General features: G+C 57.9%; 45 protein-coding genes and 1 tRNA gene. 20 read left to right on the forward strand and 26 right to left on the reverse strand.

All coding sequences use genetic code 11. From position 1 onward, the window contains the following. Window positions 1–18: 18 nt before the first annotated feature. Window positions 19–94: transfer RNA gene (locus BLT77_RS18440), tRNA-Lys, on the forward strand. A gap of 279 nt (window positions 95–373) precedes the next feature. Here BLT77_RS18440 and BLT77_RS20530 read toward each other — a convergent pair. From BLT77_RS20530 to BLT77_RS18485, 8 genes are all read right to left on the reverse strand, one after another. Continuing rightward, window positions 374–1,339: a hypothetical protein gene (locus BLT77_RS20530; protein ID WP_090368136.1), complete on the reverse strand. Its 966-nt coding sequence runs from the start codon at window positions 1,337–1,339 to the stop codon at window positions 374–376. Window positions 1,340–1,371: 32 nt separating this feature from the next. Next, window positions 1,372–2,601 carry a BamA/TamA family outer membrane protein gene (locus tag BLT77_RS18455; protein ID WP_218126957.1) on the reverse strand — a complete coding sequence of 410 codons (1,230 nt, stop codon included), beginning with the start codon at window positions 2,599–2,601 and terminating at the stop codon, window positions 1,372–1,374. 234 nt (window positions 2,602–2,835) lie between these two features. Continuing rightward, window positions 2,836–3,360: a DUF4136 domain-containing protein gene (locus tag BLT77_RS18460; protein WP_176819386.1), complete on the reverse strand. Its 525-nt coding sequence runs from the start codon at window positions 3,358–3,360 to the stop codon at window positions 2,836–2,838. Window positions 3,361–3,416: 56 nt separating this feature from the next. After that, a complete protein-coding gene (locus tag BLT77_RS18465) occupies window positions 3,417–3,752 on the reverse strand; it encodes a DUF3135 domain-containing protein (RefSeq protein ID WP_090368140.1) in 336 nt (111 codons plus the stop codon). 216 nt (window positions 3,753–3,968) lie between these two features. Continuing rightward, a complete protein-coding gene (locus tag BLT77_RS18470) occupies window positions 3,969–5,225 on the reverse strand; it encodes an HD-GYP domain-containing protein (RefSeq protein WP_090368142.1) in 1,257 nt (418 codons plus the stop codon). Between the two features lie 55 nt (window positions 5,226–5,280). Next, complete coding sequence (locus tag BLT77_RS18475) at window positions 5,281–5,706, reverse strand: DUF2057 family protein (RefSeq protein ID WP_090368144.1); 426 nt, start codon at window positions 5,704–5,706, stop codon at window positions 5,281–5,283. A 124-nt stretch (window positions 5,707–5,830) separates the two neighbouring features. After that, a complete protein-coding gene (locus tag BLT77_RS18480) occupies window positions 5,831–7,201 on the reverse strand; it encodes an ATP-binding protein (RefSeq protein ID WP_176819387.1) in 1,371 nt (456 codons plus the stop codon). After that, complete coding sequence (locus BLT77_RS18485; RefSeq protein WP_028113253.1) at window positions 7,201–7,875, reverse strand: response regulator; 675 nt, start codon at window positions 7,873–7,875, stop codon at window positions 7,201–7,203. Before BLT77_RS18485 ends, BLT77_RS18480 begins: the two co-directional genes overlap by 1 nt. A gap of 296 nt (window positions 7,876–8,171) precedes the next feature. Here BLT77_RS18485 and BLT77_RS18490 point away from each other — a divergent pair, with 296 nt between their 5' ends. Further along, window positions 8,172–8,468, forward strand: coding sequence for a YebG family protein (locus BLT77_RS18490; RefSeq protein WP_090368148.1), 297 nt, complete (start codon window positions 8,172–8,174; stop codon window positions 8,466–8,468). A gap of 159 nt (window positions 8,469–8,627) precedes the next feature. Here BLT77_RS18490 and BLT77_RS18495 read toward each other — a convergent pair whose 3' ends face one another. The 3 genes from BLT77_RS18495 to BLT77_RS18505 all read right to left on the reverse strand — a co-directional run bounded on the left by BLT77_RS18495 (window position 8,628) and on the right by BLT77_RS18505 (window position 15,026). Continuing rightward, window positions 8,628–8,957 carry a hypothetical protein gene (locus BLT77_RS18495; RefSeq protein ID WP_090368150.1) on the reverse strand — a complete coding sequence of 110 codons (330 nt, stop codon included), beginning with the start codon at window positions 8,955–8,957 and terminating at the stop codon, window positions 8,628–8,630. 292 nt (window positions 8,958–9,249) lie between these two features. Then, window positions 9,250–13,044 (reverse strand): autotransporter assembly complex protein TamB, encoded by a 3,795-nt coding sequence (gene tamB / locus BLT77_RS18500; protein WP_090368151.1) that lies wholly within the window; start codon window positions 13,042–13,044, stop codon window positions 9,250–9,252. Next, a complete protein-coding gene (locus BLT77_RS18505; RefSeq protein ID WP_090368153.1) occupies window positions 13,041–15,026 on the reverse strand; it encodes an autotransporter assembly complex protein TamA in 1,986 nt (661 codons plus the stop codon). Before BLT77_RS18505 ends, tamB begins: the two co-directional genes overlap by 4 nt. A gap of 333 nt (window positions 15,027–15,359) precedes the next feature. Between BLT77_RS18505 and BLT77_RS18510 the strand changes: the two genes are divergently transcribed. The 4 genes from BLT77_RS18510 (at window position 15,360) to BLT77_RS18525 (ending at window position 19,686) form a co-directional block, all read left to right on the forward strand. Continuing rightward, complete coding sequence (locus BLT77_RS18510; protein ID WP_090368155.1) at window positions 15,360–16,379, forward strand: isoaspartyl peptidase/L-asparaginase family protein; 1,020 nt, start codon at window positions 15,360–15,362, stop codon at window positions 16,377–16,379. A gap of 158 nt (window positions 16,380–16,537) precedes the next feature. Beyond that, window positions 16,538–16,954, forward strand: a complete 417-nt coding sequence (locus BLT77_RS18515) for a CBS domain-containing protein (RefSeq protein ID WP_090368157.1) — start codon at window positions 16,538–16,540, stop codon at window positions 16,952–16,954. 175 nt (window positions 16,955–17,129) lie between these two features. Continuing rightward, window positions 17,130–18,833, forward strand: coding sequence for a gamma-glutamyltransferase (gene ggt / locus BLT77_RS18520; RefSeq protein ID WP_090368159.1), 1,704 nt, complete (start codon window positions 17,130–17,132; stop codon window positions 18,831–18,833). 184 nt (window positions 18,834–19,017) lie between these two features. Beyond that, complete coding sequence (locus BLT77_RS18525; RefSeq protein WP_090368160.1) at window positions 19,018–19,686, forward strand: YiaD family glycine zipper/OmpA-like lipoprotein; 669 nt, start codon at window positions 19,018–19,020, stop codon at window positions 19,684–19,686. Between the two features lie 73 nt (window positions 19,687–19,759). Here the strand turns inward: BLT77_RS18525 and BLT77_RS18530 are convergent, their stop codons facing one another. From BLT77_RS18530 to BLT77_RS18540, 3 genes are all read right to left on the reverse strand, one after another. Continuing rightward, a complete protein-coding gene (locus BLT77_RS18530) occupies window positions 19,760–20,200 on the reverse strand; it encodes a copper resistance protein NlpE (RefSeq protein ID WP_176819388.1) in 441 nt (146 codons plus the stop codon). Window positions 20,201–20,293: 93 nt separating this feature from the next. Beyond that, complete coding sequence (locus BLT77_RS18535; RefSeq protein WP_090368164.1) at window positions 20,294–20,602, reverse strand: hypothetical protein; 309 nt, start codon at window positions 20,600–20,602, stop codon at window positions 20,294–20,296. 72 nt (window positions 20,603–20,674) lie between these two features. Next, entirely contained in the window at window positions 20,675–21,058 is a 384-nt protein-coding gene (locus tag BLT77_RS18540; RefSeq protein WP_090368166.1) for a DUF1294 domain-containing protein, read from the reverse strand. A gap of 181 nt (window positions 21,059–21,239) precedes the next feature. Between BLT77_RS18540 and hrpA the strand changes: the two genes are divergently transcribed. Further along, complete coding sequence (hrpA, locus tag BLT77_RS18545; RefSeq protein WP_090368168.1) at window positions 21,240–25,115, forward strand: ATP-dependent RNA helicase HrpA; 3,876 nt, start codon at window positions 21,240–21,242, stop codon at window positions 25,113–25,115. 50 nt (window positions 25,116–25,165) lie between these two features. On the opposite strand, the gene BLT77_RS18550 is transcribed toward hrpA, so the two are convergent. Continuing rightward, entirely contained in the window at window positions 25,166–25,465 is a 300-nt protein-coding gene (locus BLT77_RS18550; RefSeq protein WP_090368170.1) for a hypothetical protein, read from the reverse strand. 343 nt (window positions 25,466–25,808) lie between these two features. Here BLT77_RS18550 and BLT77_RS18555 point away from each other — a divergent pair, with 343 nt between their 5' ends. The 3 genes from BLT77_RS18555 (at window position 25,809) to BLT77_RS18565 (ending at window position 27,546) form a co-directional block, all read left to right on the forward strand. Then, complete coding sequence (locus BLT77_RS18555) at window positions 25,809–26,120, forward strand: hypothetical protein (RefSeq protein ID WP_090368172.1); 312 nt, start codon at window positions 25,809–25,811, stop codon at window positions 26,118–26,120. Window positions 26,121–26,185: 65 nt separating this feature from the next. Next, window positions 26,186–26,578, forward strand: coding sequence for a DUF805 domain-containing protein (locus BLT77_RS18560; protein ID WP_090368174.1), 393 nt, complete (start codon window positions 26,186–26,188; stop codon window positions 26,576–26,578). Between the two features lie 380 nt (window positions 26,579–26,958). After that, window positions 26,959–27,546: a hypothetical protein gene (locus BLT77_RS18565; RefSeq protein ID WP_143026685.1), complete on the forward strand. Its 588-nt coding sequence runs from the start codon at window positions 26,959–26,961 to the stop codon at window positions 27,544–27,546. On the opposite strand, the gene BLT77_RS18570 is transcribed toward BLT77_RS18565, so the two are convergent. The 5 genes from BLT77_RS18570 to focA all read right to left on the reverse strand — a co-directional run bounded on the left by BLT77_RS18570 (window position 27,543) and on the right by focA (window position 33,697). Further along, window positions 27,543–28,643, reverse strand: coding sequence for an NAD(P)/FAD-dependent oxidoreductase (locus BLT77_RS18570; RefSeq protein WP_090368177.1), 1,101 nt, complete (start codon window positions 28,641–28,643; stop codon window positions 27,543–27,545). The genes BLT77_RS18565 and BLT77_RS18570 overlap by 4 nt on opposite strands. 73 nt (window positions 28,644–28,716) lie before the next feature. Further along, window positions 28,717–29,838: a DegT/DnrJ/EryC1/StrS family aminotransferase gene (locus tag BLT77_RS18575; protein ID WP_090368179.1), complete on the reverse strand. Its 1,122-nt coding sequence runs from the start codon at window positions 29,836–29,838 to the stop codon at window positions 28,717–28,719. Between the two features lie 10 nt (window positions 29,839–29,848). Beyond that, complete coding sequence (locus BLT77_RS18580; protein ID WP_176819389.1) at window positions 29,849–30,778, reverse strand: NAD-dependent epimerase/dehydratase family protein; 930 nt, start codon at window positions 30,776–30,778, stop codon at window positions 29,849–29,851. A gap of 122 nt (window positions 30,779–30,900) precedes the next feature. Then, on the reverse strand, window positions 30,901–32,064 hold the full coding sequence (locus tag BLT77_RS18585; RefSeq protein WP_090368183.1) for a glycosyltransferase family 4 protein: 1,164 nt from the start codon (window positions 32,062–32,064) through the stop codon (window positions 30,901–30,903). Between the two features lie 196 nt (window positions 32,065–32,260). Next, window positions 32,261–33,697: a formate transporter FocA gene (gene focA, locus BLT77_RS18590; RefSeq protein ID WP_090368185.1), complete on the reverse strand. Its 1,437-nt coding sequence runs from the start codon at window positions 33,695–33,697 to the stop codon at window positions 32,261–32,263. An 843-nt stretch (window positions 33,698–34,540) separates the two neighbouring features. On the opposite strand from focA, the gene BLT77_RS20120 reads away from it, so the two are divergent. From BLT77_RS20120 to BLT77_RS18605, 3 genes are all read left to right on the forward strand, one after another. After that, on the forward strand, window positions 34,541–34,729 hold the full coding sequence (locus BLT77_RS20120; RefSeq protein WP_143026686.1) for a hypothetical protein: 189 nt from the start codon (window positions 34,541–34,543) through the stop codon (window positions 34,727–34,729). 181 nt (window positions 34,730–34,910) lie between these two features. Further along, window positions 34,911–35,624 (forward strand): creatininase family protein, encoded by a 714-nt coding sequence (locus BLT77_RS18600; RefSeq protein WP_090368189.1) that lies wholly within the window; start codon window positions 34,911–34,913, stop codon window positions 35,622–35,624. Window positions 35,625–35,874: 250 nt separating this feature from the next. Continuing rightward, window positions 35,875–36,756 (forward strand): alpha/beta hydrolase family protein, encoded by an 882-nt coding sequence (locus tag BLT77_RS18605; RefSeq protein WP_090368190.1) that lies wholly within the window; start codon window positions 35,875–35,877, stop codon window positions 36,754–36,756. 102 nt (window positions 36,757–36,858) lie between these two features. On the opposite strand, the gene BLT77_RS18610 is transcribed toward BLT77_RS18605, so the two are convergent. Beyond that, window positions 36,859–37,761: a LysR family transcriptional regulator gene (locus BLT77_RS18610; RefSeq protein ID WP_090368192.1), complete on the reverse strand. Its 903-nt coding sequence runs from the start codon at window positions 37,759–37,761 to the stop codon at window positions 36,859–36,861. Between the two features lie 160 nt (window positions 37,762–37,921). Between BLT77_RS18610 and BLT77_RS18615 the strand changes: the two genes are divergently transcribed. Together BLT77_RS18615 and BLT77_RS18620 are read left to right on the forward strand one after the other, a co-directional pair. After that, complete coding sequence (locus BLT77_RS18615) at window positions 37,922–38,233, forward strand: monooxygenase (RefSeq protein WP_090368195.1); 312 nt, start codon at window positions 37,922–37,924, stop codon at window positions 38,231–38,233. Window positions 38,234–38,248: 15 nt separating this feature from the next. After that, entirely contained in the window at window positions 38,249–38,632 is a 384-nt protein-coding gene (locus tag BLT77_RS18620; RefSeq protein WP_090368196.1) for a hypothetical protein, read from the forward strand. A 47-nt stretch (window positions 38,633–38,679) separates the two neighbouring features. On the opposite strand, the gene bioD is transcribed toward BLT77_RS18620, so the two are convergent. From bioD to bioB, 4 genes are read right to left on the reverse strand one after another with little or no spacing between them, the layout of a single operon-like run. Next, complete coding sequence (gene bioD, locus BLT77_RS18625) at window positions 38,680–39,357, reverse strand: dethiobiotin synthase (RefSeq protein ID WP_090368198.1); 678 nt, start codon at window positions 39,355–39,357, stop codon at window positions 38,680–38,682. Next, complete coding sequence (gene bioC / locus BLT77_RS18630; protein ID WP_090368200.1) at window positions 39,347–40,147, reverse strand: malonyl-ACP O-methyltransferase BioC; 801 nt, start codon at window positions 40,145–40,147, stop codon at window positions 39,347–39,349. Before bioC ends, bioD begins: the two co-directional genes overlap by 11 nt. Then, window positions 40,137–41,306: an 8-amino-7-oxononanoate synthase gene (bioF, locus tag BLT77_RS18635; protein ID WP_090368203.1), complete on the reverse strand. Its 1,170-nt coding sequence runs from the start codon at window positions 41,304–41,306 to the stop codon at window positions 40,137–40,139. The genes bioC and bioF overlap by 11 nt, the downstream gene beginning before the upstream one ends. Beyond that, window positions 41,293–42,285 (reverse strand): biotin synthase BioB, encoded by a 993-nt coding sequence (bioB, locus tag BLT77_RS18640; protein WP_218126959.1) that lies wholly within the window; start codon window positions 42,283–42,285, stop codon window positions 41,293–41,295. Before bioB ends, bioF begins: the two co-directional genes overlap by 14 nt. A 169-nt stretch (window positions 42,286–42,454) precedes the next feature. Here bioB and bioA point away from each other — a divergent pair, with 169 nt between their 5' ends. The 3 genes from bioA (at window position 42,455) to BLT77_RS18655 (ending at window position 44,641) form a co-directional block, all read left to right on the forward strand. Next, the gene (gene bioA / locus BLT77_RS18645) at window positions 42,455–43,723 is read left to right on the forward strand and encodes an adenosylmethionine--8-amino-7-oxononanoate transaminase (RefSeq protein ID WP_090368207.1); all 1,269 of its coding nucleotides are present in this window, start codon (window positions 42,455–42,457) and stop codon (window positions 43,721–43,723) included. Window positions 43,724–43,822: 99 nt separating this feature from the next. Further along, a complete protein-coding gene (locus tag BLT77_RS18650) occupies window positions 43,823–44,263 on the forward strand; it encodes a hypothetical protein (protein ID WP_090368209.1) in 441 nt (146 codons plus the stop codon). A gap of 12 nt (window positions 44,264–44,275) precedes the next feature. Next, on the forward strand, window positions 44,276–44,641 hold the full coding sequence (locus tag BLT77_RS18655) for an MmcQ/YjbR family DNA-binding protein (protein WP_090368211.1): 366 nt from the start codon (window positions 44,276–44,278) through the stop codon (window positions 44,639–44,641). Window positions 44,642–44,873: 232 nt separating this feature from the next. Here BLT77_RS18655 and BLT77_RS18660 read toward each other — a convergent pair whose 3' ends face one another. Continuing rightward, complete coding sequence (locus BLT77_RS18660; protein WP_090368213.1) at window positions 44,874–45,848, reverse strand: integron integrase; 975 nt, start codon at window positions 45,846–45,848, stop codon at window positions 44,874–44,876. Window positions 45,849–46,140: 292 nt separating this feature from the next. On the opposite strand from BLT77_RS18660, the gene BLT77_RS18665 reads away from it, so the two are divergent. After that, window positions 46,141–46,356, forward strand: a complete 216-nt coding sequence (locus BLT77_RS18665; RefSeq protein WP_090368215.1) for a hypothetical protein — start codon at window positions 46,141–46,143, stop codon at window positions 46,354–46,356. Window positions 46,357–46,486: 130 nt separating this feature from the next. Next, window positions 46,487–46,708, forward strand: a complete 222-nt coding sequence (locus BLT77_RS18670) for a hypothetical protein (protein WP_090368217.1) — start codon at window positions 46,487–46,489, stop codon at window positions 46,706–46,708. Window positions 46,709–47,113 lie beyond the last annotated feature (405 nt).

Below are 47,113 nucleotides of genomic sequence, written 5' to 3' on the forward strand. Positions count from 1 at the left end.
CAGGGCACAGAATCGAGTGGGTCGTTAGCTCAGCTGGTAGAGCAGTTGGCTTTTAACCAATTGGTCGAAGGTTCGAATCCTTCACGACCCACCACCTTCCTTTGAAATACTTTCGAAATGCCCTCTAGGCCACCTGGCCGCCTTTGTGATATTCAGAACCTATGTCGTGCATCCCGGCTTTCCTGTTGTTGGTTTCCAAGTCCGTTTTCCTGTTGCTACCTGATGGCACCAGAATGGGTGTGTCCCTGTTTGCCAAGGACGACCAATACGCTGTCCCGGCGTTCGTATGTTGGCTGGAGTACCTGGCTAAGGTGTCGGGGTTGACCGCGGCTTCTGCGCCACAGTAACGGGCGCAGAGGCGCCCCTTGGTCTATCAGAAGCGGCGGCCAATGCCGATGATCAGGTGTTGCCAGTTCAAAAAGCCGTACTCGGCATACAGGCTCCAGTTATTGCCCCTGCCGAAATCGTAGTTCAGGCTTATGGCCAGGTTTTCGGTCTCCTCCTTGGCCAGATCCAGATCAAAGCGCACCTCTTCCATGATTGGCGCCAGTTGCGGCACTCCGGAAAAGTTGTAGGATCCGGTAACCCGCTGATTCACGTTCTGGTGATTATAGGCCAGGAACCAGGCCAATTTGTTGCTGCCGACGTCATAGCGCTGTCCCAGTCTCAGGGATGCGATGCGTGTCTTAATGATGCTGTCTGTGGTGTTGGTTTTGGCTTTGACCAGCGCGCCTACCCCCATGACAACGAAAGGGTGCCACCCCTCGACCAGATCCACCTGGCCGGCCAGGACGGTGCCCAAGCCGTAGTTGGTGGCGGTGTAGTCGATTGGGATCGGTAATACGATGCCGTCCGGAACATTGGGCAGACCCTCGACGTTGTCCAGTTTGGCCCGAATATCCTTGCTGCCTTCGGTGTGGCCAAACAGGGCATACACATTCCAGAATGGCAGAATCCAGGCATCGATTTTGAGCTGTACGCTGCGGTCATCGCCGTTGATGCTGACGTCCTCGGCGGGAATGTAATAACTGTTGAAATTGCCGTCCGGTTCACAGCCTTTGAGGGTACAGCCGCCCAACAGGCCGCCATCCACCTGAACCGAGAAATCGTCCTTGGCAATGTAGTCGGCATTGATCTGATTGAAGAACAGGCTGACCCCAATGGGAGAGGGCAGCTCATGTCCCCTGGCCCGGGCTTGCTCACCCAGCAGCGGCAGCCGGCTCCAGTGGGCCGGTGTCAGCTGCTGATCGACGGTGGTCGCCAAAGGTTGTTCGGCGTGGGCCGCTGGCAGGCCAGTCAGCACAGCCAGGGCGGTTAAGTAACGGAATGTGGCTCTCATGATTGCTCTTTATGGATGAAGGCTGACGAGCCTTAAAAGGCTTCGGTGAAGTTGAAATAGAAGCCGGTGTCGTTTTCACTGACACCGAGATCCACCCGCACATTCATTCTTGGCTGCATCTCGTATCGATAGCCGATGCCATAGCTGTACAGGGTGTCGTGATAGAGGTCGCCGGTATGTTGGGCCACCGACCCCAGTCCGGCCCACAGCACCATGCCATGGTTGGTCAGCGATCCGTCGCGGTAGCGAAAGGTATGCCGGTACTCGGTGGTGTGTTCGACGGTACTGTTATCCCGGTACCGCCCCAGGTAGATGCCCCTCATTGAACGCATGCCGCCCAGTTGGGGCATGGCGTAGTAGGGAACGTCACCGCTGGACCATTGCAGGGCATTGTAAAAGGCCAGCACCCTGCCCTTGGCCAGTGGCCAGTAGTAGCGGTAGTCCAGCAGCCCTTTTTCAAACTCCAGTTCGCTGCCAATGCCGTCTCTGTAGGCGAGCAGCTCCAGGTTGAGGTACTGGCCTCGCCACGCATTCACGGCCACATCGCGGCTGTCGTATTGCAAGGTGGCGCCGATGCCCACCGACAGGGGCTGTTGATAGTAGGCCTGGAAGTTGCTGTCGTCCCAGGCTGACTGAGGAATGCTTTGCTCGTCCGGTCGGTAGTAGTGGATGGCGAACGCCGGCCCCAGATACAGGTCGTCGGAGATTTGGTAGCTCAGGTTGGCGCGATAATCCAGGCTGGTGGCCTTCATCAGGGTCTGGTCACTGGCATCTTGCCGCTCGCCCGCCTGGTAGCCTACACCCCAGAAGTGGCTGCTTTGCACTCCGGCCCGAAGCTCTCCGGTGAACCGAATGCGGTTATGATCAAAGAACAGGTTCTGTTTGGAGCGCACCGCAAATCCGGTGTCGCCTTCGCCCTGATTCACCAGGAAGAAGGCGCCAACGCTGGAGCGTTGTAATTCGGGCTCCAGGCGGTCGGTACTGAAAGAGTAGAGGCCGCCAATGGCCAGCAGGGTCCCCAGTTCGGGCGTATAGGCGGGGCCACCGACCAGTGACAACATCGACAGCCCCTGATGCTCGATGTAGCGTTTGCGCTGCTGCTTCAGGTCGGTGAGTTGTTGCTCAAGGTGGCGGCGTTGGTCGCCACTGAGTTGGGATGAGTTGGCCAGGCGCTGCTCAAGTGCCTCGATGCCGGCATCCAGTTGAGTAAGCCCCTGTTCGGCGGCTTCGGTGCTGGGTTGCAACTCGGACAGCGGCGGCATAGCAAAGTCACTGGCGGTTGCACAGTAAGCAAGTAACCCGCTAAAAAGTACAAACCCTTTTTTTTTCAATGTAATACCTAAAGACGATCAATGCCGGCTGGTCTGATTGGGTCTCGCCGGGCCACAAAGCCGAACGTGCGCTCAGAGGGTGAATAGTGTTACCAGCGGGAAAGGATAGGGGCAGGGTGCTGAATCGGGTCTGAACCACCGGGCAGAGGGGCTGCCCGGCTTGAATTACTTGGCGTTGTTCAGAGGCAACGAGGCAAATATCCGTTGCAGGGTTTTGTCGGTTTTTTGTTGCCGCTTTTCGGCGCTGTCTCTGTTGTTGATTTTGTAACGATCGATGCTTCGCCACACCTGTTTTTGGTCGTGATACATGTCTATGCGCAATTGTTGGTAATCGGCTACTGGATCGGTGACTGGCACCGACACCGCGCCGCCGATGCTGCTATTGCCGCTACTGCGACCGCCACCGATGCCAATGGAAAAGCTACTGTCGTTGGCTTCGGTTTGTTGCCAAAGCGTCAGTTGCAGTTTGATGGCGCTGTCCGGGACCACGGACCAGCCCTGCTGCCTCAGCATTCGTTTTAAGGCGTCGTCGGCCCGACGGGCGTTCAGCGGGTCGTTGTTGTGCTGACTGGGCAGCAGACTGACCTGCTGTACGCTGGCGAAGTTAAATTCAGGATCATAATCGACGTCGCTGCGGCTGCCGGTACATCCTGCCAGTAGCAAGGCGATGAAGAGGGGGATGAGTTTCACTGGGCGCTCCTTGATGCCACTCCTTTCTTTGTTGATAGCGCGACTCACCTGTTGTGTCAATGGTTTGCGGCCGGGTTGCGTTGAGGATTTGGTCGAAATTGAGCCACACTGGCTTGGTGTTGGTCGAGGGCGGCCGGATTCTGAAATGCGGTATTCAGCAACGCCAGCTTGTCGTGCATCATGTTGGACAGCTGCACCATGCTCTGGCAGGGGTTGCTGGCTCTGGTGATGGTGACGTCGATGCGGTGCTGCAGAGCCCTGAGTTGGGGCTGGTTGTCGGCCTTGGCGTTGGCAATGGTCTGTTCGATGGCGTTGGTTCGCAAGGCCTCAAGAGCCTGAGGTTCCTCTTTGGCCATGCGCATCATCTCGTCAAAACTGGGTAGTGTGATCATGCCTTACCTCCTGCCACCGTGTCACGCCGTTGCCGCGGTGCCCGACTGTCGCTCAGTGAGGAGCGCCGCATGTGCGACTCTCAGCAGTAAATATTGACCCTGATCACAGTTTGGTCAAATGAGAAAGGGAATGAAATTGAGCACCTTGTCGGGGTGAGGGGGAGGAGGGCGACCACACCGGCAAGCAATCCGGTGTGGCGGTAAACGGAGCCGCTTTTAAGCCTGGCGGGTATCGTAGAAGTAGGACATCCGCTCTTTGGGGCTCAGGTATTGGAACGCTTCCGGGGTCAGTGCCGATGCCAGAATGGAGCGTTCAATGGTCAGGCCCTGGCTGTCGATGGCAATGGCGGCGGCTTCCTGGCGTGGTACCGCCGGATCGTACACCAGCACCGACGGGTACAGCAGTTTGTGGGAGTTTACCGAGGTGACCAAACCAAATTGACCGCTGGAGAGCTGAACCACACTGCCCGGGGGATAGACCCCCATCATTTTGATGAATTGCTGAACATAGTGGTTGTTGAGTTTGGTCTTAAAGGACTTGTACAGCAGGCCCAGTACCGTGCCCGGGGGACGGGTCTTGGTCTTGTCCCGCGGATGGCACAGATCGTCGTAGGTGTTGACCACGGCAATCAGCTGAGCCAGCGGCTCGATCTCTTTTTCTTTCAGACCCTTGGGATAACCTGAGCCATCCAGAAATTCATGGTGCTGGCCAATCATGGCGGTGATGTCCCGGGGCAGGTGTCTTTGGTTGCGAAGTAACTCCTGGCCCAGCACCGTATGACGCTGCAGCTCTATCATTTCGGTGCGGCTAGGCTGTTTTTTCATGGTCAGGGATTTGGGCTGCAGCAGCTTGCCGCAATCGTGCAGCATCGCGCCCTGGCCCACGAGTATGATCTCCTCCTCACTCATTCCAACCTGTTTGGCCAGCATCATCGCCAGTACGGTGACGTTGAGGGTGTGATAATTGGGGTCATCGGGGCGGATGTCGTCGTTCATCAGATGAAGCGTCACCTGGCTGCCGCCGCTGAGGCTGCTGGCCATCTCTTTAACCAACTTGGAGCATTGCCCCAGGGCATCCATGGGCTTGAGAGTCAGCTTGTTATTGATGGCCCGCAGTTGGGCCAATGAATCGGCGTATTCCCGCTCGTGCTTTTTATACTCTTTGCGAAACTGCTTCAGCTCTTTGATGCCTTGCTGTTTTTGTGCCTGCATCTGTTGATTGATCTTATCCAGATCCGCTTTGGACTCGGCCAGATCAGGCAGTGCCGGCGAGCTCAGAATCTGGGTATCGCTGCGCTTCAGATCGACCATTACATGAGTCAAATTGAGTTTTTTAAGAAGCAGGATCTGCTGCTGGCTTTTGAGTTTAAAGCTGTTGAACATAAAGGGATGTTCACGCCAGGAGATCGGAAGTCGAATGTAGTTGCCAACCTGCAATTGGTCGACGGGTACTTTTCTGATAGAGCTGCTCATAAATGCCGGTAACTATTTCTGTTACCGGCATTTTCCCGTAATCGATTTGGACTGTCTAGAACTGATTGCCTGCAGGCTGCATTTGGTTGAACAATTCAGTATGGGATTTCAGGGAGTGGTTCACACTCTGACGGGATTGATCCTGAAGTGTAAACTGCGGCTGGTTGGCCAGCATCTTGCCCTCTTTGGCGGTCAGGGGAGTCGGCGCATTCAGGTAGTAGTCGCCACTGCCCTTGGCCTCGAATTGCAGTTGGTGCAGTTCAGAGCGGATAAAGGCGTGGCTGTCGGCATCGGCTTCAAACAGCACGTCGTATCGAACGGTGATCTGCTGAGGCCCCTTGGTCAGGGTGATGGTATCGACGTAGGCCGGTACAGGCTTGCCGTTGATGGCGATCACTCGAACGTTGTCGCCAAGGTGCAGCGTCTCTGCAGACAATGACAGAGAAAGAGTGGTGGCCGCGATTAACAGAAGTGCTTTCATCTCATTTTCCTCGTTCTTTAGCGGAGTCTTAGAAACAGACCGGTAAAGTATGTGAGTAAGTTCACAAAAAAACGAGTTTTGTGGAAAAAAGCATCGCCCGGCGTGGTGCCGGGCGATGAGATGGCTAGCGGGAGGGTTCGAAATCGAGGCGGATCTGCGCGCCGCGCAGCTCAGACTCGTCGATGGTCATGGTGCCTTTGTAGCTCAATACGATGTCGTGCACCACCGCCAGACCGATCCCCTGGCCGGGGTTGCGGCGATCGGCGCGAACCCCGCGCTCCAGCACCGACTGCCTCATTTCAGGTTCGATGCCTGGACCATCGTCTTCAATGGCCATGCACAGCCCGCCTTCAACACCCACCCAGGCGCGAATGCGAACGGTACTGATGGCAAAGCGGTAAGCGTTTTCCAGCAGGTTGCCCAGCATCTCCATCAGGTCGTCCTGATTGCCGGGAAAACGGGCCAGACGGTCAATCTGCAACTCAACCTGAATCTGCTTCTCCTGATAGACTTTGCCAAGCATGCTGGTCAGCTGTTCCACCGTTGGCAGGATCTCGGCCTGTTCCCGGGTCAGACCCTGACGGCCGACCACTGCCCGTCGAAGCTGATATTGGATGATCTGATCCATCTGCCCGAGTTGCGACAGAATCTCCTGCTGACGACCACGCTCGGTCAGGTTGCGATCTTCCATTATGGCATTGGTGGCCGCCAGTCGGGTTTTCAGGCTGTGGGCCAGATCTTTCATGGCGTGCTGGTAGGTTTGGCGTTGGTGCTTCTCCTGACCAATCAACTCATTGAGCGCCTGGGTCACTTCGGTCAACTCGACCGGGTAGTCGGACGACAGTTGTTCGTTGTCGCCTTTTAAGATCCCCTTTACCTCCTGGGAAAGCCGTCGCAATGGCCTCAGGCCCCAGAATCCGGCGCCGACCAGCAGCAGTCCTGACAGGGGAATAAACAGGCCAACACGGAAATAGGTTTTTCGAGTACTCTCTGCCAGCTGTCTTTGAATGCGTTCGGCATCCCTGAGTACCAGCAGATCATAGGACTTTTGATTGATGCTCACCGGAAGCCTGACGATGGAATACAGGCGATCGTCGGCCAGCGTCAGCAGATAGGGCGGTGTGTGGGTTTTCTCCGCCTTCCGGACTCGGTTGCAGGTGTCCTGCAGGGCACGCTTCCTGGCTTCTTCCGATGAGGTGTAGTGATCCCGCAGGCCATTGACGCAGGTGATCAGCAGATAATCGCTTTTATGGGGGATGGACTGGTAGTCCTTAATGGGGTTGATACTCTGGGGTAACATCCCTTCCAGCCGCAGCTCGGCGGCGATCATCGGCAGGCGGGCGATGATGTCGTTGGTTTGATCGACGTAAAAGTCCTGCACTTTCTGCTGATTGATCACTTCAGCCAGTGCCCAGGAGGCGAGGGCGATGATGGCCAGAGAGGTCATCATCAGCCGTCGTTGCAGCCGGGGTCGTTTGGAAAACAGGGCCTTCATTACCCGCATACCAGATTAAAGCGGTAGCCTTGCCCTCGAATAGTGACGATGGGATTGTCCAGACCGCCGAGGCTCAGCTTCTTTCTCAGTCGTGAGATCATCACCTCGATGGTGTTGGGGTCGCCCTCTTTGTCCTGATACAGGATGTCCAGCAACCTCTGCTTGGAGATCACCTGCTGATGGTGGCGCATCAGGTATTCGAGAATCTGGTACTCGAACGCGGTCAGCTCCAGTTCGTCGCCGCCCATGGTGGCTTGCTTGGCACCCATGTCCAAAGACAGATGTTCGCACTCGATCACCGGTTTCACGAAACCGGCGCTGCGGCGTACCAAGGCGTTGAGCCGGGCGATCAGTTCCTCAACCTGAAACGGTTTGACCAGATAGTCATCGGCACCGGCATTGAGTCCGGCCACCTTGTCTTTCCAGTGATCCCGGGCGGTCAGAATCAGAATCGGCTGACGGAAATCGTTGTCTCTCAGGTGTTGAATCAGGTCGATACCATCTTGATCCGGCAAACCCAGGTCCACCACGGCGATGTCCACCGGGTAGTTTTCCGCAAGGTAGCGTCCCTCACCGGCGGTTTCGGAAGCCATGACCTGGTTGCCCATTTCGGTCAGGCGAACCTTAAGGTGGTGGCGTAACAGGGCATCGTCTTCAATAACCAGTATTTTCATGTTGTCCTCAAATCGGTGATAAGGGCACGGCGCGCTCGTAATGTCCGGTTGAAAGCATAGTGCTGAAGCTCTGAATCTTTCCTGAACAATATCACATGCCTTGAAAACTAGCATAAATACTGAGGTTTAGGTCACATGAGTTGGACTCGCTGGCCAGTTGTACGCTGTCAGATTGCAGTTTCCGGCGGCGATAACCGCCTTTTTTTGATGACCATCAAATCGAACCCGATAAAGCCTGTATTTATATACAGCCTTTAGGTAGACTGGCGCAAAGTTAATCGATTGGGGGAGCCGAAATGGCAGTCATCGTAAAATACGTGGTTGAGCGGGATGGAGAAGAGAAAATGACCTTTGCCAGCAAAGCTGAGGCAGATGCTTATGACAAAATGTTGGACATTGCCGATGAGCTGGAAGGGCTGCTTCAGGCCAGTGGGCTGATAGAGGACGACGGTGTCAGCGAAGGCCTGGCTCTGTACCTGGCGGAACAGAAAGAGGCGGTGATGCAGGCGTTGAAGGGCAAGAAAAAAGCCCCGGCAGAGGCCAAGGCTCCCGCCAAGAAGGCGACCAAGGCGCCGGCCGAAAAAGCCGCCTGATACCCGGGCATAAAAAAACCGGCTCAATCGAGCCGGCTTGCAAGAATAGATTGCAGGAAAATAATGATGATTACCGGGTTAGCACTGTCTGTGCGGTAACCCAGTGTCGCCATTTTACCATGGGCGTCGATGAGGCCCTGCTACCTCATAGGGGATAAATTAGCCCTGAAAGCGCCGTTTCATGGCGCCGGCCGCCCAGGCTATCAGCAGATTACACAGCATGACACAGCCCAGGATGATCGCCATCCGGATCCAGGGTTGATCAAAGGACAGCCGTACGTTGATCAGCCGGTAGGCGGTTGGCAGCCATACCAGCAGGGTGCCCGCAACCAGCCCCAGTTGCAGCAGGGTCACGGTGATGGCGCGCTTACTGAACAGCAGCAGTGGCGCGGCGGTGATCAGCACCGCGGCGATGGCATTGCCATAGCGAAGAAAGTGGGCGCCCATGACGAGGTAGGCCAGGGCTAGCAGAGTGATTCTCCACCACATAGAGTCTCCTTAATATCCCCCGAAAGCCGTCGTTCTGAGGCTGGCTTGGGCATGGGTCATTGATGGCCAGTATTGTCTTACGTTTCTGGCCTTCATTTCTGCGAGCGGTGTCATACTCCGCTGTTAGTTTCCTACCACTTTGGAGATAATCTCATTGTCTTCAATTGTTTGCGTTTCAGTATCGGCGGTTTTTGTGATCACGCATCCCGGCCTGGGCTGAAAGATCAGCTGTGACAGCCAGGCCGCCAGCGGAATGGCAGCAGGGTTCCATAACCATTGATTAATGGTTCGGTTATTCAATGTCGAAACTGTAATAGATATCGAGAGAGTCTTTTAATGTGTTATTGATTCCCTCAATCCACAACCGATTTTGCAGATAGTAGCGAATGGTGACTTCGGTAATGGGCTCAAAGATATTGACCCCATACTTTAGGAATATCTTTTCACCTATGTAGCCGCTGATTGCCACCTGGGCTTCGTCGCCGTCGCCTTCGGTGCCGACATTGACGTTGGAGAATCCCAACTCTTCGCCGATGCTGGTCAGCATGCCGCCGGTCTGGGCCAGCCCCAGATTCACCGCCGCCGAGGCCCACAGGGCGTTGCCGCCATCGGTGCTGCTCAGGCCCCGCCCCTGGGTGATGTAGGACAGGATCTCCTGCTGCTCCATGGTTGGATTGGAGAACAGGGTCATCTGTGGGGCATTGACGGCACCGCCGAGGCGAATGCCAGCCACCACGTTTTCCGATTTGATCTCTCGGACGGCTTCCACATCCAGCGTCGGCAGGGTTGGAGGGCCGTTAAAAATGACCTTGCCGCGTCGAATGGTCAGCCGTTGGCCAAAGGCGCTAAAGCGGCCATCTTGCAGATTGATGTCGCCAAAGAGTTGCGGAGTCTGGCTGGCTTTCTGGCGCAGGGTGAGTTGCCCCCCGAGCCTGCCGTTGACGCCCATGCCGGAGACGGTCACTTCATCGCCGATGTTCAGTTGCAGATCCATGGCAAACGGCGCCGGTGGCTCCGATTCGGCGTCGGCGCGCTGATCCACGAACTCCACATCCTCGGAGACCGCCACACCGCCTTCCGGCAGCTGTGCCAGGGTCAGGCTCGCCTTGGGAATGTCGATGCGACCGGTGACGGACGTTGCCTGCTGGGTCTTGGTCAGGCGCAGGGAGGGGGAGGCCTCGGCGATCAACAGTGGCGGCTTGAGCACGTCCAGCCGGTCACCGTCGAGATTGATGTCCAGTTCCAGTTGTTCCCTGGACCAGTCCAGCCAGCCCTGGGCCTGTGCCGGACCATCGCCGACATAGAGCTCGCTGCTGAGGTTGGCTCGCTGGCCGTCCAGCGTCAGGGTGACGTCGATGTCGTGCAGTTCGGTGGGGTTAACGGCACTGGTTAGCAGCCCTTGCTCCAGCTGGATCCGGCCGTTAAGCAGAGGCGTATCGAGATCCCCCTCCAGGCCGACATCGGCGCTGAGAATGCCGTGCAGTTCCGCCACTTTGGGCAGCGCCTTGGCCAGAGGGGTCAGGTCAAAATTGTTCAGTCGGGCAAAGCCACGCATCGGGTAGGGGGCCTCCGGATCCAGGGTGATGTCGGAGCGGATCAATGGCCGGTCGCTATCCAAAGCCAGCTTCAGGTTCAGTCCCTGTTGAGACAGGCTGCCATCCAGGTTCAGCCGTTGCCAGGGCAGATGAACCGGTGCGCGGCGACTGTCACTCTGGACCACCATCTCGCCCTTATCGCTGCGCAGGTAGGCGCTGACTTGTGGCAGTTGTCCCGGCAGCCAGGTGGTGTGGATGTCGGCATCAATGTCGGCATTGAGCGTCATCTCATCCGGCAGCAGCGGTGCAATGGCGGTGGGCAGTGTGGCCTTGAGGGTCAGCTCGGCGGCGCCACTGGTGCCTACGTTGGCGGGGATCGGCAGACACAGGCTGGCGGCCGGACCTTGCCAGCAGTGTTCGCTGACCACAAAGGCCTGGCTGGCGAATGAGAAGGTCAGCGGCGCCGACTGCTGTTGTTGCCATGGGCCGACAGGGGTGGTCAGACGGGCGTCGCTCAGGGTGCCCTGCCACCAGGTAAAGTCCGGATCCAGGGTGCCGGACAGGGCCAGCGAGCCGCCCCAGGGAGTAACGCTGTCGCCGTCGATGTCGGCGCTCAGGCTCTGCCGGGTCTTATCTCCTTCGGAGTGGGCGGTCAGGGCGCTGAACCCGTACTGGGCCAGGGTCAGTTCAGCGGCGTTCAGTTGCAGCTCGTACTGATGGTTTCGCAGCGGGTAGTAGTCGCCGCCGAGTTCGGCATTGCCCAGCTGATACTGCTCATAGGCCAGGTCGGTGGCTTGCAGCTGCAGCTGCACGTGCGGGTCGGCGTGATCGCCCCGCACCTGAATCTGCGCCATAGCGCTGCCCTGAGCCTGCGGCAGCCAGCGGGAGGCGTCGGCCAGGGTCAACTGACCATTAAGGTTCCATTGCTGTTCGCTGTTGCTGTTGAGGGTCAGTTCGGTGTCATTGAGGGTCAGGTTAAGGTCATTGGCATTGACCCGCCACAGGTTATCCAGGCTGGCATCACCGCGTACCGTCAGCGGTTGCTGCTGGTAGGAGCCGCTGAGATCGGCGTTGGCAACGGCCACTTTCCAATCTTGACCCTGCCAGTGGCCCTCGGTGGCAAGGTGACCATTGATGATCAGAGGCACCTGGGGCAGCAGTTGCATCAGATCCAGCTGCTGGCTGCTCAGTTGCGCCTGCCAGCTTAGCCTATCCTGATAGCCGAGGGTGCCGCTGGCGCTGGCATTGCCATGTTCGCTGGTGAGCGCGGCCTGCTCCAGGGTGAGAGTGCCGGGTTGGTGTTCAAGCTCGGTAGTAAACCGGAACTCGGGGTAACTCAGTGCCTGTCCATGCCCGTCGGCGCTGAGCCGTTGTTGTTGCAGGCTGCCCCGGCTGGAGAGGGTCAGCTGATTTAACTGGTATTGGGGAGCCGGACCAAAGGGCCAGCTGAGCCGCTCGGCACTGAGTTCAACCTGGTAGTCCAGCTGTGGCGATTTCAGCATCAGAGAGCCGCTGAGCTGCCCCTGTTGCTGGCCATCTAACGTTGCGCCGAGAGTCAACTCGCCCAGGCTGCCGCTGACCTTGGCGTCCAGCTTCTGGCCATCAAGCCCCGGAGTCCAGGGCAGCTGCCTCAGGGTGCCACTGGCCTCGACGTCGATGGGCCAGTGGCCGACAAAATCCAGGCTGCCTTTGAGTTCAATGTCGGCCCAGTTATGTTGTCCGCTGAGTTGATGAACCTGCAGCAGGGTGCCAGCCCATTGGGCATTGAACTCCACCGTCTCAATCCGGTGCTCCATATCGGCCACGGTTACCAGAGCCCGGCTCAGGTTGACCGAGTGGGCGGTAATGGGAAACGGCAGGCTGACTCTGGGCAGGTGGGCCATGGCCCAGTGCTCTTCTGACCGAGCGTCTTCCGGCATTGGCGCCTCGGCTGCTGCCTTTTCCCCGATAGCGTCACTGCCCGCGGTGGGGGTTTCGCCGGCGTCGTTTGCGCTGGGGATATAGACCGCGATCTGGGTGGCGTTGAGGCGGTTCACCCGCAGCACTTCCGGAGTGAAACGTGCTGAACCCGACAGCTGGCCGACGGCAAAGTGCATGTCGTCTACCCGGACCCGGACCCGGTTCAGCTCGATGAGCTGGGCAACAATGGTAAAGGGCAGAGAGAACCCCGACTCGGTAGTGTCTGGGGTTGGCTCTTCGGTGGACTCTTCGCCGCCGCCGAGGGCATCGATGTCGATGTCGACCTGAACCCCGTTGGCGTTGAGGCGGTCGCTGCACAGGGTGCGGTTAAACAGACAGCGGGGGCGCCAGTCCAGTGACAGGCTGTCCACCTGCACCGACAGGCCGTCAATGGCGTCGAAACGCACGTCGCTGAGGTGCAGGTTGCGGTTTATCCGGCCATTGATGCGACCGATGGACAGCCCGGGCACCAGAGTGTCGGCGATCGCTGCCACCAGTTGCGCCCCTGGTATGGTGCCGATCAGCAGCGCCACCAGAATTAGCACAATAATGGGGGTGGCCAGCAGGCCGCTGAGCAGTCGGCGCCAGTTCATAAGTCGGCTCCAATGGTCAGGTGCAGCCGAAATGGCGGCTTGTCTTCACTGATGCCGTAGCCAAAGTCCGCCTTGATGGGGCCGACCGGAGAGATCCAGTGCAGGCCGACGCCGACGGAATACACCGCCTCAAAATCGTTGGTGTTGAATGCGTTACCGCCGTCGACAAAGGTGGCAAGGCGCCAGCTGTCGTTGACGTAGTACTGATACTCCAGGCTTCCCACCAGCAGGTAGCGGCCGCCCACCACCACTTGTTGTGGTGTGCCGTTGGCGTCAATGATGGTTTTGGTCGGCCCCTGGGATTGGTAGGAGAAGCCACGAATGCTGGTGTCGCCACCGGCGAAAAATCGCATCGACGGGGGGACCAGCTCAAGATCATCGTTGTCCACCTTGGTCAGGCCGCCATCAAAGCGCAGCACAAACCGGTGCTGTTCCCAGGGGGAGTCCACCCATTTGAATTGCCCTTTAACCTGGGTCAGTTGTACGTCTGATCCCAGGCTGGTATTGGCGTGTTCCACGGTGTAGATCTGACGGAAACCCCGGCGCGGGTCCAGCGGGCTGCCCCAACGCTTGGTTTTGGACCAGCTTATTCCGGGCAGCAGCAGTTCGGACTCCAGGTTGTCTCCGTCAAACTCCCACTGTTCCTGCAGCCCCCGGAGGTAGTAATTACGCAGCCAGCCATCATCCATTCGGGTTTGACGAGCGACTCTCATCCCATACTGGTCACTCTCCAGGTTGCCGAATCGGTCTCTCTCGATTAAGGCGCTAACGATCAACTGATCGTCCATGGGGTGGCCCAGTGGAATGCGGTAGTTGAAGTTCATTTGCGGGTTTTTCGACAGCTCGACGGACAACTCCTGACTGTGTCCGGCCCGGTTGATCTTGGGGGTGCGCCAGGTGGTGGTGGCCCGAGGCCCGGTGTCGGTGGTGTAACCGACACCCAGATCCACGGTGTGGCGGGATGCCGGGGTCAGTTGGATGTCCACCGGCACTCGATAATCCTGCGATTGGTCCGTTTGTGGCAGAACTCGAACATCTCGAAAGTAGCCGGCGGACAGCAGGTTACTATTAAGGCGGGCAATGGCGGCACTGGAATAGGGGTCGCCGGCTTCAAACGGCACCATGGCGTCGAGCAATTGCGGTTCCAGATCAAACTCTGAAAAACTGACCTCGCCCAGTTGGTAGCGGGTGCCGCTGTCGTACACCAGCAGCAGGTCGGCCAGGTTGGTGTCCCGATCCACTTCCAGTTTGGCCACGGCAAACTTGGCGTCAAAGTAGCCTCGAATTAACCCTTCAGACAGCAGGCTGTTTTTTAGTGATTGGTAGCGACCATGGTGCAGAACCTGACCCGGTTTAACGGTGGCGTTGTTGACCAGTTGATTCATTATCGGGTCGCCGCTGGCATCCCCTTCCAGCCAGATCATCACGTGGCGGTAGGTGACCGGTTCTCCTGCCTTTACCGCAATGCGAATGGGCCAGAGGTCGTCGCGGCGATCGACATCGATCTCGATGCCACTGTTGTAGTAACCCAGGGCCGATAACGCCTCTTCGACCCGCTCCTGAAGGGTAAAGGTGAATGCGTTGCGTTCTGCCCGGGTGGTGGGCAAGGGCGACAGATAGAGTTCGATGTTTTTGTGCAGTGCGCCATGGACGCCGCTGATGGCCAGGCTGACGTTGGGGCCTTGTTGCTGCTCCCGCTCCTTGAGTAATCGAAATTTGCGTTTGCGCTTGCCAAGTTCGGCGTCCTGGTCGCTGACGGGCTTCACCTCAGCCTCACTCGTCGGATCCGGGTTCTCTGACCCGGGGGACGGTGTGTCCGCCGCTTCTGTTTTTGCGGGTGCGTTAAGCGGATCTTTTGGGGCTGCTTCTTTCTCAGTGGCAGGCTCGGCGTCTGAGCCCCACCACAGAGACGCCAGCACCCCGGTGTCGGCTTCGGGAGCCAGGCTCAAGGCGACGGACAACAGCAAGGGCGACAGGATCACTCGTGCACCTTATGGGCTGAAAGTTGGACGCATGGTATGGGGCGACAAGTCATGATTGGTGCGGATCAGCCGATTCTACGGAATACATAAAAGATAGCGTTTGCGGCTCACTAATGGCGAAAAATCAGAAAATTAACTCACGCCAGGCCGTTTGTAGCCATGATACCTGTATTGGGCCGATGGACGCCAGTGGCAAACGTCGGCGATGGTTGCGATGGTCGCGGGTTGCGGTTAGGGCGATGGCTAACCTGGTCGCTTGCGTTTGTGTCGGTCGCGGGTGCATCGACATGCTATGGTAGTTTTTTTACCGCACTAACCGGGATTGAGTAAAGGATGAAAACAGCAACCAAGATCATGACACTGATGGCCGCAGTGAGCTGGGGCGCGATGGCCACACAGCCGGTTGCCATCGCCATCCATGGCGGGGCGGGCACCATCAATCCGGACAAGATGCCGGCCGAGACCGAGCGCCAGGTGCGGAAAAAGCTGGCTGAGGCGGTGTTGGCAGGCCATAGCCTGCTCCAGCAGGGCGGCAGCAGCCTGGATGCGGTGCAGCGTGCGGTGCAGATTCTCGAGGCCAGCCCTCTGTTTAACGCCGGGGTGGGCGCGGTGTATACCTATGAGGGGGCACACGAGCTGGACGCCTCCATTATGGACGGTCGTACCCTGGAGGCGGGCGCCGTAGCCGGGGTGCGTCAAGTAAAGAGCCCCATCGAGCTGGCCCGTCGGGTGATGACCGACTCGCCTCACGTCATGCTGTCCGGAGCCGGTGCGGTGGAGTTTGCCCTTGACCAGGGGCTGGAGTTGGTGCCCAACCACTATTTTGACACCCAGGGGCGCTATCAGGGCCTGCTGCGGGCCAAAGAGAAGATCATGGACAATCAGCGCCATACCAAAGACTACAAAGCCGCCGTGGATCGGCTGGATAACGGCTATAAGTACGGCACCGTCGGTGCGGTGGCACTGGATCAGCAGGGCAACCTGGCGGCGGCCACGTCCACCGGCGGCATGACCGCCAAGCGCTGGGGGCGCATCGGCGACTCGCCGGTGATAGGTGCCGGTACCTATGCCGATAACCGCAGTTGTGCGGTGTCGGCCACCGGCCATGGTGAGTATTTTATCCGCTACAACGTCGCGGCCGACATCTGTGCCCGGGTTAAGTATCAGGGTGTGAGCATCGAAACGGCCTCGCGGACGGTGATTGACGACGTGTTGTTGCCGGCGGGTGGCACCGGCGGCGTGATCGTGGTGGACGCCAAGGGCAATATTGCCATGCCCTACAACACTGGCGGCATGTACCGTGCCAGCATCGGCGCCGACGGCCAGGTGTCGGTGAAGATCTGGGATAAGTAGCCAGGCTTTCGGTCGAGCGGCGAACCGTCAGCCTTTTTTATTATGAATGCGCGGCTTAACCGAAAAATCTGGTTGTCGGAATCTTGTCATTCAGACGGCAGATTGAGGTTTGAGGCACTATGGTTAAAGGGAGTATGCACTGAGTTAAAGGGGAAACGATGGAATCGGTCAAAGTAAAAGATTACATGGAACGGCATCCGGTATGGCTCACACCACAGATGTCACTATCGGTGGCGGTAGACACCCTGCTTGAAGCGCACCAGCCGGGCGCTCCGGTGGTGGATGATAATCAGCAACTGGTGGGGTTTGTGTCTGAACAGGACTGTCTGTCGGTACTGCTGAAGAGCAGCTATCACTGCGACATTACCGCCACGGTTGCCGATTGCATGCGCAGCGACGTGCTGTCGGTGAGCCCGGAAGATTCGGTGCTGGAACTGGCGGAAACCATGTTGGGGCAAAAGCCGAAAATCTATCCCGTCGTCGATGAGGGCCAGGTAGTCGGCATTATCGACCGCTCCAGGGTGTTGACGGCCATCAGTGGCCACCTGAAGTCCTGCTTCAGGAACGCGGTGTAATTTAGGGCGCCGGTCGGCGTGGTGGCCGGCGCATCATTTTCGTTGCTTTCACCATTGAGTGCGTAACGCCTTGTAACAGTTCTGCCTGCTGACTGTTGATCCCGCCGATGTATTCTCACCCGACCGCAGTGTTAGCCTGTGTGCTCCAAGGATCCGCTTGAGGAGCAAAAGGACAATGAAAAAGACCCTCGCAAGCGCCGGTTTGGTGCTCGGTTTACTGTTGGTGCCTTCAGGCTATGGTTTTGATCGGGTGACCGGGCATCATTTTGCCTCCCGGTCTGAGGTACTGGCGCAAAACGGCATGGCGGCCACCAGCCAGCCTTTGGCCACTCAGGTGGCTCTGGACATCTTGAAGCAGGGCGGCACCGCGGTGGATGCGGCCATTGCCGCCAACGCCATGCTGGGGCTAGTGGAACCCACCGGCAGTGGCATCGGCGGTGATCTGTTTGCCATCGTCTGGGATGCGGACAGCCAGCAGCTTTATGGGCTCAATGGCTCTGGTCGCAGTCCCCGCAGCCTGACACTGAAGGAGTTTGAACGCCGGGGTCTGAGTCGGATTCCTGCCTACGGCCCGCTGCCGGTGTCGGTACCCGGCGCCGTGGATGGCTGGTTCGAGCTGCACGGCAGGTTTGGCAAGCTGCCCATGAGTACTCTGCTGGCACCGGCGATTCACTATGCCGAACAGGGATTTCCGGTGACCGAGCTTATCGCCTACTACCTGAATCGCAGTGCAGCGAAGCTCAGCCGGTACCCGGGGTTTACACAGACCTTCATGCCCGATGGCAGCATGCCGGCCAAAGGGGAGATTTTCCGTAACCCGGATCTGGCCTACAGCTACAAGATTCTGGCCCGAGAGGGGCGAGATGGTTTCTATAAGGGCGAGATTGCCCGGCGCATCGATGCCTATATGAAGGACAATGGCGGCTTTCTCAGTTATGAGGATCTGGCCAGCCATCACAGTGAATGGGTGACCCCGGTTAAGGTTAACTACCGGGGTTATGATCTGTGGGAGTTGCCGCCCAATGGCCAGGGAATCGCGGCTCAGCAGATTCTGAAGATACTCGAAGGCTATGATCTGGCCGCCATGGGCCGCGACAGTGCCGATTATGTGCACACTTTTGTTGAAGCCAAGAAACTGGCCTTCGCCGATCGGGCCAAGTTTTACGCCGATATGGCGTTTGCCGAGGTGCCGGTGTCCGAGCTGTTGTCTGAGTCTTACGCCCGGGAGCGTCGACAGCAGATTGACCCTAAACAGGCCGCCAGCTCGGTAAATCCGGGGAATCCGGCGCTGAATCATGGCGATACCATCTATCTGACCACCGCCGACCGCCACGGCAACATGGTGTCACTGATTCAGAGCAACTACCGCGGCATGGGATCCGGCATGACCCCAGAGGGGCTGGGGTTTGTCCTTCAGGACAGGGGCGAGCTGTTTAACCTGGCTCCGGGCCAGGCCAACAGTTATGCCCCGGGAAAACGGCCGTTTCATACCATCATTCCGGCCTTTGTCACCAAGGCGGGCAAGCCCTGGCTCAGTTTCGGCGTCATGGGCGGCGCCACCCAGCCCCAGGCCCACGCTCAGATTCTGATCAATCTTATCGACTTTGGCATGAACCTGCAGGAGGCCGGAGACGCGCCACGGATTCTGCATACCGGGTCGAGTCAACCGACCGGCGAGATCATGAGCGACGGCGGCAGCGTGTCACTGGAGAACGGTTTCTCGGCCGGCACTCGGCGCGAACTGGTGCAGAGAGGCCATCGTTTGCAAGAAAACTCAGGAAGTTATGGCGGTTACCAGGCCATTCTGTGGGACGCGGTTAACGGCAGCTACGTGGGGGCATCCGAGAGTCGCAAGGATGGTCAGGCGGCGGGCTATTAACCGTTGCGGCGTTGGCAGTGAATTCCAGTCAGACAGCGGTGGCCCAGAGTTGGTATACTGGCTCTTTGTGACTTTGGTCCGGCCTTTACTGTGGATGGAAAACACACAGGATAAAGGCAGATTCATTTCATCTGGCGACCAAGACGCCGGTGAAAGCAGTTGAATGGTTATTTGGGGAACATCGATGAACAGATCATTACGCATGGCGAGCTTGAGCCTTGCCGTCATTCTGGGGCTGAGTGGCTGCGCCACCACGGATCCCTACACCCGTGAGCAAAAAACCTCTAATGCGACCGTAGGAACCGGTATCGGTGTCATCACCGGTGCCATTATCGGTGCGGCGGTATCCAGTAAGAGCGATCGCGGTAAAGGCGCGCTGATTGGCGCCGGCATCGGCGGGCTGGCGGGCGGCTCCGTGGGTTACTACATGGACCAACAAGAGATGAAGCTGCGCCAGCAACTGGAAGGAACCGGTGTCAGCGTCAGCCGTGTTGGCGATCAGATCATTCTGAACATGCCCGGCAACGTCACCTTCGATACCAACCAAGATCAGGTGAAAAGCCAGTTTTATCCGACCCTGAACTCGGTGGCGTTGGTGCTCAAGGAGTTTGAAAACACCCTGGTGACCGTGGCAGGCCATACCGACAGCGTCGGTGAGGCGGCCTACAACCAGGCGTTGTCCGATCGCCGGGCCCGCAGTGTGGCTCAGTATCTGGTCAACCAGCAGATCCCCTATCAGCGGGTGGCGTCCATCGGTTATGGCGAGTCACGCCCCATTGCCGATAACATCAACAAAGCCGGTCGGGCTCAAAACCGACGGGTGGAGTTGACCCTGGATCCCATCGTTCGCTAAGGGTGAGTCAGAAAAAATAACAACAGCCCGGCCAAGCCGGGCTGTTTTTTTATGTGCGGTTTCCTTTGGCGGGTCAGGGGCGTTTTTGCAGCACGTATTGATCGGCGCTGGGCCCCTCGATGCGCTTGGCCTGGTTGTCGAGCCTGAGAATGCGATTTTCGGCGACAAAATAGTGCGCCGGCGCCGCCCCTTCTCGAAACAGGGTGACCCGGTTGCCGGCGGGGTTCCACTGGAATCGACCGGAGTAGTGACTGCCTTTGCTGCGCCGGCCCAGAAAGTTCTGCTTCAGGTGGTAGCTGCCATCGGGATTCAGGGTCAGCTCGGTCTCAACGCCATCGCAATCGGCGCAGGGCAGGGTACCGGTGTAGGTGCCCGGCCAGTCCAGGGCATTGCGGGCGGTATGGGCGGTATCGGCGACAACCGCGGCTTCGGCGTGACGGGGGCCGTTGCCTTGGGGGGACTGACAGCCGACAAGCAGGGCCAGCAGAACCAGGCTAATAAGTTGGGGTTTCACCAGGGCATCCTTAATAGTCACCAAAGTCTGAGTTTAAGGTGCGTTAATTCAGTGAAATGATCAAGGCGGGCGGTGCGTAAACACCGCTCGTTATTAGCCGAAAATGCCCAAGTACAGAGCCCGGGTGACCACGACGGTGGCAATCATATCCAGTGCCATAAACAGCCACTTGAGCTTTGGACGCTGACGCTGCAGCAGGAACGACGGCACGGCGATGCTCAGGGGGATCAGAAACAGGCCAATGGCCAGAAACAGCACGCCACCGATAATGCCGGACGTGGTGCCGGAGAAGTACAGCATTACCAGCAGGGTGGCAATAAACACAAACATGGAGCGGCGGGTGGTTTTTGAAGCGGCGGCGCGGTTGTCGGGATCGCGCATCAGCTCTTCGATATTGGTCATGCCTTTTCTCTATTCGCTTTGGTTATGGCGTACCCTATGCAAAGGTGGGACGCATTTCAACTGCGCAATGGATCAAAGACCCCATGAGATCACAGTTTGCCACAGTCGTTGGCTGTAGATCCCGCCAAGCCAGCCCCAGTCGGCCATCAACAGCCACTGGCCGATACCAATCAGCCAGAATGGCACCTGAAACCTGAGTTTGCGGGTTTTATGGCGACAATACTGCTGACCCAGCAGGGCGCCGGACCAGCCGCCAGCGGCAGCCAGCAGTTGCAGCCATCTTTCCGGAATTCGCCATTGGCCCAGCCTGGCCCGGCGTTTGTCGATGGCGTAGGCGGCAAAGGCAAGCAGGCTGGCACCGAGCCAGAACAGCAGCAGCTGCGGCCAGTTGCTTAGCAGGGGGCCGAGCAGCAGCAGTGGCAGCAGCGCCAGAGTAAACAGTACTCCCAGGGGCATTATCTGTCGTCATCAATCAGGGGGTAACTCACCCTAACCGACGACTGGCGCTGTGCCAAGTCCGCCGCCCCTGGCCGCACAAAACTTACTCGACTATGGCTGCCGTCCGGCATCAAAGATTCAGAAGCGGCCGTCAAGCTGCTAAAATCCTTCGATTCCATTAAGCCATCGGACGCCCAACTTGAGTAACCCGTTTTCCCCTGACCAGTTAGCGCAGTGCCTGCAACGCGATGCCGCCACCATTCGGCGTCGACTCAGCGGCATGAAAAAAATCAAAGACCCAGGTAAGCGGGAGTCGATCCAGACTCAGCTACAGACCCTGTGTCAAGCCAGTCAGGAGCGGGTGGCGAAACGGCGCAGCAACCTACCGGCCATTGACTACCCCAATCTGCCGGTCAGCGATAAGCGGGACGAAATTGCAGCGGCCATTGCCAGCCACCAGGTGGTGATCGTGGCCGGTGAGACCGGCTCCGGTAAAACCACCCAGTTGCCAAAAATCTGCATGGAGCTGGGGCGGGGCACCCGTGGCCTGATTGGCCACACTCAGCCTCGCCGCCTGGCGGCGCGGGCGGTCTCCAGCCGCATCGCCGATGAACTGAACAGCCCGCTGGGCAAACACGTGGGCTTTAAGGTCCGTTTTGCCGACCAAACCTCTGACGACAGCTACGTGAAGTTGATGACCGACGGCATTCTGCTGGCGGAGATTCAACACGACCGCCGGCTGGATCAATACGACACCCTGATCATCGACGAGGCCCACGAACGCAGCCTCAACATCGACTTTATTCTTGGTTACCTGAAGCAACTGCTGCCGCAGCGCCCGGATCTTAAGGTGATCATCACCTCGGCCACCATCGATGTCGATCGCTTCTCCAACCACTTCGATAAGGCGCCGGTGATCGAGGTGTCCGGACGCACCTACCCGGTGGAGATGCGCTACCGGCCGTTGGCTCGTGACGAGGAACGGGATCTCGATCAGCTGGAGGGGATCTTCCTGGCGGTGGACGAGCTGTGTCGGGAAGGCCTGGGTGACATTCTGATCTTTATGAACGGTGAGCGGGAGATTCGCGACACCGCCGATGCGTTGCGGCGTCGCAATCTGCGGGATACCGAGATTCTGCCGCTGTTTGCCCGCTTGTCCCATGCGGAGCAGGCGCGAATCTTCGCCTCCCACACCGGCCGTCGCATCGTGCTGTCCACCAACGTCGCCGAAACCTCGCTGACGGTGCCCGGGATCAAATACGTCATTGACCCCGGCACCGCTCGCATCAGCCGTTACAGCTACCGCACCAAGGTGCAACGCCTGCCCATCGAGGCGATCTCCCAGGCCAGCGCCAATCAGCGAGCCGGCCGTTGCGGCCGGGTGTCGGAAGGGATCTGTATCCGCCTCTATTCCGAGGAGGATTTTACCAGTCGCAGTGAGTTTACCGATCCGGAGATTCTGCGTACTAACCTGGGCTCGGTGATCCTGCAGATGCTGGCTTTGGGATTGGGGGACATCAGTGCCTTCCCCTTTGTGCAGCCGCCGGACAGCCGTCACATCAACGATGGCGTCCGCCTGCTGGAGGAGCTCGGTGCCATCGAGTTGAAACAGCGCCAGCCCAGAATGACCAAACAGGGGCGGCAACTGGCGCGACTGCCCATCGATCCACGCCTGGCACGGATGATTCTGGCGGCGCAACCCAATGGCTGTGTCCATGAAGTGATGGTGATCGCCAGCGCCCTGTCCATTCAGGATCCGCGGGAGCGGCCCATGGACAAGCAGCAGCAGGCGGATGAAAAGCATCGCCGCTTTGCCGACAAAGAGTCCGACTTCACTGCCTTGCTTAACTTGTGGGATTACCTGAAGGAGCAGCGGGCGGAGCTGTCCACCAACCAGTTCCGGCGCCAGTGCCGCACCGACTTTTTGAACTACCTGCGCATTCGTGAGTGGCAGGATCTCTACAGTCAGCTGCGCCACTCCCTGTCGGATCTGGGGCTGAGCCTCAGCGTTGGTGAGCGTGCCGGCTACGAGGCGGTGCACAAATCCCTGCTGGCGGGTCTGTTGTCCCACATCGGCAGCAAGGATCCGGAAGGGCACTTCAAGGGAGCCCGCAACAGCAGCTTCCATATCTTCCCGGGATCTTCGCTGGCGAAGAAGCCCCCTAAATGGGTGATGGCGGCCGAGTTGGTGGAGACCAGTCGTCTGTTCGCCCGCATGGTGGCCAAGATTGACCCGTTATGGGTCGAGCCACTGGCGGAAAACCTGCTCAAGCGCAGCTACTCCGAGCCTCACTGGGAGCAGAAGCCCGGCTCGGTGATGGCGTACGAGCAGGTATCGCTGTTTGGGGTCATCGTAGTGCCCAAGCGTAAGCTGCAATACGGTCCCATCGACCCGGTGGAGTCGCGAACCATCTTTATTCAGCAGGCGCTGGTCGGCGGCGAGCTGGGCAGCTCTGAGCGTTTCCTGACGGACAACCTGGCGTTGATCACCGAAGTGGAAGAGCTGGAGCACAAATCCCGCCGCCGCGACATTCTGGCTGATGACGCCACCCTGCAGGCGTTCTATGAGGAGCGGATTCCAGAGGGGATATATACCCGTCAGCTGTTTAAGGGCTGGTGGAGCAAGGCATCGCGACAGGATGCGGATCGACTCAACTTCTCCAAAGCCCTGTTGATGCAGCGTGACGCCGACCACGTCGGCAAGCTGGATTTTCCCGATCACTGGATCCAGAACGGGGTGCAGTTACCGCTGACCTATGCCTTTGAGCCCGGCGAAACCGATGACGGGGTATCGGTGCACGTGCCGCTGGCGCTGCTTAACCAGATTCAGGCCGAGGGGTTTGATTATCTGGTGCCGGGGTTGAGGCATGACAAACTGGTGGGGCTGATTAAGAGCCTGCCCAAGGCGCTGCGACGTAATTTTGTGCCGGCGCCCAATTACGCCGATGCGGTACTGCAGGCGATGACGCCATTTGAGATGCCGTTGCTGGAGGCGGTCTGTAAACAGTTGCTGCGCATGAGCGGTACCCGCATCAGTCCGGAGGATTTCGATCTCACCGCCCTGGCCCCCCATCTGCGAATGAACTTTAAGGTGGAGGATCACAAAGGCAAACTGCTGGCCCAGGGCCGGGACCTGCACGATCTCAAGCATCAGTTGCAGGGCAAGGTGCAGACCGCCATCGCCAAGGTGGCCGACAAGGGCATCGAGTCTGACGGCCTGACCCAGTGGAGCTTCGGCCGGTTGCCGCAAAGTTATCAACGTACCCAGGGTAACTACAAGGTGAGGGCCTACCCGGCGCTGGTGGACAGTGGAGAGTCGGTGGCCATCAAGTTATTCGATGACCCGCAGCGGGCCGCCGATACCAACCGGGCCGGATTGCGGCGCCTGTTGCTGATCAACGTGCCGAATCCGGTCAAGTACCTGCAGAAGTCACTGCCAAACAAGGCCAAGCTGGCGATGTACTTTAACCCCTTCGGTAAGGTGGATCTGTTGATCGATGACTGCATCCAATGCGGTTTGGATCAGCTGATCGACCAGCACGGCAGTGACGTCCGTGAGGCCGCGGAGTTTGAGCGCCTGAAGGAGCAGGTTCGCGGCGAGTTGGGGGATACCGTGGTGGCCATCGCCATCAAGGTGGAACAGGTGATGACCCTGAGTCATCAGATCAAAAAGCGCCTGAAAGGCAAGCTGGACCTGCAAACCGCGTTTGCCATGTCAGACATTCAGGCGCAGCTGGATGGCTTGGTGTATAAAGGCTTTGTTCGGGATACCGGCTGGCAGAGGCTGGAGGATCTGGCCCGCTACCTGAAGGGGGTCGAGCGCAGGTTGGAGAAGCTGCCGGTGGATCCCAACCGGGATCGGCTGCACCTGATCAAGATCCAGAAGGCGCAGGAGAGTTATCAGGCGGCGCTGAATAAACTGCCCAAGGGAGTGGCGCCATCGGCGCAACTGGCAGAGATACGCTGGATGATAGAGGAGTATCGCATCTCCTGTTTTGCCCAGACCCTGGGAACCAAATATCCCATATCTGACAAACGCATCACCATGGCGATAAAGGAAGCCAGCTCAGGTTAACCATAAAAAGCGCACCGATTTCGGTGCGCTTTTTGTCTATTTTGAGGGCATCAGGCCTGCAGTCGTTTCTGGTTACGGCGCTTAAATCTTGCCAGGTAGATCAGAGTGGTGGTCGGGGTGACGCCAAAGCTTCTTCCGGCGGCACCGGTTACCGGGCCGCAGTTCGGCTGGGGGAGTTGCAACTTGTTAATGGCCTCAGACAACTGATCCAGCTGCTCGACGGTATTCACTTCCCCTTTTCGAATCATGATAGAGACTTTCAACCAGAATCCGGCCTCGGAGTGGTTTCCCACCCCTTGATGGTCGGCTGCCAGCTTCATGCAGTCCGCGGCGTACTTGAGTCTGTCCATGCTGCTGTCCTTGTCGGAGAATCACAGCGCGTCCATGCTCAACAACCTGCCTCCCCCCGATCGACGTCAATGAGCGGGGCTATTCCTTTAGGTGAGGCCCTTAGTGTAGAAAAGTTGACCGTCCTTGTCCGGGTTTTGAAACTGGCCTGGGGCGGAATTGGGGGTAAGCTTCTGTATCGTTGGTGAATAAAATTTTGACGTAATCACCGCTTAAGGTGGTCTTAAGTTGTGGGCGGTATTTGATGTTTTTGTCTGGCATGAGTGGGCCAAAGTAGATTGACGCCGGCTTTGAGGTGGTGCAGATTTATACGACCTGCGTATTGTCAGACCAAGGAGGGCCAGGATGGCCTTTGAAGGGGTTACCGGTAGCGTGTGTCGCCGCTGGCGTATTACACCGGAAGCCATTAATCGGGGACGGTGTTTTGACTGGGCTCAGTTGGTGAACCAGCAGTGTCCTTCTGCTCAGATTTTTTACATCAGACGGTTGATGCCGCACGCCTTTGTTCATTTCGCCGGGCTGTGGTTTGACAGCCAGACGCCCAACGGCGTGTCGGACTGGCGTCGGTTACCTCTGTTTCGCGGGTGTGGCGGAGTGCTGAAGGCGCTGGAGCCAACGCCCTGGCAGCCCGGCGACCGCTACTGGTGCCAGCGCTGACGGCCAGGGGGCAACTCACGGCTGCCCGGGCCGACTCCGGGTGAATGCATCTAAAGGGAAGCGAGATGAATTGGTATCTTACTGTACTGAAAAAATACGCGGTCTTCCGTGGTCGGGCCCGTCGCCGGGAATACTGGTTTTTTGTGTTGTTTAACATCTTGATCGCGTTGACGTTGGCATTGGTGGACAGCAGCATGGGCACCTTCGACCCGGAGGCCGGCACCGGCCTGTTAGGGGCTCTGTACTCTCTGGCGGTATTGATTCCCAGCCTGGCGGTGGCGGTTCGCCGGCTTCACGATACCGGGCGCAGTGGCTGGTGGCTGCTGTTGCTGCTGATTCCCCTCGTCGGCGTGATTGTCCTGCTGGTGTTTATGGCGCTCAGCGGCCAGCGTGAGGCGAATGAGTATGGTGATGATCCCCGTCATACAGATTCGGCGGCCCAGACCCAGGCGTTTTAGTCGCCCCGTTAATTGCAGCAGTGCAGATTGGAACGGGTGCTGATGCTCGATTCGGGAGTCTGCCTGATGAGGTTCTGCCACGATGGCTGACGCCGCGCCAATGACCTGCGCCTATGGGATTCGGCCTTTAACGGTTATGGCGACGGTTCCAAGGTATTTGACCGATAATATGGGGCCGGGTCGGCTAAAATTCGTCCGTTATCCTGTACTACATCGGATACTCGGTGTTGTTTGACCTTGTCGTCAGCCCCAGCTATGCCACAATGATGACGGCGGTGGAGTATTTGCCGCCAGCCATCAATCGAAACCTGCTCCAATCTGGTGGTAACGGTGACAGCAGTTCAAGGATGAACTGGATTATGATGACAGGGAGAGCAATCATGAATCGGATGTTGAATGGGGCAATAATGGTGGTGGCCGGGGTGCTGTTGGGAATCAGCGCCACCGAGGTGTCCAGTTTCGTCTCCAGCCAGCCGGTAGAGCTGATCAACTCGGAGGTACGCAAGGTCTCCAGCAGTGTAGAGTCTGATCAGCAAGCGCTGATGAGGGAGCTTGATAAGCTGACTCAGCTGCAAAACCCGAACCCGGAGCTGTCGTCTGTGGTTAACAACATTCAAGCCCTGGCCAGTCGGTTGAGTGCTAACCTGAGTCAGGTCAGCTATTTCACCAATACCATTGAAAGCAACTTTTTGTGGCTGGCGGAAAAAGAGCGGCTGGCCCAGATCAACAGTTTTCCCGATTTTATCCTGCCGAAGAAGAAGGCTGCGTCACTCTGTGGTGACGACATCACCTTTTCAGTAACCAGCGAGTTCGGCTCCCGCATTACCACCAGCCTGGCCGGTCGCCGCGCTAACTTTGAAGTGGGTGACGAGGCGATCTTCGAGTCCGATGGCGAGCGTGCCAAGCTGGCCTACCTGGGCAAAGCGGACGGTTATTACCAGTTTCGGTTGATCTGCTCTTTAGTTTAAGACCCCGTCAACAGCGTCTGTACATGCTCGGCAATGGCCAGGGCGCTGGTCAGTCCGGGCGATTCTATCCCCCCTAACGCCACCATATTGGCCCCCCCCAACTGATCCGGCCCCCAGAAGGCAAAGTCGTGCGCTGCCTCCCCCGGGCCACACAGCTTAGGCCGAATGCCGGCGTAGTCCGGCTGCAATAGAGCGGCGTCGGCATCGGGCCAGTAACGTCGAATCGACTCACAAAACGGCGTCGCGAGGCCGGGAGTGGCCCGCATGGAGTGCGGCAGTTGGCACCATTCCACGTTGGGGCCGAAGCGGGCGTGGCCGTCGAGATCCAGTGTCAGGTGGATGCCCAGCCCTCCGGGTTCGGGCAGGGGATAGATTAAACGCTGAAACGGCGAGGCGGCGGTGAGTCGGTAGTAGTTGCCCTTGGCGAAGGCGGGCTGCACCCTGGGCTGGCGGATGCCGGTGATGCGGCGCAGTGCGCTGATGCTGTTGAGGCCGGTGGCCAGCACCAGAGTCTCACAGTGGATTCGATAGCCGTCGCTGAGGGTTACCTCAAACCCCGTTTCAAGCGCCCTGGCCGATGCCATCCCCTGTTTCAGCGCCAGGTCGCAGCCGGCGGCTTCGGCATCGGCCAGCAGGGCCAGCATCAGCTGGTGGGCATCGAGGATACCGGTGGAGGGGCTTAGCAGGGCGCCGTGACAACGCAGTGCCGGCTCAAGCTCACGGGCCTGATCGGCATTGAGCAGGCGCAGATCGGTAACGCCATTGGCTTGCCCCTGGTCAAACAGCGCCAGCAGTTGGGGTAACTGCTGCGCGTCGGTGGCCACCACCAGTTTGCCGCAGCGCCGATGAGGCAGCCCCCTTTGCTCGAGATAGTGATAAAGCAGGTGGCGGCCTCGCACACAGAGGGTGGTCTTCAGCCAGCGGTTCGGATTGTACAAGCCGGCATGAATCACCTCGCTGTTGCGCGAACTGATGCCGGTGCCGATGGCCCCCTCCTGCTCGATGATCGTTACCTCTCGCCCGGCCATGGACAGTTGCCGGGCAATGGCTAAACCCACCACACCGGCGCCCACCACCAGGGTATCGAGTCTCTCCATGGGAACCCTAACTGTTACTCTTTACCTGATGTCAGCATACTGGCTTTGTCGCTGTCCGGATAGCGCAGGCTTGTTATAACCCGCTGACCAGCCGCTGCCGGTGCTGGCGTTCCACCGCGAGCACCACCCGCTCAATCTGCGCCTGGCTCATAGAGGGAAACAGCGGCAGGTTCAATACCCGTTGCGACACCGATTCAGACACCGGACAGGGCAGGGCCCGGCAGGGGGCATGGCCATCGGCATAGACCTCCTGGCGGTACAACGGCATCGGGTAGCAGATTCGAGTGTCGATGCCCTGGCTTTTGAGTTCCCTGGCCACCTGATCCCGATCGTCGATCAGTATGGTGTAGAGAAAGTGGGCGGCGTCGCTGTCGGCAACCGGGTTGTTGAGAGTGTCGATGCCCACGGCGTCAAAGTGGCGCTGGTACTCGTTGGAAACCCGGCGGCGCCCTTCCAGGAAACGATCCAGTTTTTCCAGTTGGGTCAGGCCCACTGCGGCCATGATGTCGTTCATTCTGGCGTTGTAGCCCAGTCGGGCGTGCAGGTATTTTCCGGACTCGCCCTGATTGCGATATACCCTCATCGCATCGGCATGGGCCTTGTGATGGGTGAAAATCATACCGCCTTCGATGGTGGTCATGGTTTTGGCCATATGAAAGCTCATGGTACTGATGCCGGCCTGACTGCCTAGCGGTGCACCCAGGTAGCGTCCCCCCAGGGAGTGGGCGGCGTCCTGCAGAGCGAACAACCCAAGTTGATCCGCCAGATCCATGATTCTTTGGCTGTCTGCTGGCAAGCCGCCGTAGTCGATGTAAACCAGCCCTTTGGTGCGTGGCGAGATCGCTTCCAGAATCAGCTGAGGGTTGAGATTCAGGTTGCGGCTGTCGACGTCGACGAACACCGCCGTAGCACCGACCCTGGAGACGGCGGCGGCGGTGGCGAAGTAAGTGATGGCGGGCACGATGACCTCATCGCCGGGACCGACGCCCAGCACTTTCAGGGCGATGTCCAGCGCCACCGAGCCGCTGGAGACGGCAACGGCATGCTCCACCTGCATTCGCTTCGCCATGGCCTGTTCAAAGCGGGCCACCCTGGGCCCCATGGTCAGCCAGTCATCCCGAAAGGCGGCGGCAATGGCATTGAGTTCATCATCGCCGACCTCGGGTCGGGACCAGGGGATATCATCCTGCATCATGGACGGCTCCTTAGAAATTGCGATAGATGGAGAAGGGTTTGATCAGCGGACAGGCCTTGAGCAGCTCGGCAATGCCGTGCTCCATGCTGACGTTGGCGCGGTATCCCAGCGATCGAATTCGCTGATAGCTGACGGCATAATCCCGCTTATCGAGATCTTCACCAAACTCTGCCTGATGCAGATAGTAGTCAAACTGCTGCTTCACCATCTGAGCGATCTCCAGCTTGGTGAAATTCAGCGACTCGTCGCCGACGTTGTAGGGCTGGCCTTTCATCTGATCATAATGATCCATGCTAAACAGGATGCTGTTGGCGGCATCGGTGCTGTGCAGGAAGGTGCGCCGTGCGTGGCCTTCGTACATCACAAAAGTACGGTTATGCACCACCTGATGGACGATGTCGTTCACCAGCAGATCCAGTCGCATTCGCGGCGATACCCCAAACACGGTGGCGAATCGCAGCGGGATGCCCTCGGCATCCAGCACGTATTTCTCCGCTTCTGCCTTGGTTTCTCCGTATAGGGTCAGGGGGTTGATGGGGGTGTCTTCGGTGCACAACTCCTCGACCGCGCCATAGGTGGAGCCGGTGGAGGCCTGTATCAGTTGCTGAGAAGGACTCATGTGCCGGGCCAGGTTGGCCACCACCCCGATGTTGGTTTCCTTGGCGGTAGTCGGATGGTGCTGGCAGGCGGGGTAGCCCACAATGGCGGCCAGGTTGATGACCGTATCCGCCCGCTTCAGGTGCTCGCGGAGGTTGGACTCCTTGCGGGCATCGTTGTAGTCGACACTGAGGTTGGGGTGACCCAGGAAAGACAGCATGGGACCAATCCCCCACATCAGGGAGTCGATAACGGTGACGGTGTCGCCCCTGGCCAGCAATTTGGGAACCAGAATGGAACCGATGTAGCCTGCGCCGCCGGTCACCAGCACGTGCTGTGGCATGATGTGCTCCTTGGGTGATTCGCTGTTTAGTTTGCGTTCACACAGCATCACTGATTGCCATCAGTTACCGGTGAACTCGCGTACACATCCTGTGGAGGGCCGTAATAGCTAAAGGCCTAATTTTAGTTCAGCATTTTGTTATTCAAAGGCATGTCATGCCGGTTGATCAGATCCAGGTACACTCGAATGATGGTGTTGCTGCACTGGGTGAATGAAAACTGCTGCGCCGCTTGTATCGCCTTTTGTCTGGGCGAGGTCGGTTTCGCCAGGCACTGCTCGATATATTGGTGAATGCGCAGGGCGCCGTCGCTGCGACTGAAATCCACAGTGAGCCCCAGTCCGGCTTTGTCGACCACCCGTTTAAAGCTGTCGATGTCGGAGGCGATGGGGATCAGTCCGGCGGCCATGCCCTCCACCAGGGTTTGGCCAAAGCCCTCGTACTCAGAGGCGCTGGTAATGAAACTGTTGTGTTGTATCAACTCGATCATGGCCTGATCGCTGAGTCCGATGTGAATCTTGACACTCTGCTGCAGGCCCAGCGCCGAGATCTGACGGCGCAGCCGGCTTAGGTTGTGGTCCCAGTCTCGGCCGGCAATATCCAGATGGTAGCCATCGTGGTGTTGGCACAGTTGGGCAAAGGTATCCAGCAACCTATCCAGTCGTTTGTTGTCTGAGAAGCGGCCGATGAACAACAGGTTCCGTGTCAACCTGGGGGCCGCCGCATTGGCAAACTTGTCGATATCGACGCCGTTTTCCACCAGCAGCAACCGCTCCGGATCGCAGATCTTCCTGAAGGTGCTGAAATCGCCGTTGCTGATGGCCAGTACCCGGCCATAGCCGCGCATCGCCCAGCGGCTGATGGTGCGAAAATAGAGTCGTTTCAGCCGAGCTGCGAACTGAGTGTGGAAGAAACCGCCATGAGTGCTGACCACCATGGGTTTGTGGTGGAACCAGCGGGTAGCAGACAGGTAATCGAAGAAGAAGTCGATGCCATGAACGTGGACGATGTCGGCGTCTTTGATGGCAAACAACACCCCCGGTGCAATGGGGTATTTATAACTGCCCTGGTAACCGATGCGTTTGACCTCGATGCCATTGATGATCTCGTTTTGAGGCAGAGAGGGCGTATGGTGCTGATGAAACAGGCGGTTTAGGGAGATGACCCGGGCATTTACACCCGCCTGGCGCTGTGCTTGCACAAGGGACATGACGAACTTTTCAAGCCCGCCAACACCGGGGTGAAATTGACGAACGATGTGCGCCACCTTGAGCGTTGGCTGGTGCATAGGAGCGGCCCTGAAGTCACACAGTGAAAGCCCATCCTGGCCGATACTGAGTCCCTATAAAAACGGCAAAATCAATGCATCGGCGCGAACCGCATTGATATGAGCACCTTCAAAAGATAGAACAGATGCGCCAAACCGGGACGGATAATTCTGTTAGCCAGCGGGGTGCGACGTACCGCTGGCTAACACGATTGGCTTAAGCTACATTTGCTTCACCTCGCATATCAGTGGCTTGCGTTGCCTGAAGCTCTCCGGCAAGGGCAGCCAGTACTTTTCGACGGTCGATAACTCCGACCACTCTTTTGCCATCCATCACCGCCACCAGGGCATTGGCTCTGGGGACCGCATTCATGGCGCGTTGCTCAATGTTTTCCACATTGAAACTGGTGAGATAACCACTGGAGCTGACCGGGTAGAGTTTGTCTTCGTCCACGGCCAGGCGGCAGGCCAGTTTGGTCAGCGGCTCGTCGGTGCTGCAGGAGAACGTCAGAGGCTGCATCACCTTGGCGATTTCCATCAGCTGGGTATCTTCAAACTCAGACAGGTAGAACGCTCGCAGCAGATCCTGGTCATCGACGATGGCCACCGGACGGTCGCCATCCAGCACCAAAGCGGCGGCACGGCCCTGACGCAACAGGGCTTGACTGGCCTCGGCCACGTTGGTGGTCGGGGTCAGCATCAGTGGCTGGTGATCGCACAGGTCGGCAGCGGTAAGCGGGGTCGTGGTGTAAGTCATGGTGTGGTTTCCTTTGGATTCAGAATTCGAGTGAGTGTGGGTGTCAGAAGCGGGCGTGTGGCGGCCATGGATCCACCAGTGGGCCAGACCGACAAAGACGCCGCCGCCGATGATGTTTCCGAGGGTGACCGGCATCAGGTTGTTGATTAAGAAATGGCGGACGGTCAGATCGGCGAACTGATCGGCGTTGACCCCCAGACCGGCCCAGAAGGCGGCGTCTGCCAGACTGTGGATGGCGATGCCCAGAGGCACCAGAAACAGGTTGGCAATGCTGTGTTCAAATCCGGTACTGACAAACATCGCTACCGGCAGAATCAGCAACAGAGATTTTCCGACCGGGTCCTTAGTACTGAAACTCATCCAGATCCCAAGACATACCAGCAGGTTACACAGTACGCCCAGGGCGACGGCCTGCCAGAAGCTGTGTTCCAGTTTGTGCTGGGCGACGTTCATGACCTGAAGCCCCCACTGGCCGCCAAACTGGCTGGCCTGATCTGCCGTGATCAACAGCGCAACCAGCAACAGGGCGCCGGTCAGGTTGCCGGCAAACACCCGTCCCCAATGGCTGAGCAGGCGTCGTCCACTGATCTCGCCGTTGGCCCAGGGAATGATGGTCAACACGGTGCTGGTGAACAGCTCTGCGCCACAGACCACCACCAGAATCAGCCCCAGGCTAAATACCAGGCCACCCAGCAGGCGACTCAGCCCCCAGGGCATGCCGCTCGAGCCGGTAACAACGGTGATGTAAAAGGTGAAAGCGATACCGATGTACAACCCGGCCATCACGGCCAGGGCGAACACTCGGCTGGCGGATTTCCCCAGCTTGCTGTGACCGAAATGTTCGGCACCACTGAGCAAGGTGTCCCGTTGTGGGGAGCTGGGTACGGCGGTCAGCATCGGTCCGCCTTATGCTGTGTTGGTGTGATGGTGATCTCGTTTGTCACTGTTATTCCCCCTTGTGTCACGGTTGGGTGTGTCGTTGAAGTTTCCCATTCACGTTATGATCGGAATTGCTTAAATTAAAATTGATTTAATGATGCTGCTTGATAAATAAAACTGATTCATATGCTGTTGGGTTTTTACCGAATAACGGTCCTGGTGCTGTGGTGGGTTGTCGTACGGATCCCGTTGTCATCGGGCTTTGGCGGGGGGTTTTTTCAGGGATTGTTCGCTAATTACTGTGTTATCTGGGTTTTGCTGGCCATTGTTGACCGAAAGGCACCTAAATGTCGGCGACTGGGGAGAGGGGAGCTATTGGTTGGTGTTGGCACGGGGGGTACTCGGGTGATCGAAATATTTGATGATGTGTGGCTGTGTTGACTATTTTAGTGATGATATCGGGCATTCCTGTAGTGTGATGTGGATCACGTTGTGGCGGTGGCTGTTGCTGGGCTGCCCCGTTTTTACTGGCTTTGGCCGCAACTCGCCCGGCAGGTGACCGGGGTAAAAGGTGAGTCAGACATCAAATTGGGCTGTTTGTTGGTCTGCGGTAAAAAGGGGGCGCAGTAGGGGAGATGCTGTTGCCGAATTGAGTATCAAGATTATTGATATGCGATCAAAAAATAATTTGCATATTTGATTTTGATTGGTTGATAACTTTCGCTTTTGATCGCCGCGGCGATCGTGAGCGGGATCAAGTAGGGCTGGGGCAGGCGTGGCCTCTCCCTCGAACGGCAATCAGGATTTTCCGGATTAACTATCAAAAACGTTGGCGGCAGCATCAGTAAAATCGAAGTTGTTGTGAATCTGGTACAGGGTTCTCCTTCGGTGTCGGTGTCGGTGTCGGTGTCGGTGTCGGTGTCGGTGTCGGTGTCGGTGATTCGGGGCGGCCTTGGACAATCCCTTGATGTTCGGGTCGCGGGCCTTTTCCGGCGCCTGTGGTGTGGTCGGTGCCATATTCAGTCGCTGTTTTCCTGCGCCACTGGTTAATGATGATGCAGCCAGAGTCGCTTCGGTTGTCGCTGTTGGTGGCGATTTCCCGGCATTCTTGTAATAGCAGAGACTCTTTTTCATGATTCCAGTGCTATGGCGTCTTCATGAGTCGACTTTGGCCACAGCAGCGATGATCTGGACAGGCTAGGATAGCGATTTACCATCAGGAGTGACCGATATGGATTGGGTGTTGCCTAATGTCAGTTCCCCGGAGCTGGAGCATCAGCAGCCGGAGTTTTGGGTCTTGCCCATTGGGGCTTTTGAGCAGCACGGCGCCCACCTGCCGATGGTCACCGATACCCTGATCGCCTGTGCGGTTGGTCACCGGATTGCCCAGGCACACGGCGGGGCGATGTTGTCCCCGGTGACGGTATCCTGTTCCCATGAGCACGCCGGCTTTTACGGCACGGCCTGGGTATCGGCGACCACCTTGCTGTCCATACTGTCCGATACGCTGGCGGCGCTGAAGCACTCCGAATGTCGCAAGCTAGTCATTGTGAATGGCCATGGCGGTAACTACGTGGTCAACAGTTTTGCTCAGCAGCAAAATGTGGATGACGCCCAGGTGCTGCTGCTGCCTGCCCGTCAGCATCATCAACAGGCGGCGGATTTGGCGGGGATCGAAACCAGTCTGCATCAGGACATGCACGGTGGTGAATTTGAGACCTCGGTACTGATGGCGGTAGCACCGGAATACCTGCGCCTTGAACCGATGCAGGATCACCAGCACGACGAACGGCCGTTGTTGACCCTGACCGGCATGAAGGGCTATACCGAGTCCGGTATCATTGGCTTTCCATCCAAAGCCAGCGCCGCCAAAGGGGAGGCGTTTCTGCAGGCCATTGCCAATGTGGTTGCGAAAGATCTGCAGTATTTCCTGACCCTGCCGTAACGTCGGCGAATGCTAGCATATTGGTTACGCAAGGGTTTTAGTCTTTGCCCCCGCTTGGCCGAGAGCGTATATTAGGCAGCGTTAACACAGGCAACGGAGTGCTGGTGGTTAGCGATCCTATCCCTCTTTGGGGCGAGATCGGCTTTGATCGGCGCCCGCTCCGTACCCTTCCAACAGAGACAAGCCTGTGACACTGTTTGCCTAAATCAGGGCAGTTCGAATCGTGTTAAATCATAGCAAGGAGCTGGGCATGCAAAAGGAGTTGCAGCCACTAATCACCGGGGGCGGTTATGAAATCGTCTCCACTTGGTACTGTCCGGACTACGAACCCGTGGCGACGGTGATTCTGGCCGCCGCCATGGGGGTGGAACAGGAGTTTTATCAACCACTGGCCTGCTGGTTGTCCGAGCAGGGCTACCGGGTCATTACCTTTGACTACTATGGCTGCGGCCGCTCCTGGCAGGGACCGTTGAGTCGCTGTGGCGTGGACCTGATGGACTGGGCCCGTTTCGATTGCGCCGCAGTCATCAATGCGGCCTACCGCCATGACAGTACTCACCCCCTGTATTGGATTGGCCACAGTTTAGGCGGGCAGCTATTGGGGATGATCCCCAACGCCCGACTGTTGTCCAAGGTGATTACCATCGCCTGCGGCAGCGGTTATTGGCTGGACAACGCCCCTTCGTTGAAGCGTCGAGTCTGGTTGCTGTGGTACGTGCTGGCACCGTTGTCCACTGCGGTTCTGGGGTATTTCCCCGGTGCCCGGCTAAAGATGGTGGGGGATCTCCCCGGGGCGGTGATGCGCCAGTGGCGCCGCTGGTGCCTGCATCCACGGTATGCGGTAGGAGTGGAGGGCGAGCCAATTAAGGCCGGATACGCTGCTCTGGCCTGTCCGATCACCGCCATCAGTTTCGAGGATGACGAACTGTTGTCCCGCACGAACATCGACTCGTTGCACGGTTTTTTTACCGGCACTCAGGTGACCATGTACCACCTCAGTCGCGAGGATTGCGACGGGCGCCGGGTCGGCCACCTGGGGTTTTTCCGACCCCGTTTTCTGTCTAACCTGTGGGCCTCGGCCCTGTTGCCGGAACTGCAGCTGAACAGCAGCAGTCGTCGTTTGTGTGGCTGACACTGCTGTGACAGTGGATTGTCACCGGGCAGGATTCGGTGTCGTGCTAAAACCCCAGTGGTGTACAAATGACTTGAATAGGCAGACGGTGAGTAAGGTTGTTCAGTTGTTCCCCGCCGTAAGCCGTGGCCCGGCATCCTGCATCAGCTCCTGATACAGCGCGTTGGCCGCCAGGCCGGTGCGGGCCTGTTTGGGCCGGACCAGGTGCACCGGCACCTGGTAGCGGCGGCCGCCTTCAAGATTGAGTCGCACAAAGCTGTTAGGGGGCCGCTGTGCCAGCAGGTGTTCGGGCAGACGACAGAAGCCGGCGCCGGCGATCAGCGCCTCCCAGGCATGGTCGAAGTTGTCGACGGTCAGGCGCTGCTGCGCTTTCAGCCAGCCGACATCCTGGGCCTGTTCGTCGGCGCCCAGGTCTCGAATGACGATCTGGGTCTGACTGGTCAGATCGTCATTGTTGAGTTCAGAGCGGTTGGCCAGCTCATGGTGACTGCCCACCACAGGCACCATGGTGACGTTACCAAAGGCCTCCGCCAGATGGTTGCCCATAGGCACATTGATGATGGCCAGATCGCAGCGCTGCTGCGCCACCGCGTTGCGGGTGCCGGTCAACGAGGTTTCCCGAACCCGGACCGAGGTACCGGGGTGGCGTGCCATAAACCGGGACAGCGGTGGGTATAACCAGCGGCGATCGCACAGGTGGTCCATGGCCAGGGTGATTTGCGCCTCGGCGCCCTCGGCCAGTTGCCGGGCCATCCATTCCAGATCCCTGGCCTGCTCCAGCATTGGCGCCGCCCGGCGCAGCAGCGCCTGCCCCTGCTCAGTCAGCACCGCCCGTCGCCCCACCACCTGAACCAGCTGTACTTCCAACTGGCTTTCCAGCTTTTTGATCCCGTAAATCAGGGTGGTATGGCTTTTGTTGAGCACGGCGGCGGCGCCCTGGATGCTGCCGGCCTGATCCACCGCTTGTAGGGTGTGCCATTGATCTAAAGTGGTTTTTAAACTCATGGTGGAATTTCTAGACACTTGGGTGCGGATTATTGAACTTTATTGTACATAATTTTGAGTTCAACATGGTGTCCGACATCGGTTGCCTGGGCCCGGCTTTCCCTGCGGAGAGCCCGGCGATGGCCACCGAACCCGATAATGAGGATTGAGGAGTGACATCATGGCTGTAATCTTGCAAGTGGACTTTCCCTATGCTGGCCCTTTTGACCAGCGGATGACCGAGCAACTGAGCGCCCTGGCGGCGTCCATTAATGATGAGCCGGGCATGGTGTGGAAGGTCTGGACCGTCAATGAGCAGACTCAGGAAGCCGGAGGGGTGTACCTGTTTGATCACCAGGCCAACGCCGAAGCGTATCTGGCGATGCATACTGCCCGTCTGCAACAGATGGGCGTACAGGGAATCACCGGCAAGGTGTTTCACATCAACGAGGCGTTGACCGCCATTAACCATGGCCCGGTCAAGCCGGCCTAAATCAGGAGAGAAACGATGTCTGCCAACCGAGTGTTACAACTGCACAGCCTGATCTACGCCGTGTTTGCGGTATTGCTGGCGCTGATCCCCGCTTGGCTGTGGCCGCAATATGGGTTGATGATCGATGACAAATACAGCGTATTTTTGTCCCAGCACAACAGCATTTTTCTGGCCGGCATCGCCATTATAGGTTGGCAGTTTTCCCGGTTTGAGCCAGGCAGTGCCGCAGTTCTTACCCTGCTGAGAAGCCTGATATGGACCAACCTTATTGGCGCGGCGGTGACCCTGTATGCCTGTTTGACCGGGCTGTTTACCGGCTTTGGCTGGAGCGATCCCCTGTTCTTTACCGGCATCGTGGTGTGGTTGAGTTGGGCGTTGAAACGCGCCGAGCGGGGTTAGGGATTCCAAAGAAAAAACGCTCCCGGTTTGGCGGGAGCGTTTTGCATTTAGCCTAGCAGGGACGACAGGTCGATGAGCCCATCGAGTGGCTGATTCGGGTCGGCCAGGTGGGGGATCCTTCCTAACAGCGGCGCCTTGAGGTGGCGGCGCAGGTAGTCGACGTTCTCCTGCTGGCAGGCGCTGCCGGGATCGACGTGGTTGGCTATCCAGCCCACCAGTTTCAGACCGTCGGCTTCGATCACCCTCTGCGACAACAGCGCATGGTTCAGGCAGCCCAGCTTGATCCCCACCACCAGTACCACCGGCAGTTGCTGATCGGCCACCCAGTGATTGAGGGTGTCGTTGTCATTCACCGGTACCATCCAGCCGCCGGCGCCTTCCACCACCACCAAATCGGCAATCTGGTCCAACTCGGCGAGTCCGCGAGTCAGCCGGGCGGTGTCAATGGTGATGCCCTGATGGCGGGCGGCCAGGTGAGGGGACAGCGGCTCGGGTAAGGCGTAGGGGTTGATCTGGTCGTAGGCCAGCGTCAGTGAGCTGGCGGCCTGCAGGGTCAGGGCATCGCCATTCTCAAGGCCCTGCTTTCCGGGTTCACAACCGGCCGCCAGGGGCTTATAACCGGCGGTAGCCAGGCCCTGTTTGCGGCCGGCTTCCAGCAGGGCTCTGGCGGCCAGGGTTTTACCGATGTCGGTGTCGGTACCGGTGACAAACAGCTTAAGCGTCATTGGTCAGAGTTCCAAAGCAGACCTGGTAGGTCAGGGGTAATAATCCATGGCTGTTGGCCTGGGTGGCGTAGGCCCGCTGCAGGCGCTGCAGGGTGCCTTTGCCGGTCAGTCCCGGTGCCCGGCCATGATTGAGGTGGTTGGCGCCGACGCCCTTCAGTGCCTTCATTACCGCCAGGGCGCTGGGGTAGTGCAGGGTGATGGTTTCGAACATCAACTGTGACGGGGAAAAGCCCGCCTGGGCCACCTGCATGCGAATGGCATCGGGACTCAGGAACCGGTTGATGTGGTGGCGGCCATGAGCCTGTTGCCAGGCCTGATCCAGCTCGGTCAGGGAGCCGGTGGCCAGGGTTGAAAACAGCAGTCGCCCGCCGGGTTTCACCACCCGTTTCAGTTGGGACAGCGCCAGCTGCAGGTTATCGCTCCACTGCAGGGCCAGGTTGCTGAATGCCAGATCGACGGTGTTGTCCTGCATTGGCAGGGCATCGGCGTCGGCCACCACCACTTTAGCGGCATCACAGCGCTGCTGCGTGGCCGTGGCCATGGCCATCGCCAAATCCAGGGCAACAATCTGATGCCCCTGAGCGTGCAGCTGCTCGGAAAAATAGCCGCTGCCACAGCCGAGATCCAGGCAGCGGCCGATGGCCTGGGGCCCGGCGAGGGTGAGCAGGCGCTCGCCCACCTGGCGCTGGAACGCGGCGTGGCTGTCGTAGCCTTGGGCGGCGCGACTGAAGGCGGCGCCGACGGCGCCTTTATCGTGTTTGACCGGTTGAAGTTGCGCTTTACTGTTCATGCCAGGCCTCGTTGATCGCTGCGGCCAGTTGCCGTACCTGTTGTTCGCTGTGGGCGGCACTCAGGGTGATTCTCAGCCTGGCTTTGCCGGCGGGCACCGTTGGTGGCCGAATGGCACTGACCCAAAAGCCTTTGCGCCGCAGAGCCTCGGACAACGCCAGCGCCCGCTGGCTGTCGCTCACCATTAGCGGCTGGATGGGGGTGTCGGTGTGGCAAAGGGGAATGTCGGGATCCAGAGTGGCCTGCAAAAGCTGCTGCCACTGCGCCAGTCGTTGCTGGCGCCAGGGCTCCTGCTTGAGCACGTCGATGGCCTCGCCGATGGCGCAGGCCTGGGCCGGTGGCAGGGCCGTGGAGTAGATGAGGTGGCGGGCAAACTGGGTCAGATACTCGGCCACCTCATGGCGACACAGCAAGGCCGCCCCGGCGCAGCCAAAGGCTTTACCAAAGGTCACCAGCAGCAGATCCGGCTGAATGCCGGCGGCATCGCAGCTGCCGCGGCCCTGCTGCCCCAGCACGCCGCAACCGTGGGCATCGTCGACCATCAGCCAGGCCTGATGCTGCTTGCACAGCGTGGCGATGTCGGCCAACGGGGCGCGATCGCCGTCCATGCTGAACACCCCTTCGGTGATCACCAGTTTTGCCTGTTCGGGATCGGCGCGAACCAGGCGGCGCTCCAGATCGTCGCAGTCGTTGTGCCCAAACCGGGCCTGGGTAGCGGGACACAGGTGGCCAGCTTCCTGTAAGGAGGCGTGGTTGAGGCGATCCTGAAGCAGCAGGTCGGATTTTTGCATCAGGGCGTGAATGACCGCCTGGTTGGCAGCAAAGCCACTGCTGAACAGCAGTGCCCGCTCAAACCCCAGCCATTGGCACAGCGTCTGTTCCAACTGCTGATGGGCCTGGTGGTGGCCAGTGACCAACGGTGAGGCGCCACTGCCGGCACCAAAACGGCGCAAGCCGCGCTTCCAGGCCTCGGTGAGTCGCGACGATTCCGCCAGACCCAGGTAATCGTTACCGCAAAAATGGTGATAGGGAGTGCCATCAACCAGAATCTGGCCGCCATCCAGGCGTTGAATGGCCTGCCGGTGTCGGTACAACCCTTGCGCATCCCGCGCCGCCAGGGCGGCGCGGATGCGCGTTGCCAGTGGATTAGCGGCTGGCATCGTAGAACAGATCGTCGGCACCGGGGCGAGCAGCCATGTTGTGTTTGACCTGGGCCATCAGTGTTTCGGCCTCGACGGCATCGGGTTTTTGCACCCGGTCTTCGCTGTTGATCCCCAGCTTATTGAACAGTTGCAGATCTTTATCCTCGGCTGGATTGGGAGTGGTCAGCAGTTTACAGCCGTAAAACACCGAGTTGGCGCCGGCCATGAAGCACAGAGTCTGCATCTGCTCGTTCATGTTCTCCCGCCCCGCCGACAGACGGACGGCGGATTTGGGCATCATAATGCGGGCAATGGCCACCAGACGAATAAAGTCGAAGGGTTCGACGTCGTCGAGATTTTCCATCGGTGTGCCTTTCACCTTCACCAGCATGTTGATGGGAACGCTTTCCGGGTGGGTCGGCAGGTTGGCCAACTCCACCAGCAGACCGGCGCGGTCACTGGCGCTTTCACCCATGCCGATGATGCCGCCGGAACAGACCTTCATGCCGGCGTCCCGCACGTGGCCGAGGGTATCGAGGCGATCCTGGTAGGTGCGGGTGGTAATGATGTTGCCGTAAAACTCCGGCGAGGTGTCCAGATTGTGGTTGTAGTAGTCCAGGCCGGCATCGGCTAACTCGCCTGCTTGCTCGGCGTCCAGCATTCCCAGGGTCATACAGGTTTCCATGCCCATGGATTTTACGCCGCGGATCATCTCTACCAGGTAGGGCATGTCACGGGCTTTGGGGTTTTTCCAGGCTGCGCCCATACAGAAGCGCTGTGAGCCGGCGGCCTTGGCTTTCTCGGCAGATTCCAGTACCTGCTGAACCTCCATCAGGCGCTCTTTGTCGATGTCGGTGCGGTAATGGGCACTCTGCGGGCAGTATTTGCAGTCTTCGGGACAGGCGCCGGTCTTGATGGACAGCAGGGTGCTGACCTGCACCTTGTTGGCATCGTGATGTTGGCGGTGCACTTGTTGGGCCTGAAACAGCAGATCCATAAAGGGTTGATTAAAGAGCGTATCGACTTCTTCTCTGGTCCAGTTGTGACGCAGTTCCACGGCGGTTCCCCAAAAAGGTTGTAGTTATCGGTTTCTTCTTGGCTAGTCTAAACCAAGTCGATAAACTGTCAACCAAGCGGGAACTGTTACCTTTACAAGCGGTTAAAAAATGACCATCGACATCGAGTTTGATCAGCAACACATCTGGCACCCCTACACCTCGACCCTGAACCCGTTGCCCTGTTACCCGGTGGTATCGGCCTCCGGGGTGCAGTTGCAACTGGAGGATGGCCGAACCCTGATCGACGGCATGTCCTCATGGTGGGCTGCCATACACGGCTACAACCACCCGCACCTCAACCAGGCCGTGACCGGACAACTGGCCAATATGTCGCACGTGATGTTTGGCGGCATCACCCACCAGCCGGCGGTGTCCCTGTGCAAAAAACTGGTGGCAATGACGCCTGAGCCGCTGCAGCAAGTCTTTTTGGCCGACTCCGGTTCGGTGGCGGTAGAGGTGGCGTTGAAGATGGCGCTGCAATACTGGGCGGCCAAAGGTGAAAGCCGGCCTCGTTTTCTGACTCTGCGTCATGGCTACCATGGTGATACCTTTGCCGCCATGTCGGTGACCGATCCGGATAACTCCATGCACAGCCTCTATAAAGGCTTTTTGCCTGAGCACGTGTTTGCCGACTCGCCCGAGGGCGGTTTCTTCGAGCCCTGGAACGAGGCCGACTTTGAGGACTTTCTGCGTCAGTTCGATCGCCACCAGAATCAACTGGCGGCGGTGATTCTGGAGCCCATAGTTCAGGGGGCAGGAGGCATGCGCTTCTACCACCGCGAATTCCTGCGCCGGGTTCGGCAGCTGTGTGATGACACCGGAGTGCTGTTGATCTGTGATGAGATCGCGACCGGATTTGGCCGGACCGGCAAACTGTTTGCGTGTGAGCACGCCGGCATCAGCCCGGACATTCTCTGTCTGGGCAAGGCCCTGACCGGTGGCTACATGACGCTGTCGGCTACCCTGGCCACCCAAACCGTGGCGGACACCGTGTGCAGCGGCGAAGCCGGGTGCTTTATGCATGGGCCTACCTTTATGGGGAACCCGTTGGCCTGCGCCGTTGCCAATGCCAGCCTGGAGCTGGTGAGCCGGGGCGACTGGCAGGCCCAGGTGGCGAACATCGAAGCCAGGCTGGCACAGTGGCTACCGCCGTTGGCACAGCTGGCTGCGGTGAAGTCGGTTCGTTGGTTGGGGGCCATTGGCGTGGTGGAGACCCATCAGCCGGTTAACGTGGCCGAGATCCAACGGCGTTTTGTCGACCAGGGCGTCTGGATTCGACCCTTTGGGCGTCTGGTTTACATTATGCCGCCCTATGTCATTGAAGAATCACAGCTAAAGCGGTTGGTGGAGGCGATTGCAACGGCCCTGGCCGAGTGATTGATTGCGACTTAACGAATGCAACTCTGCGTAGGATCAACATTCCATCGAACCGGCTTCTTTAGCATAGGGATAGGCCATGTAGCTAGGGAGAGGGTGATGGGCAGACTGTATCGCAGGACGCAGTTCAGCGTGTGGATGATCGTTGGACTCAGCCTGTTGATCGTCACGTTTTGGTGGCAGGGGTGTGACAGCCTGCCGGTACTGTTGCTGTCGTCGCTGGTGTTGGTGGTGGGGGCGCTGTTTTCCTCACTCACCATCGAAGTTCATCAGGGGTTTGTGCGCTGGTACTTCGGACCGCGGGTGTGGCGACGTCAGATTCGAATCAACCAGATTGATGCTGTGTCGGTGGTCAGCCGCGATCAGGACGGCCGTTGGCCTGTGCATCTGGGGCGCAGTGGCTGGGCCTACCAGGTATCGGGCCACTATTCGGTTGAGCTGATGCTGCGTTGTGGCAAGATCATTCGACTGGGAACCGATTGCCCCGATGAGGTGGTCGCTGCCATTATGACTGAGCGCAATAAACTGACCGACGAATAATGAGGGAGCCTAATGAATCACCAAACTGTTCGTGATTATCTGCTGAACAAACCCAACTGTCTGCTGGATACCCCTTTTGGCCCGGAGGTGGAGGTGTTCAAGGTGAAAGGGAAGATGTTTGCCACCTTGTCGCTGGGGCAGGACAAAAGCCATTTCTGGATGAACCTGAAATGCGATCCGGACGAAGCGTTGGCACTGAGGGATATTTTTAAGGCCGTGATTCCCGGCTACCATATGAACAAAAAGCACTGGAATACCGTGATACTGGATGGTTCCGTTCCTCAGGGCGAGATTGAGCGGATGATCGATAATTCATTTGTGTTGGTGGTGAAATCCCTTCCCAAGCGGTATCGAACCTCGGTGGAGATACAGCTTTAGTCTCATTTCCCTGTCGCAGATCAACTCTGTCTGGGTTGTTATCTCACTGATAAACATAACTGTTTGTCGGTCACCTCGTTTTTACGCTACAGTGATTCCGCTTTATCAATTCGGCCGTGTCAGCATTTCTGTGGCTCCTGCTTGGGGGGCGACATGGCGGAGCTGTGCTAACCTTTCCAACCGCAATAATGTAATTTGCTTGTAATTCAATAGTATATCGGTTTGTGACTGCTTACTTCTGACTGGTCAGCCGGCTTAAAGGGCTGGTGACGCCATCGGCGCCCATCTGCAGCACATGGGTATAAATTTGAGTGGTTTTTATGTTGCTGTGTCCCAATTGCGCCTGGATGGTGCGAATGTCGGTTCCCTGTTGCAACAGGTGGGTGGCAAACGAGTGGCGCAACGTATGGCAGGTTACCTCTTTTTCGATACCGGCCAGGCGGGCGGCGTGCTTTACCGCTTTTCTCAGGTTGGATGGATGAATGTGATGCCGGCGAAGGGCGCCCCCATCAGGGTCGATGCTGAGCGACGTTGAAGGAAACAGAAATTGCCATCCCGGCTCAAACCGGCCGTTGGGGAATTTTCTCGCCAGCGCATACGCCATGTTGACACCTCTGTATTCGGGGCGTTTGAGATCTTGCTTTAAATACTGTCGCACCACTCCAATCTGTACTTTGAGTGAGTTGTGGAGCTCGTGAGCCAGGGTTACCCGGCGGTGCTTGCCCCCTTTGCTGTCCCACACCTGAATTCCCGAATAGTCAAAATCGATGTCTTTGACCCTGAGGCGGTACGCCTCACTCTTTCGAAGGCCACTGCCGTACATCAACTGCATGGGTAACAGATACCGAGGAGAGGCCTGGGCAAGCAGTGCAGCCATTTCGGTACGCGTGAGCACGACTGGTAGTTTCGGCTGCCGCCGGCTCCGCTGAAACTCGAGGGTGAGTGACAGAGGCTTATCGAGAATGTCCCGATAGAGAAATACCAACGCATTCAGAGCGATGGCCTGAGTTGCTGGAGACAAATTGCGTTCAGAGGCCAGGAACGACAGAAACCGCTCCGGTTGTTGTTCATTCACGTCGACAGGGTGCTGCTGACCACAAAAATTCACATAGCGTTTTATCCATAACGTGTAGGTTCGGATGGTGTTTTCCCGATAACGCATCATACGCATCCGTTCGGACAGATAAGCGATGAAAGGTGAAGCCATAGAACTTTTCCTGATAACTGTATAAATATACAGTTATAGGTCAGCGCCGCTTTTTTGCAAGCTGGATCCGCCTTGCGTGCCAAATGAGCGAGACAAGAAACCGATGTTTTAGTGCTATCATGTTGATTTATAGGGTTTTAATTACAAGTGGGGGAAGCCTGGCTGTGGCGGATAGGCGGCAAGGTTTTGTTGGATGAAAGGCGGCGAATCGCCGCATAATAAGCTGTTAGTTGCTTCTCATTTGCTTCTAACTCTTTATATTTAAAATGAGATCAACAGAAGGATTTATATTATGATTAAACTGCCATTTACAAATAAGGTCACTGTAAATTTGCCAGGAGGTATTGTCGTAAAAAAAGCGGCAACTAAAGCGGGAGCCGTTGTTGGTGCTGGGATTGGCTATGTAACAGGTGGCCCGACTGGTGCAATGAAAGGAAAGCAAATTGGTGAAACAATCGGTGCAGGTATTGATAAGTTAACTGATGATAAAGAAATTGATTTAACTTAAATGCAACTAACAAGGCAAAGCAATCAGACGCATAACGGCTGTCATCGTTTTTGCTAAAACAAAAAGCCCGCAAAAACACTGCCACCCTATGCGCTGTTGTTTGCGGCGTTATATGCCTATTGGAATCGCAATGAAGCAATACTCAGTTGTTAGAATAAAGAGGCTCAAGAAGCAATTTGAGCACAGTGACTTGAGCGTTGGAACGCGTGCGCCTCGAGCAGGAGATGTTGCGACGGTGGTAGATGTCTATGATGATGCCTTTGATCTTGAGTGCTCGGATGATGATGGCTCTACTCTTTGGTTGGAGCTATTTAGACCGGATGATGCAGATTTGGACATAGTTAGCATATAACAAGCCGCTTCAGTCTGGACGTCAACAGTCGCCGGTGTTGCTCGTCCCTCGCAGATTTTAACCGGCTTGTTGCCGCCACTGAGCGGGGCGTTGATATGATTCCCCCTGTCAATAGGCACAGATCAGTCCATGCCGGGCCCCAAAAGGCCGGCGTGGACACCCTGATGAGCAACCTTTGGCAAGTCAATGTTCGGCGGTTGACCTTGCTGATATTCGCGGGTTTGGTTATCCGCATTACTTGTTTGCGCCGTTGGAGCTTTGCCTCATTCTAGGAGCGCGCGTTTAAACGCCTAACGCCGTCGAGGATTGCTCTCACCGCTGCCGCCGGTTTGTCTCATCAGAGTGATAATTCAGGTTATTAGCCGAGGCGAACTTGCCCCTCGGGCTCAAACCGCTGGGCTAAGT

Source organism: Ferrimonas sediminum (assembly GCF_900100175.1).
GTDB classification, from domain to species: domain Bacteria; phylum Pseudomonadota; class Gammaproteobacteria; order Enterobacterales; family Shewanellaceae; genus Ferrimonas; species Ferrimonas sediminum.

Excerpts from the sequence above, each read along its gene's own strand:
- bioC (WP_090368200.1), bottom strand. The coding sequence starts at position 40,147 with ATGAACAGTAAAGCGCAACTTCAACCGGTCAAACACGATAAAGGCGCC.
- BLT77_RS18550 (WP_090368170.1), bottom strand. The coding sequence starts at position 25,465 with ATGGACAGACTCAAGTACGCCGCGGACTGCATGAAGCTGGCAGCCGAC.
- BLT77_RS18665 (WP_090368215.1), top strand. The coding sequence starts at position 46,141 with ATGATTAAACTGCCATTTACAAATAAGGTCACTGTAAATTTGCCAGGA.
- BLT77_RS18470 (WP_090368142.1), bottom strand. The coding sequence starts at position 5,225 with ATGAGCAGCTCTATCAGAAAAGTACCCGTCGACCAATTGCAGGTTGGC.
- BLT77_RS20530 (WP_090368136.1), bottom strand. The coding sequence starts at position 1,339 with ATGAGAGCCACATTCCGTTACTTAACCGCCCTGGCTGTGCTGACTGGC.
- BLT77_RS18610 (WP_090368192.1), bottom strand. The coding sequence starts at position 37,761 with ATGAGTTTAAAAACCACTTTAGATCAATGGCACACCCTACAAGCGGTG.
- bioB (WP_218126959.1), bottom strand. The coding sequence starts at position 42,285 with ATGGATCTGCTGTTTCAGGCCCAACAAGTGCACCGCCAACATCACGAT.
- BLT77_RS18555 (WP_090368172.1), top strand. The coding sequence starts at position 25,809 with ATGGCCTTTGAAGGGGTTACCGGTAGCGTGTGTCGCCGCTGGCGTATT.
- BLT77_RS18495 (WP_090368150.1), bottom strand. The coding sequence starts at position 8,957 with ATGTGGTGGAGAATCACTCTGCTAGCCCTGGCCTACCTCGTCATGGGC.
- ggt (WP_090368159.1), top strand. The coding sequence starts at position 17,130 with ATGAAAAAGACCCTCGCAAGCGCCGGTTTGGTGCTCGGTTTACTGTTG.
- BLT77_RS18525 (WP_090368160.1), top strand. The coding sequence starts at position 19,018 with ATGAACAGATCATTACGCATGGCGAGCTTGAGCCTTGCCGTCATTCTG.
- BLT77_RS18670 (WP_090368217.1), top strand. The coding sequence starts at position 46,487 with ATGAAGCAATACTCAGTTGTTAGAATAAAGAGGCTCAAGAAGCAATTT.
- BLT77_RS18480 (WP_176819387.1), bottom strand. The coding sequence starts at position 7,201 with ATGAAGGCCCTGTTTTCCAAACGACCCCGGCTGCAACGACGGCTGATG.
- BLT77_RS18615 (WP_090368195.1), top strand. The coding sequence starts at position 37,922 with ATGGCTGTAATCTTGCAAGTGGACTTTCCCTATGCTGGCCCTTTTGAC.
- BLT77_RS18485 (WP_028113253.1), bottom strand. The coding sequence starts at position 7,875 with ATGAAAATACTGGTTATTGAAGACGATGCCCTGTTACGCCACCACCTT.
- BLT77_RS18540 (WP_090368166.1), bottom strand. The coding sequence starts at position 21,058 with ATGCCCCTGGGAGTACTGTTTACTCTGGCGCTGCTGCCACTGCTGCTG.
- BLT77_RS18565 (WP_143026685.1), top strand. The coding sequence starts at position 26,959 with ATGAATCGGATGTTGAATGGGGCAATAATGGTGGTGGCCGGGGTGCTG.
- BLT77_RS18455 (WP_218126957.1), bottom strand. The coding sequence starts at position 2,601 with ATGCCGCCGCTGTCCGAGTTGCAACCCAGCACCGAAGCCGCCGAACAG.
- BLT77_RS18575 (WP_090368179.1), bottom strand. The coding sequence starts at position 29,838 with ATGATGCAGGATGATATCCCCTGGTCCCGACCCGAGGTCGGCGATGAT.
- BLT77_RS18490 (WP_090368148.1), top strand. The coding sequence starts at position 8,172 with ATGGCAGTCATCGTAAAATACGTGGTTGAGCGGGATGGAGAAGAGAAA.
- BLT77_RS18600 (WP_090368189.1), top strand. The coding sequence starts at position 34,911 with ATGGATTGGGTGTTGCCTAATGTCAGTTCCCCGGAGCTGGAGCATCAG.
- tamB (WP_090368151.1), bottom strand. The coding sequence starts at position 13,044 with ATGAACTGGCGCCGACTGCTCAGCGGCCTGCTGGCCACCCCCATTATT.
- BLT77_RS18585 (WP_090368183.1), bottom strand. The coding sequence starts at position 32,064 with ATGCACCAGCCAACGCTCAAGGTGGCGCACATCGTTCGTCAATTTCAC.
- BLT77_RS18510 (WP_090368155.1), top strand. The coding sequence starts at position 15,360 with ATGAAAACAGCAACCAAGATCATGACACTGATGGCCGCAGTGAGCTGG.
- BLT77_RS18605 (WP_090368190.1), top strand. The coding sequence starts at position 35,875 with ATGCAAAAGGAGTTGCAGCCACTAATCACCGGGGGCGGTTATGAAATC.
- BLT77_RS18475 (WP_090368144.1), bottom strand. The coding sequence starts at position 5,706 with ATGAAAGCACTTCTGTTAATCGCGGCCACCACTCTTTCTCTGTCATTG.
- BLT77_RS18620 (WP_090368196.1), top strand. The coding sequence starts at position 38,249 with ATGTCTGCCAACCGAGTGTTACAACTGCACAGCCTGATCTACGCCGTG.
- BLT77_RS18560 (WP_090368174.1), top strand. The coding sequence starts at position 26,186 with ATGAATTGGTATCTTACTGTACTGAAAAAATACGCGGTCTTCCGTGGT.
- BLT77_RS18515 (WP_090368157.1), top strand. The coding sequence starts at position 16,538 with ATGGAATCGGTCAAAGTAAAAGATTACATGGAACGGCATCCGGTATGG.
- bioF (WP_090368203.1), bottom strand. The coding sequence starts at position 41,306 with ATGCCAGCCGCTAATCCACTGGCAACGCGCATCCGCGCCGCCCTGGCG.
- bioA (WP_090368207.1), top strand. The coding sequence starts at position 42,455 with ATGACCATCGACATCGAGTTTGATCAGCAACACATCTGGCACCCCTAC.
- BLT77_RS18465 (WP_090368140.1), bottom strand. The coding sequence starts at position 3,752 with ATGATCACACTACCCAGTTTTGACGAGATGATGCGCATGGCCAAAGAG.
- BLT77_RS18660 (WP_090368213.1), bottom strand. The coding sequence starts at position 45,848 with ATGGCTTCACCTTTCATCGCTTATCTGTCCGAACGGATGCGTATGATG.
- BLT77_RS18580 (WP_176819389.1), bottom strand. The coding sequence starts at position 30,778 with ATGCCACAGCACGTGCTGGTGACCGGCGGCGCAGGCTACATCGGTTCC.
- bioD (WP_090368198.1), bottom strand. The coding sequence starts at position 39,357 with ATGACGCTTAAGCTGTTTGTCACCGGTACCGACACCGACATCGGTAAA.
- BLT77_RS18650 (WP_090368209.1), top strand. The coding sequence starts at position 43,823 with ATGGGCAGACTGTATCGCAGGACGCAGTTCAGCGTGTGGATGATCGTT.
- BLT77_RS18655 (WP_090368211.1), top strand. The coding sequence starts at position 44,276 with ATGAATCACCAAACTGTTCGTGATTATCTGCTGAACAAACCCAACTGT.
- BLT77_RS18535 (WP_090368164.1), bottom strand. The coding sequence starts at position 20,602 with ATGACCAATATCGAAGAGCTGATGCGCGATCCCGACAACCGCGCCGCC.
- BLT77_RS18570 (WP_090368177.1), bottom strand. The coding sequence starts at position 28,643 with ATGGAGAGACTCGATACCCTGGTGGTGGGCGCCGGTGTGGTGGGTTTA.
- focA (WP_090368185.1), bottom strand. The coding sequence starts at position 33,697 with ATGCTGACCGCCGTACCCAGCTCCCCACAACGGGACACCTTGCTCAGT.